Annotated in this window: 73 protein-coding genes and 1 other annotated feature; of the genes, 66 read left to right on the top strand and 7 right to left on the bottom strand. The window is 39.2% G+C overall.

From position 1 onward, the window contains the following. The first annotated feature begins 71 nt into the window (after positions 1-71). The 60 genes from AC6CHV_RS24165 (at position 72) to fni (ending at position 45,375) form a co-directional block, all read left to right on the top strand. Entirely contained in the window at positions 72-299 is a 228-nt protein-coding gene (locus AC6CHV_RS24165; RefSeq protein ID WP_341329608.1) for a hypothetical protein, read from the top strand. Between the two features lie 189 nt (positions 300-488). Continuing rightward, positions 489-1,157 (top strand): serine O-acetyltransferase EpsC, encoded by a 669-nt coding sequence (gene epsC, locus AC6CHV_RS24160; RefSeq protein ID WP_341329609.1) that lies wholly within the window; start codon positions 489-491, stop codon positions 1,155-1,157. Continuing rightward, complete coding sequence (cysS, locus tag AC6CHV_RS24155) at positions 1,138-2,535, top strand: cysteine--tRNA ligase (protein ID WP_498079815.1); 1,398 nt, start codon at positions 1,138-1,140, stop codon at positions 2,533-2,535. Before epsC ends, cysS begins: the two co-directional genes overlap by 20 nt. A gap of 3 nt (positions 2,536-2,538) precedes the next feature. Continuing rightward, positions 2,539-2,946, top strand: coding sequence for a Mini-ribonuclease 3 (locus AC6CHV_RS24150; RefSeq protein ID WP_341329611.1), 408 nt, complete (start codon positions 2,539-2,541; stop codon positions 2,944-2,946). 17 nt (positions 2,947-2,963) lie between these two features. Continuing rightward, on the top strand, positions 2,964-3,707 hold the full coding sequence (gene rlmB / locus AC6CHV_RS24145; protein ID WP_440273108.1) for a 23S rRNA (guanosine(2251)-2'-O)-methyltransferase RlmB: 744 nt from the start codon (positions 2,964-2,966) through the stop codon (positions 3,705-3,707). A 5-nt stretch (positions 3,708-3,712) separates the two neighbouring features. Continuing rightward, positions 3,713-4,222, top strand: coding sequence for an NYN domain-containing protein (locus AC6CHV_RS24140; protein ID WP_121448811.1), 510 nt, complete (start codon positions 3,713-3,715; stop codon positions 4,220-4,222). A 292-nt stretch (positions 4,223-4,514) separates the two neighbouring features. Continuing rightward, entirely contained in the window at positions 4,515-5,168 is a 654-nt protein-coding gene (gene sigH, locus AC6CHV_RS24135; protein ID WP_121448810.1) for an RNA polymerase sporulation sigma factor SigH, read from the top strand. Between the two features lie 293 nt (positions 5,169-5,461). Further along, complete coding sequence (rpmG, locus tag AC6CHV_RS24130) at positions 5,462-5,608, top strand: 50S ribosomal protein L33 (RefSeq protein ID WP_121448809.1); 147 nt, start codon at positions 5,462-5,464, stop codon at positions 5,606-5,608. A gap of 36 nt (positions 5,609-5,644) precedes the next feature. Further along, complete coding sequence (gene secE, locus AC6CHV_RS24125) at positions 5,645-5,827, top strand: preprotein translocase subunit SecE (protein ID WP_099364807.1); 183 nt, start codon at positions 5,645-5,647, stop codon at positions 5,825-5,827. A 146-nt stretch (positions 5,828-5,973) separates the two neighbouring features. Further along, positions 5,974-6,507, top strand: a complete 534-nt coding sequence (nusG, locus tag AC6CHV_RS24120; protein WP_121448808.1) for a transcription termination/antitermination protein NusG — start codon at positions 5,974-5,976, stop codon at positions 6,505-6,507. A gap of 168 nt (positions 6,508-6,675) precedes the next feature. Then, positions 6,676-7,101 carry a 50S ribosomal protein L11 gene (gene rplK, locus AC6CHV_RS24115; RefSeq protein WP_010285014.1) on the top strand — a complete coding sequence of 142 codons (426 nt, stop codon included), beginning with the start codon at positions 6,676-6,678 and terminating at the stop codon, positions 7,099-7,101. Positions 7,102-7,258: 157 nt separating this feature from the next. Further along, positions 7,259-7,948: a 50S ribosomal protein L1 gene (gene rplA / locus AC6CHV_RS24110; RefSeq protein ID WP_341329613.1), complete on the top strand. Its 690-nt coding sequence runs from the start codon at positions 7,259-7,261 to the stop codon at positions 7,946-7,948. Positions 7,949-8,010: 62 nt separating this feature from the next. Further along, positions 8,011-8,140 (top strand) — a sequence feature (ribosomal protein L10 leader region). A gap of 76 nt (positions 8,141-8,216) precedes the next feature. After that, positions 8,217-8,717 carry a 50S ribosomal protein L10 gene (gene rplJ, locus AC6CHV_RS24105; protein WP_341329614.1) on the top strand — a complete coding sequence of 167 codons (501 nt, stop codon included), beginning with the start codon at positions 8,217-8,219 and terminating at the stop codon, positions 8,715-8,717. A gap of 61 nt (positions 8,718-8,778) precedes the next feature. Then, the gene (gene rplL / locus AC6CHV_RS24100; protein WP_121448805.1) at positions 8,779-9,141 is read left to right on the top strand and encodes a 50S ribosomal protein L7/L12; all 363 of its coding nucleotides are present in this window, start codon (positions 8,779-8,781) and stop codon (positions 9,139-9,141) included. A gap of 105 nt (positions 9,142-9,246) precedes the next feature. Further along, positions 9,247-9,852, top strand: coding sequence for a methyltransferase (locus AC6CHV_RS24095; RefSeq protein WP_498079814.1), 606 nt, complete (start codon positions 9,247-9,249; stop codon positions 9,850-9,852). A 450-nt stretch (positions 9,853-10,302) separates the two neighbouring features. After that, positions 10,303-13,872, top strand: coding sequence for a DNA-directed RNA polymerase subunit beta (gene rpoB, locus AC6CHV_RS24090; protein ID WP_498079813.1), 3,570 nt, complete (start codon positions 10,303-10,305; stop codon positions 13,870-13,872). A gap of 199 nt (positions 13,873-14,071) precedes the next feature. Next, on the top strand, positions 14,072-17,668 hold the full coding sequence (gene rpoC, locus AC6CHV_RS24085) for a DNA-directed RNA polymerase subunit beta' (protein ID WP_341329617.1): 3,597 nt from the start codon (positions 14,072-14,074) through the stop codon (positions 17,666-17,668). Positions 17,669-17,810: 142 nt separating this feature from the next. After that, positions 17,811-18,059, top strand: coding sequence for a 50S ribosomal protein L7ae-like protein (locus AC6CHV_RS24080; protein WP_121448801.1), 249 nt, complete (start codon positions 17,811-17,813; stop codon positions 18,057-18,059). A gap of 106 nt (positions 18,060-18,165) precedes the next feature. Continuing rightward, a complete protein-coding gene (gene rpsL / locus AC6CHV_RS24075; RefSeq protein ID WP_099352736.1) occupies positions 18,166-18,588 on the top strand; it encodes a 30S ribosomal protein S12 in 423 nt (140 codons plus the stop codon). A gap of 38 nt (positions 18,589-18,626) precedes the next feature. After that, positions 18,627-19,097: a 30S ribosomal protein S7 gene (rpsG, locus tag AC6CHV_RS24070; protein ID WP_121448800.1), complete on the top strand. Its 471-nt coding sequence runs from the start codon at positions 18,627-18,629 to the stop codon at positions 19,095-19,097. A gap of 140 nt (positions 19,098-19,237) precedes the next feature. Continuing rightward, a complete protein-coding gene (gene fusA / locus AC6CHV_RS24065) occupies positions 19,238-21,316 on the top strand; it encodes an elongation factor G (RefSeq protein WP_341329618.1) in 2,079 nt (692 codons plus the stop codon). A gap of 119 nt (positions 21,317-21,435) precedes the next feature. Beyond that, the gene (gene tuf / locus AC6CHV_RS24060) at positions 21,436-22,626 is read left to right on the top strand and encodes an elongation factor Tu (protein WP_341329619.1); all 1,191 of its coding nucleotides are present in this window, start codon (positions 21,436-21,438) and stop codon (positions 22,624-22,626) included. Positions 22,627-22,988: 362 nt separating this feature from the next. Next, positions 22,989-23,297: a 30S ribosomal protein S10 gene (rpsJ, locus tag AC6CHV_RS24055; RefSeq protein ID WP_003354783.1), complete on the top strand. Its 309-nt coding sequence runs from the start codon at positions 22,989-22,991 to the stop codon at positions 23,295-23,297. A gap of 44 nt (positions 23,298-23,341) precedes the next feature. Further along, positions 23,342-23,971, top strand: coding sequence for a 50S ribosomal protein L3 (gene rplC / locus AC6CHV_RS24050; RefSeq protein ID WP_121448797.1), 630 nt, complete (start codon positions 23,342-23,344; stop codon positions 23,969-23,971). Between the two features lie 25 nt (positions 23,972-23,996). Beyond that, on the top strand, positions 23,997-24,620 hold the full coding sequence (rplD, locus tag AC6CHV_RS24045) for a 50S ribosomal protein L4 (RefSeq protein WP_121448796.1): 624 nt from the start codon (positions 23,997-23,999) through the stop codon (positions 24,618-24,620). Beyond that, positions 24,620-24,907, top strand: coding sequence for a 50S ribosomal protein L23 (gene rplW / locus AC6CHV_RS24040; protein ID WP_099352742.1), 288 nt, complete (start codon positions 24,620-24,622; stop codon positions 24,905-24,907). Before rplD ends, rplW begins: the two co-directional genes overlap by 1 nt. Before the next feature lie 26 nt (positions 24,908-24,933). Next, positions 24,934-25,764: a 50S ribosomal protein L2 gene (rplB, locus tag AC6CHV_RS24035; RefSeq protein WP_498079812.1), complete on the top strand. Its 831-nt coding sequence runs from the start codon at positions 24,934-24,936 to the stop codon at positions 25,762-25,764. Between the two features lie 57 nt (positions 25,765-25,821). Then, positions 25,822-26,100, top strand: a complete 279-nt coding sequence (gene rpsS / locus AC6CHV_RS24030; RefSeq protein ID WP_121448794.1) for a 30S ribosomal protein S19 — start codon at positions 25,822-25,824, stop codon at positions 26,098-26,100. A gap of 17 nt (positions 26,101-26,117) precedes the next feature. Beyond that, a complete protein-coding gene (gene rplV, locus AC6CHV_RS24025; RefSeq protein WP_010285059.1) occupies positions 26,118-26,459 on the top strand; it encodes a 50S ribosomal protein L22 in 342 nt (113 codons plus the stop codon). A gap of 3 nt (positions 26,460-26,462) precedes the next feature. Next, positions 26,463-27,119 carry a 30S ribosomal protein S3 gene (gene rpsC, locus AC6CHV_RS24020; RefSeq protein ID WP_121448793.1) on the top strand — a complete coding sequence of 219 codons (657 nt, stop codon included), beginning with the start codon at positions 26,463-26,465 and terminating at the stop codon, positions 27,117-27,119. A 1-nt stretch (position 27,120) separates the two neighbouring features. After that, complete coding sequence (gene rplP / locus AC6CHV_RS24015) at positions 27,121-27,555, top strand: 50S ribosomal protein L16 (RefSeq protein WP_010285062.1); 435 nt, start codon at positions 27,121-27,123, stop codon at positions 27,553-27,555. Next, positions 27,545-27,742 (top strand): 50S ribosomal protein L29, encoded by a 198-nt coding sequence (gene rpmC / locus AC6CHV_RS24010; RefSeq protein ID WP_010285065.1) that lies wholly within the window; start codon positions 27,545-27,547, stop codon positions 27,740-27,742. The genes rplP and rpmC overlap by 11 nt, the downstream gene beginning before the upstream one ends. 28 nt (positions 27,743-27,770) lie before the next feature. Beyond that, the gene (gene rpsQ / locus AC6CHV_RS24005; protein ID WP_099352747.1) at positions 27,771-28,034 is read left to right on the top strand and encodes a 30S ribosomal protein S17; all 264 of its coding nucleotides are present in this window, start codon (positions 27,771-27,773) and stop codon (positions 28,032-28,034) included. Between the two features lie 47 nt (positions 28,035-28,081). Next, entirely contained in the window at positions 28,082-28,450 is a 369-nt protein-coding gene (rplN, locus tag AC6CHV_RS24000; protein WP_058000134.1) for a 50S ribosomal protein L14, read from the top strand. A 37-nt stretch (positions 28,451-28,487) separates the two neighbouring features. Beyond that, positions 28,488-28,799: a 50S ribosomal protein L24 gene (gene rplX, locus AC6CHV_RS23995; RefSeq protein WP_099352748.1), complete on the top strand. Its 312-nt coding sequence runs from the start codon at positions 28,488-28,490 to the stop codon at positions 28,797-28,799. Between the two features lie 24 nt (positions 28,800-28,823). Further along, positions 28,824-29,363 (top strand): 50S ribosomal protein L5, encoded by a 540-nt coding sequence (gene rplE, locus AC6CHV_RS23990; RefSeq protein ID WP_099352749.1) that lies wholly within the window; start codon positions 28,824-28,826, stop codon positions 29,361-29,363. Between the two features lie 13 nt (positions 29,364-29,376). Continuing rightward, entirely contained in the window at positions 29,377-29,562 is a 186-nt protein-coding gene (rpsN, locus tag AC6CHV_RS23985) for a 30S ribosomal protein S14 (protein WP_010285078.1), read from the top strand. Positions 29,563-29,592: 30 nt separating this feature from the next. Further along, the gene (gene rpsH, locus AC6CHV_RS23980) at positions 29,593-29,991 is read left to right on the top strand and encodes a 30S ribosomal protein S8 (RefSeq protein ID WP_010285079.1); all 399 of its coding nucleotides are present in this window, start codon (positions 29,593-29,595) and stop codon (positions 29,989-29,991) included. 28 nt (positions 29,992-30,019) lie between these two features. Next, positions 30,020-30,556, top strand: a complete 537-nt coding sequence (gene rplF / locus AC6CHV_RS23975; RefSeq protein WP_121448792.1) for a 50S ribosomal protein L6 — start codon at positions 30,020-30,022, stop codon at positions 30,554-30,556. 32 nt (positions 30,557-30,588) lie between these two features. Further along, positions 30,589-30,951 carry a 50S ribosomal protein L18 gene (rplR, locus tag AC6CHV_RS23970; RefSeq protein WP_099364827.1) on the top strand — a complete coding sequence of 121 codons (363 nt, stop codon included), beginning with the start codon at positions 30,589-30,591 and terminating at the stop codon, positions 30,949-30,951. Positions 30,952-30,973: 22 nt separating this feature from the next. Then, positions 30,974-31,474: a 30S ribosomal protein S5 gene (gene rpsE, locus AC6CHV_RS23965; protein ID WP_121448791.1), complete on the top strand. Its 501-nt coding sequence runs from the start codon at positions 30,974-30,976 to the stop codon at positions 31,472-31,474. Positions 31,475-31,486: 12 nt separating this feature from the next. Continuing rightward, on the top strand, positions 31,487-31,669 hold the full coding sequence (gene rpmD / locus AC6CHV_RS23960; RefSeq protein ID WP_010285086.1) for a 50S ribosomal protein L30: 183 nt from the start codon (positions 31,487-31,489) through the stop codon (positions 31,667-31,669). Between the two features lie 33 nt (positions 31,670-31,702). Next, on the top strand, positions 31,703-32,143 hold the full coding sequence (gene rplO / locus AC6CHV_RS23955; protein WP_099352754.1) for a 50S ribosomal protein L15: 441 nt from the start codon (positions 31,703-31,705) through the stop codon (positions 32,141-32,143). Next, positions 32,143-33,435 (top strand): preprotein translocase subunit SecY, encoded by a 1,293-nt coding sequence (secY, locus tag AC6CHV_RS23950; protein WP_121448790.1) that lies wholly within the window; start codon positions 32,143-32,145, stop codon positions 33,433-33,435. Before rplO ends, secY begins: the two co-directional genes overlap by 1 nt. 59 nt (positions 33,436-33,494) lie before the next feature. Further along, complete coding sequence (locus AC6CHV_RS23945; RefSeq protein ID WP_498079811.1) at positions 33,495-34,145, top strand: adenylate kinase; 651 nt, start codon at positions 33,495-33,497, stop codon at positions 34,143-34,145. Continuing rightward, entirely contained in the window at positions 34,146-34,892 is a 747-nt protein-coding gene (gene map / locus AC6CHV_RS23940) for a type I methionyl aminopeptidase (RefSeq protein WP_498079810.1), read from the top strand. Positions 34,893-35,062: 170 nt separating this feature from the next. After that, on the top strand, positions 35,063-35,281 hold the full coding sequence (gene infA / locus AC6CHV_RS23935) for a translation initiation factor IF-1 (RefSeq protein ID WP_010285101.1): 219 nt from the start codon (positions 35,063-35,065) through the stop codon (positions 35,279-35,281). Between the two features lie 32 nt (positions 35,282-35,313). Continuing rightward, positions 35,314-35,427 (top strand): 50S ribosomal protein L36, encoded by a 114-nt coding sequence (gene rpmJ / locus AC6CHV_RS23930; protein WP_003156543.1) that lies wholly within the window; start codon positions 35,314-35,316, stop codon positions 35,425-35,427. Between the two features lie 23 nt (positions 35,428-35,450). Then, positions 35,451-35,816 carry a 30S ribosomal protein S13 gene (rpsM, locus tag AC6CHV_RS23925; protein ID WP_010285107.1) on the top strand — a complete coding sequence of 122 codons (366 nt, stop codon included), beginning with the start codon at positions 35,451-35,453 and terminating at the stop codon, positions 35,814-35,816. Between the two features lie 18 nt (positions 35,817-35,834). Then, a complete protein-coding gene (gene rpsK / locus AC6CHV_RS23920; protein ID WP_010285108.1) occupies positions 35,835-36,224 on the top strand; it encodes a 30S ribosomal protein S11 in 390 nt (129 codons plus the stop codon). 313 nt (positions 36,225-36,537) lie between these two features. Continuing rightward, positions 36,538-37,482 carry a DNA-directed RNA polymerase subunit alpha gene (locus AC6CHV_RS23915; protein ID WP_498079809.1) on the top strand — a complete coding sequence of 315 codons (945 nt, stop codon included), beginning with the start codon at positions 36,538-36,540 and terminating at the stop codon, positions 37,480-37,482. 119 nt (positions 37,483-37,601) lie between these two features. After that, entirely contained in the window at positions 37,602-37,964 is a 363-nt protein-coding gene (gene rplQ, locus AC6CHV_RS23910) for a 50S ribosomal protein L17 (protein ID WP_099352761.1), read from the top strand. Between the two features lie 399 nt (positions 37,965-38,363). After that, positions 38,364-39,203, top strand: a complete 840-nt coding sequence (locus AC6CHV_RS23905) for an energy-coupling factor ABC transporter ATP-binding protein (protein ID WP_498079808.1) — start codon at positions 38,364-38,366, stop codon at positions 39,201-39,203. After that, the gene (locus AC6CHV_RS23900; protein ID WP_498079807.1) at positions 39,179-40,054 is read left to right on the top strand and encodes an energy-coupling factor ABC transporter ATP-binding protein; all 876 of its coding nucleotides are present in this window, start codon (positions 39,179-39,181) and stop codon (positions 40,052-40,054) included. Before AC6CHV_RS23905 ends, AC6CHV_RS23900 begins: the two co-directional genes overlap by 25 nt. Then, complete coding sequence (locus AC6CHV_RS23895) at positions 40,051-40,842, top strand: energy-coupling factor transporter transmembrane component T family protein (protein WP_341329627.1); 792 nt, start codon at positions 40,051-40,053, stop codon at positions 40,840-40,842. Before AC6CHV_RS23900 ends, AC6CHV_RS23895 begins: the two co-directional genes overlap by 4 nt. Before the next feature lie 11 nt (positions 40,843-40,853). Next, entirely contained in the window at positions 40,854-41,615 is a 762-nt protein-coding gene (truA, locus tag AC6CHV_RS23890) for a tRNA pseudouridine(38-40) synthase TruA (protein WP_498079806.1), read from the top strand. A gap of 163 nt (positions 41,616-41,778) precedes the next feature. Then, positions 41,779-42,216, top strand: coding sequence for a 50S ribosomal protein L13 (gene rplM / locus AC6CHV_RS23885; protein WP_341329629.1), 438 nt, complete (start codon positions 41,779-41,781; stop codon positions 42,214-42,216). A 20-nt stretch (positions 42,217-42,236) separates the two neighbouring features. Continuing rightward, positions 42,237-42,629 (top strand): 30S ribosomal protein S9, encoded by a 393-nt coding sequence (gene rpsI, locus AC6CHV_RS23880; RefSeq protein WP_099352767.1) that lies wholly within the window; start codon positions 42,237-42,239, stop codon positions 42,627-42,629. 812 nt (positions 42,630-43,441) lie between these two features. Next, on the top strand, positions 43,442-44,254 hold the full coding sequence (locus AC6CHV_RS23875) for a squalene/phytoene synthase family protein (protein WP_341329630.1): 813 nt from the start codon (positions 43,442-43,444) through the stop codon (positions 44,252-44,254). A gap of 92 nt (positions 44,255-44,346) precedes the next feature. Next, entirely contained in the window at positions 44,347-45,375 is a 1,029-nt protein-coding gene (fni, locus tag AC6CHV_RS23870; protein WP_341329631.1) for a type 2 isopentenyl-diphosphate Delta-isomerase, read from the top strand. 105 nt (positions 45,376-45,480) lie between these two features. Here the strand turns inward: fni and AC6CHV_RS23865 are convergent, their stop codons facing one another. The 5 genes from AC6CHV_RS23865 to AC6CHV_RS23845 all read right to left on the bottom strand — a co-directional run bounded on the left by AC6CHV_RS23865 (position 45,481) and on the right by AC6CHV_RS23845 (position 49,445). Beyond that, positions 45,481-46,122, bottom strand: coding sequence for a response regulator (locus AC6CHV_RS23865; RefSeq protein WP_498079805.1), 642 nt, complete (start codon positions 46,120-46,122; stop codon positions 45,481-45,483). A gap of 12 nt (positions 46,123-46,134) precedes the next feature. Next, positions 46,135-47,253, bottom strand: a complete 1,119-nt coding sequence (locus AC6CHV_RS23860) for a histidine kinase (RefSeq protein ID WP_498079804.1) — start codon at positions 47,251-47,253, stop codon at positions 46,135-46,137. A gap of 66 nt (positions 47,254-47,319) precedes the next feature. Next, positions 47,320-47,685: a VOC family protein gene (locus AC6CHV_RS23855; protein ID WP_341329634.1), complete on the bottom strand. Its 366-nt coding sequence runs from the start codon at positions 47,683-47,685 to the stop codon at positions 47,320-47,322. Positions 47,686-47,699: 14 nt separating this feature from the next. Continuing rightward, a complete protein-coding gene (locus AC6CHV_RS23850) occupies positions 47,700-48,725 on the bottom strand; it encodes an S-adenosylmethionine:tRNA ribosyltransferase-isomerase (protein WP_498079803.1) in 1,026 nt (341 codons plus the stop codon). A 3-nt stretch (positions 48,726-48,728) separates the two neighbouring features. Further along, positions 48,729-49,445: an SDR family NAD(P)-dependent oxidoreductase gene (locus tag AC6CHV_RS23845; RefSeq protein WP_498079802.1), complete on the bottom strand. Its 717-nt coding sequence runs from the start codon at positions 49,443-49,445 to the stop codon at positions 48,729-48,731. Positions 49,446-49,683: 238 nt separating this feature from the next. Here AC6CHV_RS23845 and AC6CHV_RS23840 point away from each other — a divergent pair, with 238 nt between their 5' ends. From AC6CHV_RS23840 to salA, 4 genes are all read left to right on the top strand, one after another. After that, positions 49,684-49,914 (top strand): hypothetical protein, encoded by a 231-nt coding sequence (locus AC6CHV_RS23840; RefSeq protein WP_498079801.1) that lies wholly within the window; start codon positions 49,684-49,686, stop codon positions 49,912-49,914. A gap of 230 nt (positions 49,915-50,144) precedes the next feature. Further along, positions 50,145-50,588, top strand: coding sequence for a DUF2521 family protein (locus tag AC6CHV_RS23835; protein ID WP_121448774.1), 444 nt, complete (start codon positions 50,145-50,147; stop codon positions 50,586-50,588). Between the two features lie 66 nt (positions 50,589-50,654). Further along, positions 50,655-51,368, top strand: a complete 714-nt coding sequence (gene cwlD / locus AC6CHV_RS23830) for an N-acetylmuramoyl-L-alanine amidase CwlD (protein ID WP_498079800.1) — start codon at positions 50,655-50,657, stop codon at positions 51,366-51,368. A gap of 110 nt (positions 51,369-51,478) precedes the next feature. After that, positions 51,479-52,528, top strand: a complete 1,050-nt coding sequence (gene salA, locus AC6CHV_RS23825; RefSeq protein WP_498079799.1) for an iron-sulfur carrier protein/transcriptional regulator SalA — start codon at positions 51,479-51,481, stop codon at positions 52,526-52,528. Positions 52,529-52,580: 52 nt separating this feature from the next. On the opposite strand, the gene gerD is transcribed toward salA, so the two are convergent. Then, positions 52,581-53,177, bottom strand: coding sequence for a spore germination lipoprotein GerD (gene gerD, locus AC6CHV_RS23820; RefSeq protein ID WP_121448771.1), 597 nt, complete (start codon positions 53,175-53,177; stop codon positions 52,581-52,583). Positions 53,178-53,326: 149 nt separating this feature from the next. Between gerD and AC6CHV_RS23815 the strand changes: the two genes are divergently transcribed. Then, positions 53,327-53,923, top strand: coding sequence for a KinB-signaling pathway activation protein (locus AC6CHV_RS23815; RefSeq protein WP_498079798.1), 597 nt, complete (start codon positions 53,327-53,329; stop codon positions 53,921-53,923). A 27-nt stretch (positions 53,924-53,950) separates the two neighbouring features. Here AC6CHV_RS23815 and pdaB read toward each other — a convergent pair whose 3' ends face one another. Then, positions 53,951-54,715: a polysaccharide deacetylase family sporulation protein PdaB gene (pdaB, locus tag AC6CHV_RS23810; RefSeq protein ID WP_121448769.1), complete on the bottom strand. Its 765-nt coding sequence runs from the start codon at positions 54,713-54,715 to the stop codon at positions 53,951-53,953. Positions 54,716-54,859: 144 nt separating this feature from the next. Between pdaB and AC6CHV_RS23805 the strand changes: the two genes are divergently transcribed. Then, complete coding sequence (locus AC6CHV_RS23805) at positions 54,860-55,090, top strand: hypothetical protein (RefSeq protein ID WP_498079797.1); 231 nt, start codon at positions 54,860-54,862, stop codon at positions 55,088-55,090. Positions 55,091-55,302: the final 212 nt, after the last annotated feature.

The following is a 55,302-nucleotide window of genomic DNA, read 5'->3' as shown; positions in this document are numbered from 1 at the left end:
GAAACGCTTATTGAAATGCACCTTTGAGTCTTTTATCGAACCATTTTTATAATAGTGGTTCAAAAAGGAGGATGAAAAGGACCAAGAAGTTCAAGGCGGCGCAGTTTTGGGTAGCGGAGCGTATGGGTTTAATACGTGAGCAACGGAAAAACAAGCCAACGAAGAAATTCGATGTGTCATTTTCACCGGACTTTTTTGAACTTCCTGTAGTAGATAAAAGCGGAGTCTCACCGTTACGAGATGAAGTTGAGGTAATAGACACCATTGATTACCTAAACAGAGTGGAACCGCGCGATTAAGCGTCTCTGTGTTTTTACACAGGGGCGCTTTTTATTTTGGTGAAAAAGTATTGTCTAGCTTCAGCGCCTAGCCCCTCGAGGTCACAATCCAATCGCTTCTGAAGGCAAAGAGCGCCTTCTGTCAGCGCTTGTCTTGTGCTGTCGGGGCTGAGCAAGGCGCTTACGCTTTTCTTATAAGGAGGGTTGATTGTGTTTAAGCGAATGAAAGAGGATATCGAAGTTGTGTTTGAACAGGACCCAGCTGCAAGAACCCATTTTGAAGTGATGCTGACTTATTCCGGATTGCATGCAATTTGGTCACACCGAGTCGCACATTTTCTTTATAAACGTAAGTTGTTTTTCTTAGCTAGAACTGTTTCGCAAATAAGTCGTTTTTTCACAGGAATTGAAATTCACCCTGGTGCAAAAATTGGCCGCCGATTTTTCATTGACCATGGGATGGGCGTGGTGATTGGTGAGACCTGTGAAATTGGGGATAATGTGACAGTGTTTCAGGGTGTAACCCTAGGTGGAACAGGGAAAGAAAAAGGAAAGCGGCATCCAACGATTAAGGACAATGCACTGATCGCAACAGGAGCCAAAGTATTAGGATCGATTACAATTGGAGAGAATTCAAAAGTAGGAGCGGGTTCAGTTGTTCTGCAAGATGTTCCTCCGAATTCCACTGTTGTCGGGATCCCTGGTAGGGTTGTAATCCAGGATGGTATCAAAGTTAGAAATAGCAAAGATTTAAATCACCGTGATTTACCAGATCCGGTTTTAGATAAAATCAGAGAACTAGAAAAAGAAATAGAAAGCCTAAAAGAGGTAATCCAACATAAGGAAGGAGCAACGGATAATGTCCATTCATCTTTATAATACGCTAACTCGGAAGAAGGAAGAGTTTAAACCACTTGAAGAAAATAAGGTAAAAATGTATGTGTGCGGTCCAACTGTTTATAATTATATCCATATTGGGAATGCACGTCCTGCCATTGTATTTGATACTGTTCGTCGTTATTTTGAATTTAGAGGCTACGATGTTCATTATGTATCCAACTTTACAGACGTTGATGATAAATTAATTAAAGCAGCAAATGAGTTAGGTGAAGAGGTACCAACTATTGCGGAGCGTTTTATCGGTGCTTATTTTGAGGATGTGTCTGCATTAGGATGCAAAAAGGCGGATGTTCATCCAAGGGTTACAGAGAATATGGATATTATTATTGATTTTATTCAAGCTCTCATCGAGAAAGGTTTTGCCTATGAATCTGAAGGCGATGTTTACTATCGTACAAGGGAATTCAAGGAGTATGGAAAGCTTTCTCACCAATCCATTGACGAACTGCGCGTAGGTGCAAGAATTGAAGTGGGGGATAAAAAGCAGGATGCCCTTGACTTTGTTTTATGGAAAAGTGCGAAGCCTGGAGAGATTTATTGGGAAAGTCCATGGGGTAATGGTCGCCCAGGTTGGCACATCGAGTGCTCGGCAATGGCTAAAAGATACTTAGGTGAAACAATTGATATTCACGCAGGTGGCCAAGACTTAGCGTTTCCACACCATGAAAATGAAATTGCACAATCCGAGGCAGTGAATGGAAAAACCTTTGCAAACTATTGGTTGCACAACGGCTATATTAATATCGATAATGAAAAAATGTCAAAGTCTCTTGGAAACTTTGTATTGGTTCACGATATTATCAAAGACGTGGACCCACAGGTATTACGCTTTTTCATGCTGTCTGTCCATTATCGACACCCAATTAACTATAGTGTTGAATTACTAGAAAGCACAAAAAATGCATTAGAACGATTACGTACTTCTTACGCAAACTTAAAGCATCGTCTGCAAAGCAGTACGAATCTAACAAATGATGATGATACATGGCTAGAAAAAATCACTGCTTTCCGCAATGATTTCATTGAAGCAATGGATGATGATTTTAATACGGCAAACGCAATATCTGTATTGTTTGAGTTATCGAAACAGGCTAATTATTACTTGCAGGAAAAAAACACGGCAGAAAAGGTAATCGAAGCCTTTATCCAAGAATTCGAGGTATTATTTAATACACTAGGTCTTAAATTAGAAGATGAACAATTACTTGATGAGGAAATCGAAGAACTAATTGCAAAGCGAAACCAAGCACGAAAAGATCGCGACTTTGCTTTATCCGATCAAATTCGTGATCAATTAAAGGCAATGAATATTATTCTAGAAGACACTCCTCAAGGAACAAGATGGAAAAGAGGATAATAAATGAAGTTTTTATCAGACAACCAAATTGATAGCCATCAATTAAATAGTCTTGCCCTAGCTTATATGGGGGATGCCGTATACGAAATGTATGTACGGCATTACCTCTTGCAAAAGGGGAGTGTCAGACCCAATCAACTTCATAATCAGGCGAAGCGTTATGTATCGGCTAAAGCACAGTCGGCCGTAATCCATGAGATGCTTGATGAAGAGTTTTTTTCAGAGGAAGAAAAAGCTGTAATCAGAAGGGGTCGCAACGCAAAGAGTGGAACAGTTCCTAAAAATACAGATGTCCAGACATACCGATACAGTACCGCGTTTGAAGCGTTACTCGGCTTTCTCTTTCTACAAAATGATACTGACAGAATCCATTCGATTATTGAAGAGGCATTTCGAATTATCGAATCTTAAGAAAGGAGGAAAAAGAAATGGCTAGTGATTATATTATTGGAAAAAATCCTGTAATTGAAGCATTGAAATCTGAGCGTGACATCAATAAAATTTGGATTGCAGAGGGGTCCAACAGAGGGCAAATGAACCAAATTACTTCTCTTGCTAAAGAAGGTAACGTTTTGGTTCAATTTGTTCCGAAAAAAAAGATTGACCAGATGGTTGAAGGCAACCACCAGGGAGTTGTCGCACAAGTAGCGGCGTATGAGTATGCAGAAGTTGATGATATTTTAACAGCAGCCGAAAAGCGAAACGAAGCACCTTTTATCATCTTGTTAGATGAGCTAGAGGACCCTCATAACCTTGGTTCAATCCTTCGTACAGCTGATGCAGTTGGAGCGCATGGGGTAATCATTCCCAAAAGAAGAGCAGTAGGGTTAACAGCAACCGTTGCAAAGGCTTCAACAGGGGCGATTGAATATATACCAGTTGCACGAGTAACGAACTTAGCAAGAACGATTGATGAATTAAAGGACCGTGGGGTATGGATTGTTGGTACAGATGCGAAAGGAAAAGAAGATTATCGAAATGTTGATGGTAAAATGCCGATTGGCCTTGTTATTGGCAGTGAGGGCAGAGGTATGGGACGCCTTGTAAAAGAAAAATGTGATTTTCTTTTACATTTACCGATGCAGGGAAAAGTAACCTCTTTAAATGCTTCTGTTGCTGCTAGTCTACTTATGTATGAGGTTTATCGTAAGCGGAATCCGTTGGGAGAGTAAATTAAATGGATATTCTGCTGGTAGATGGCTACAACATTATAGGTGCATGGCCAGAACTACGTCATCTTAAAACAAAGGACTTTTCAGCAGCGCGTGATTTGTTAATCGAGAAGATGGCTGAATATCAGGCATATACAGGATTTAAGGTGATCGTTGTATTTGATGCACACCTCGTACCAGGAATTGAATCAAAAATGAAAAGTCGAAAAATCGAAGTTATTTTTACGCGTGAAAATGAAACGGCGGATGAACGGATAGAAAAGCTAGCACAACAATTAAATAATATTAAAACACAAATCCATGTAGCGACTTCTGATTATACCGAACAATGGCAGATATTTGGACAAGGTGCCCTAAGGAAATCGGCCCGAGAATTACTAACTGAGATGGAAGTAGTAGAGTCTGGAATTCAAAAAGACGTCAAGAAAACATATCAAGAAAAAAGTGTATCAAAAATACCACTTTCCGACGAAATTGCAGAAATATTTGAAAAATGGCGTCGAGGACAGCGTTGACCGGGTTGACGCTTGGAAAAGCACTCCTGTATAATATTTCTAGAAGATGTTTAAAAAGTCGGATAAAAATGACGCGTCCAATTTCTTCGTTGGCTTGCTTTTGCGTTCCTCACGTATTAACTGCATACGTTCCGGTACTCAAAGCTTCACCGCCTCGAAATTCTTGGTCCTTTTCATCCTCTTTTTAAAATCGTAATTTTAGGATAAAGAATTTTACGAACATTACGTATTAACTTTATTCATTAGCGTTTTTGGCAAGAAACAACTTCTAAGGTAGGTCGGAGGGATCGGTGTGAGTTCAAGCTTCGATGATTATGGCAACAGATTATATTATGACCGACTAGATGATGAGGAAGTCGTGGAATTGGTCCATGCTGGTGAAAGTGAAGCATTGGACTATTTGATTAACAAGTATAGAAATTTCGTGCGTGCAAAGGCCAGATCATACTTTTTAATAGGGGCAGATCGTGAAGATATTGTTCAAGAAGGTATGATCGGGCTATACAAGGCAATTCGTGATTTTAAGGAGGACAAACTTTCCTCTTTTAAAGCGTTTGCAGAACTTTGCATTACACGTCAGATTATTACTGCAATCAAAACCGCGACAAGGCAGAAGCACATACCTCTTAATTCTTATGTTTCTTTGGACAAGCCGATATACGATGAAGAATCTGACCGTACATTAATGGATGTTATATCAGGTGCGAAGATTTTGGATCCTGAAGAATTAATCATCAACAGGGAAAAGTTTGATGACATAGAATTAAAAATGGCAGAGCTCCTAAGTGATCTAGAGCGTAAGGTATTATCCTTATATCTGGACGGAAGGTCCTATCAGGAAATATCAGAGGATTTAAATCGTCATGTGAAATCTATAGATAATGCTCTCCAACGAGTCAAACGTAAATTAGAACGGTACTTAGAAATTCAAGAGATTAAGTTATAAACGAAACCGTTTTTAACCATTATTTACAGTCAGGTCCTAGTATTGACATATAAATCATGCCTGTGTTACATTTTTAAGGAAATTGAGACATTTCTCATAAATAAGATGCAAGCTGCATTTTAACTTTTATTCAGAAGTCCCTATCTTTTTAAGTGAAGGGCCGATAGGAGTAATGATATTCAATTCAGTGGGATGCACATACCATAACTGAATAAAGATAAGCCTCCGGCGGATGCCACGATTTTCATCGGGCGCAAATACGCCAAGGCGTATTTGATAGTGTAGGTGATAAAATGCGTAAAAAGGTAATTTTAGCCTGTGTGGAATGTGGTAGTAGAAATTATACGACCATGAAGAATAGCGCTTCAGCTGAACGACTTGAAATGAAAAAGTTTTGTAAGACTTGCAATTCTCACACGAATCATCGTGAAACGAAATAGATTAGGATTGTTTTGATAAAGTTGGAGGTTACATGGATGAAAAACATAACCAAGTTTTTTCGTGAAATTGTTCGAGAAATGAAGAAAACAAGCTGGCCGAAAAGAAAAGAACTCACACGTTATACAATTGTAACATTAACAACAGTAATTTTTGTATCGGTATTTTTTGCAGTGGTTGATCTTGGAATTTCCGAATTAATTCGTTTAGTACTTGAATAAACCCCGTTCACTCATGGTATAATGATGAATAGAGAACAAAGAGTGTTTACGAAAGCCCGGTTACGGGTTTTTTTAATTGCAAAAAATAGAATGTCAAGAATGTTTAAACCCAGTAAAGGGAGGGAAGGACAAGCAGTCCTAAACTTATGGAAAAGAATTGGTATGTTGTTCATACGTATTCAGGGTATGAAAATAAAGTAAAAGCAAATTTAGAGAAACGTGTCGAATCAATGGGCATGCAAGATAAAATCTTCCGCGTTATTGTTCCGGAAGATGAAGAAACTGATATCAAGAACGGAAAAAAGAAAATTGTTAAGAAGAAGGTATTCCCTGGTTATGTTCTAGTAGAATTAATCATGACAGATGATTCTTGGTATGTAGTACGTAACACTCCAGGAGTTACAGGTTTCGTTGGTTCTGCGGGTTCAGGCTCAAAACCAACACCACTTTTACCTGAAGAAGTAACATTCATCCTTAAGAGAATGGGAATGGATGAAAGACCTATTGATATTGATTTTGAACTAAAAGAAACAGTTCGTGTAAAAGAAGGTCCATTCACAAACTTTACAGGTGCTATCGAAGATTTAGATGTAGATAAGCAAAAGGTAAAAGTACTTGTCAATATGTTTGGTCGTGAAACCCCAGTTGAATTGGACTTTACACAAATTGAAAAAATCTAATGAAGAAAAACTTGATATTGTAAATCAAAAGTGGTAATATTGCATAGGTCAGTATGTCTCAAAATGTTGAGACTAACTATGCTAACGTTCTTTATTGATTATAAAGAATAGATGAGTGGGAGGGTAAAACCCTATTACCACATCACGGACTTTAAGGAGGTGTGTCTCGTGGCTAAAAAAGTAATTAAAGAGGTTAAATTACAAATTCCAGCGGGTAAAGCAAACCCAGCACCACCGGTTGGGCCAGCACTAGGTCAAGCAGGTGTTAATATCATGGGATTCTGTAAAGAGTTCAACGCTCGTACAGCAGAACAAGCTGGTTTAATTATTCCTGTTGTAATCACAGTTTATGAAGATCGTTCATTTACATTTATTACAAAAACTCCTCCTGCTGCAGTTCTTTTGAAGAAAGCAGCTGGTATTGAGTCTGGTTCTGGTGAACCAAACCGTAATAAAGTTGCAACAGTTAAGCGTGATAAAGTACGCGAGATTGCAGAAACAAAAATGCCTGATTTAAATGCAGCAAATGTTGAATCTGCAATGCGTATGGTTGAAGGTACTGCTCGTAGCATGGGAATTGTTATCGAAGACTAATTCCTATTTGTTACAATTTGTTCGGGGGTTGCGGATGGAACATTACTTTTCTTTCGTTCGCAACCTTTGTTCTGTCTAGCGTCAGTACATAAAATGTACTGTCACGCTTGGCGTGGGAGGTTATTCCGTTAAAACCACAATTGAGGAGGAAATTAAAATGGCAAAAAGAGGTAAAAAGTACGTAGAAGCTGCTAAATTAGTAGACCGTACAAAAGCTTACTCAGTTGCAGAAGCAATTGAATTAGTAAAGAAAACAAGTACAGCTAAATTTGATGCGACTGTAGAAGTTGCATTCCGTTTAGGAGTAGACCCTAAGAAAGCTGACCAACAAATTCGTGGTGCAGTTGTTCTACCAAACGGTACTGGTAAAACTCAACGTGTATTAGTTTTCGCTAAAGGTGAAAAAGCAAAAGAAGCAGAAGCTGCTGGAGCTGATTATGTTGGCGATAGCGAGTTCATCAACAAAATCAACCAAGGTTGGTTTGATTTCGATGTAATCGTAGCTACTCCTGACATGATGGGTGAAGTTGGTAAACTTGGTCGTGTATTAGGACCTAAAGGTTTAATGCCAAACCCTAAAACAGGAACTGTTACTTTTGATGTAACAAAAGCAATCAATGAAATCAAAGCTGGTAAAGTTGAATACCGCATTGATAAATCTTCAAACATTCACGTTCCTATTGGTAAGATCTCATTTGATGATCAAAAACTAATTGAGAACTTCACTACAATTTATGAAACTATGCTTAAGGTTAAACCATCTGCAGCAAAAGGAACTTACATGAAAAACGTTGCTGTATCATCTACAATGGGACCTGGCGTAAAAGTTGACGCTTCTACATTCTAATTAGAAAAAAGTGGATATTGACTTTTACAAGAGCATTTCATATAATAGATTTTGTTGTTAACAAATGAATAGCATTTGTACCGTAGACAGTAGGTGCTTCGATAGCTTAATTTTCCTACCGAGGTGTAGTATATATTACTTGATCATTACTACCTCTATGTCTACTCGACATAGAGGTTTTTTAATCTAGAAACGTGTTCTTCATGAACGCCCTCTAACACCGAACGGTTTCAAGTGTTGCGAAAATACTCACAGGAGGTGTAAAAGAATGAGTCATGCAGTAGAACAAAAGAAACAAATCGTAACTGAAATTGCAGACAAATTACGTGAAAGTAAATCAACTATCGTTGTCGACTATCGCGGTCTATCTGTTGCAGAAGTAACAGAACTACGTAAGCAACTTCGTGAGGCGGGCATTGATTTTAAAGTGTACAAAAACACATTAACTCGACGTGCTGCAGAACAAGCTGAACTTGCTGGTTTAAATGATGCATTAACAGGACCAAACGCAATTGCATTCAGTAATGAAGATGTAGTTGCTCCTGCTAAAATTCTTAATGATTTTGCGAAAAAGCATGAAGCATTAGAAATCAAAGCAGGTGTTATTGAAGGAAATGTTGCAACTCTTGAGGAAGTTAAAGCTCTTGCTGATCTACCATCACGCGAAGGTTTACTTTCTATGTTGCTTAGCGTACTTCAAGCTCCGATTCGTAACCTTGCACTTGCTACTAAAGCAGTTGCAGACCAAAAAGAAGAGCAAGGCGCCTAATCGTAATACAATTATACAATTCGAAATTCAAATAGGATAATTAACTAAGGAGGATTTTCTAATGACTAAAGAACAAATCATTGAAGCAGTTAAAAGCATGACTGTTTTAGAACTAAATGACCTAGTAAAAGCAATTGAAGAAGAATTTGGTGTAACTGCTGCTGCTCCTGTAGCTGTAGCTGCTGGTGGCGGAGCTGAAGCTGCTGCTGAGCAAACTGAATTTGATGTTGTATTAGCAGACGCTGGTGCACAAAAAATCAAAGTTATCAAAGTTGTACGTGAAATCACTGGTCTTGGCTTAAAAGAAGCTAAAGAACTTGTTGACAACACTCCAAAAGCAATCAAAGAAGGCGTTTCTAAAGAAGAAGCTGAAGAAGTTAAAGCTAAACTTGAAGAAGTTGGAGCTGGCGTAGAAGTTAAGTAATTTTAAGTAACGTAAGAAAAAGCTCGCTATTAAGCGGGCTTTTTTTATCAAGTATGAATGAAATGGGTATACTGTTCATATACTCTTATGTTGGGAGATATATTAATGGCCGAACATTACTATACTAGTAAACCCACTGTGGCAAGTAATCAAAAAACTCAAGTCTTTGTCTTAAAAGGAAACTCATTTTCTTTTACAAGCGATAGTGGAGTTTTTTCAAAAAATGAAGTTGATTTTGGATCTCGATTATTAGTGGAGGAGTTTAAAGCCCCTACAGTTCCTGGTCCGTTTTTAGATGTTGGTTGTGGGTATGGTCCGATTGGTCTTGCGCTTGCAAAAGTACATAATGATCGTCTTGTAGAAATGATTGATGTGAATGAACGGGCAATCGAGCTTTCAATAAAAAATGCGGAAATAAACAAGGTCACAAATGTTGATATACACCAAAGTGATCTATTTACAAGCGTGGAAAAACGAGGCTTTGCGGCTATTATTTCAAATCCTCCAATCCGCGCAGGGAAAAAAGTGGTGCATCATATCTTAGAAGAGAGCTATCAATATTTAGTTACTGGCGGTGAATTGTGGGTTGTAATTCAAAAGAAGCAAGGCGCTCCTTCTGCAATTGAGAAGCTTGAGATGGTATTTGAAGAAGTAGAGATTGTTGAAAGAAAAAAAGGTTACCATATTATAAAAGCTAAGAGAACGAAATAATCTATATGGAAATTTCCACTTGACAAATGAAAAAATAGGTTGACTGCGTATTTCTCGTGTGGTAGCATTATATAATGCCGATATGTAGTTTTTCCATGTATAACTAAAAAATTAAATATATGTATAAATATAGTATGTATGGAAAAACTGATAAAATCAATAGTTTGTTTTTTAGAATTGTGGTTTTCATAGTAGAAACCCTTTTTCTTTTTGTCTATAAAATAGGCTTTTTTCGGCTTGAAATAGCTGATTTTGGTCTTTTTAGACAAAGAAGAACAGCATTTATTTGGCTTGGAAAAGTCGGATTTGATAGGCTGCTTTATGTGTCCTATCATTTTGATTTGCGGTTTACTTCTTACTATTTATATTAGTTTATTTGTAGGCTTTTATAACTAGTAAGTATTTATAAAATAGCAAGATTAATAACGCTTGATATGAGGGGTGAATGGGTTGATAGGTCAACTAGTTCAGTATGGACGACACCGCCAACGAAGAAGTTATGCTCGTATTAGTGAAGTTTTAGAATTACCAAATCTTATTGAGATTCAAACCTCTTCTTATCAGTGGTTTCTTGATGAGGGTCTTAGGGAAATGTTCCAAGATATTTCCCCAATTGAAGATTTTACAGGTAACCTATCTCTAGAGTTCATTGATTACAGTTTAGGTGAGCCAAAGTATTCTGTAGAGGAATCAAAGGAAAGAGATGTTACTTATTCAGCGCCACTTAGAGTAAAGGTGCGTTTGATCAATAAAGAAACTGGTGAAGTAAAAGATCAAGATGTATTTATGGGTGACTTCCCACTCATGACAGAAACAGGTACGTTCGTTATCAATGGTGCAGAACGTGTAATTGTTTCACAATTGGTTCGTTCACCAAGTGTTTATTTCAGTGGCAAAGTTGATAAGAATGGTAAACGCGGCTTTACAGCAACGGTAATACCAAACCGTGGTGCATGGTTAGAGTATGAAACAGATGCGAAGGATGTTGTATACGTTCGTATCGACCGTACTCGTAAATTACCGGTAACGGTCCTTTTGCGCGCGCTTGGGTTTGGCTCTGATCAAGAAATCATCGATTTATTTGGTGAAAATGAATATCTACGAAACACGCTTGAGAAAGACAACACAGAAAGTACAGAAAAAGCATTACTAGAAATATATGAACGTCTACGTCCTGGAGAACCGCCAACAGTCGAAAACGCAAAAAGTTTATTGGAATCACGCTTTTTTGATCCAAAACGTTACGACCTTGCGAGTGTAGGACGCTACAAAATCAACAAAAAACTTCATATTAAGAATCGTTTGTTTAATCAGCGTATTGCAGAAACGCTTGTTGATCCTGAAACTGGTGAGATTATCGTGGAAAAAGACACGCTTCTCGACCGCAGAACGCTAGACCGTATCATCCCGTACTTAGAGAATGGTATTGGTTTTAAAGCACTTCAGCCAGCAGGTGGTGTTATAGATGAAGAAATCACACTTCAGTCTATAAAGATTTACGCTCCAAATGACCCAGATGGCGAACAAGTCATTAATGTCATTGGTAATGCCTACATCGAAGAAGGCGTTAAGAATATTACACAAGCGGATATTCTTTCTTCAATTAGCTATTTCTTTAACTTGTTACATCAAGTTGGAGATACAGATGATATCGACCATTTAGGTAATCGTCGTTTACGTTCAGTTGGTGAGCTTCTACAAAACCAATTCCGTATCGGATTATCAAGAATGGAACGTGTTGTTCGTGAGAGAATGTCAATTCAAGATACGAATACAATCACTCCACAACAATTAATCAATATCCGTCCAGTGATCGCTTCTATTAAAGAGTTCTTTGGTAGCTCTCAGCTTTCACAATTTATGGACCAGACAAATCCATTAGCAGAATTAACACATAAACGAAGATTATCAGCATTAGGACCTGGTGGTTTAACACGTGAACGTGCAGGATTCGAAGTTCGTGACGTTCATTACTCTCACTATGGTCGTATGTGTCCGATTGAAACACCAGAAGGTCCAAACATCGGTCTAATTAACTCATTATCATCGTATGCAAAGGTGAATCGATTTGGGTTTATTGAAACTCCGTATCGAAGAGTTGATCCTGAAACAGGTAGGGTTACAGATAGAATTGATTACTTAACAGCAGACGAAGAAGATAACTATGTAACTGCTCAGGCAAATTCTCGTTTGGGTGATAATGGTGAATTTTTAGATGAAGATGTAGTCGCTCGTTTCAAAGGTGAGAACACTGTTGTACACCGTGACCGAATTGACTATATGGATGTATCGCCAAAGCAAGTTGTTTCTGCAGCGACTGCATGTATTCCTTTCTTGGAAAACGATGACTCAAACCGTGCACTAATGGGTGCGAACATGCAACGTCAAGCTGTTCCACTTATGCAACCGGAAGCTCCATTCGTTGGTACAGGTATGGAGTATGTATCTGGTAAGGACTCAGGTGCAGCAGTAATTTGTAAACACCCTGGTATTGTTGAGCGTGTTGAAGCAAAACAAATCTGGGTTCGTCGCTATCAAGAAGTTGATGGTCAAAAGGTAAAAGGCGACCTTGATAAATACCGTCTATTAAAATTTATTCGTTCGAACCAAGGTACATGTTATAACCAACGCCCGATTGTTACAGAAGGCGATGAAGTTGTTAAAGGAGAAATCCTTGCAGATGGTCCTTCTATGGAAAAGGGTGAACTAGCATTAGGGCGTAACGTTCTTGTTGGTTTCATGACTTGGGATGGATATAACTATGAAGATGCCATCATCATGAGTGAAAGACTTGTAAAAGATGATGTTTATACATCTATTCATATTGAAGAATACGAATCTGAATCACGTGATACAAAATTAGGACCAGAAGAAATTACACGTGATATTCCAAACGTTGGGGAAGACGCATTACGTAATCTCGACGAGCGTGGAATTATCCGTGTTGGTGCTGAGGTAAAAGACGGTGACTTACTTGTTGGTAAAGTGACGCCAAAAGGTGTAACTGAACTTACAGCTGAAGAACGTCTATTACATGCCATTTTTGGTGAAAAGGCACGTGAAGTTCGTGATACTTCTCTTCGTGTACCACACGGTGGAGGAGGAATTGTTCTTGATGTGAAGGTATTCAATAGAGAAGATGGAGATGAATTACCACCAGGTGTAAACCAGCTTGTTCGTGTCTATATCGTTCAAAAACGTAAAATACACGAAGGCGATAAGATGGCTGGTCGTCACGGAAACAAAGGGGTAATTTCAAGAATTCTTCCGGAAGAAGATATGCCATACCTTCCAGATGGAACGCCAATTGACATCATGCTAAACCCATTAGGGGTTCCGTCACGTATGAACATCGGTCAGGTTCTAGAGCTGCACTTAGGAATGGCTGCTAGACAACTTGGTATTCATGTTGCGTCTCCAGTATTTGACGGTGCAACTGAAGAAGATGTTTGGGATACTCTAGAAGAGGCTGGAATGTCACGTGATGCGAAAACAGTTTTATATGACGGAAGAACGGGTGAACCGTTTGATAACCGAGTATCTGTTGGTGTCATGTATATGATTAAACTAGCGCACATGGTTGATGACAAACTTCATGCTCGTTCAACTGGACCTTATTCTCTTGTTACACAGCAACCACTTGGTGGTAAAGCTCAGTTCGGAGGACAACGTTTCGGTGAAATGGAAGTTTGGGCGCTTGAAGCTTATGGTGCTGCATACACGCTACAAGAAATCCTTACAGTTAAATCCGATGATGTTGTTGGTCGTGTGAAGACATACGAAGCGATCGTGAAAGGTGAAAATGTACCTGAACCAGGTGTTCCTGAATCGTTCAAAGTATTGATTAAAGAACTACAGTCACTGGGATTAGATGTGAAGATTCTCTCAGGTGATGAAGAAGAGATTGAAATGCGTGATTTAGAAGATGATGAGGAAGCTAGTCAATCAGAGGGAATATCTCTTGATTCTGACCAACAAATCGACCCAGAATTAGAAAAGAACGCAGTAGTTAAGGAATAGATCTCATTATTCAGCAGTGGGTTATACTCCTGCTGAATAATGAATTAAGCCTCCGGCGGATGTCACGATTTTTTAAACAATTTTTCAAGTACGCTTGAAAACAATCGGGCGCAAGTACGCCAAGGCACGTTTTTTTGATTGTCATTCAAAGCAAAGGTCAATTAGGGTAATCCTGTAGATCAAAAGGGAGGTAGGCCCCTTGCTAGATGTTAATAATTTTGAATACATGAGCATTGGCCTCGCTTCTCCAGATAAGATCCGTTCATGGTCTTTCGGTGAAGTGAAGAAGCCAGAAACAATTAACTATCGTACATTAAAACCAGAAAAAGATGGGTTATTCTGTGAACGAATCTTTGGACCACAAAAGGACTGGGAATGTCACTGTGGTAAATATAAACGCGTTCGCTACAAAGGTGTAGTCTGTGATCGTTGCGGCGTAGAAGTTACTCGTGCAAAAGTTCGTCGTGAACGCATGGGGCATATCGAACTTGCAGCACCAGTATCACATATTTGGTATTTTAAAGGAATTCCAAGCCGAATGGGACTTGTCTTAGATATGTCCCCTCGAGCTCTTGAAGAAGTAATCTACTTTGCTTCATACGTTGTAACAGAAACTGGAGATACTCCTTTAGATAAAAAGCAACTGCTTTCTGAAAAGGAATATCGTGCATACCGTGAAAAATACGGGAACACATTCCATGCTGCAATGGGAGCTGAAGCAATTAAAAAACTTCTTCTCGATATCGATTTAGAAAAAGAAGTAGATGGTTTAAAAGAAGAGTTGAAAACCTCTCAAGGACAAAGAAGAACTCGTGCAATTAAACGACTTGAGGTATTAGAGGCATTCCGTAACTCAGGCAATGAGCCTTCATGGATGATTCTTGATGTACTACCGGTTATTCCTCCTGAACTTCGACCAATGGTTCAGCTAGATGGTGGTCGTTTTGCAACTTCAGATTTAAACGACTTATACCGTCGTGTAATTAACCGTAACAATCGCTTAAAGCGTCTATTAGACTTAGGCGCACCAAGCATCATTGTTCAGAACGAAAAGCGTATGCTTCAAGAAGCGGTTGATGCACTGATTGATAACGGACGTCGTGGCAGACCTGTAACAGGTCCTGGTAACCGTCCATTAAAATCACTTTCACATATGTTGAAAGGTAAGCAAGGCCGTTTCCGTCAAAACCTTTTAGGTAAACGTGTTGACTATTCTGGTCGTTCCGTAATTGTTGTAGGTCCGAACCTTAAAATGTATCAATGTGGACTACCAAAAGAGATGGCGTTAGAACTATTCAAACCATTTGTGATGAAAGAACTAGTTGAAAAAGGGCTTGCTCATAACATTAAGAGTGCGAAAAGAAAGATTGAACGTGTGCAACCAGAGGTATGGGATGTGCTTGAGTCAGTAATTAAGGAGCATCCGGTTCTCTTAAACCGTGCCCCTACATTGCACCGTTTAGGTATTCAAGCATTCGAACCTACATTAGTTGAAGGACGCGCAATCCGTCTTCACCCACTCGTATGTACTGCGTATAATGCAGACTTTGATGGTGACCAAATGGCGGTTCACGTACCACTTTCTTCAGAGGCGCAAGCTGAAGCAAGATTATTAATGTTGGCAGCACAAAACATTCTAAATCCGAAAGACGGAAAGCCAGTAGTTACACCATCGCAGGATATGGTATTAGGTAACTATTACTTAACTATGGAGCGTCCCGGCGCAGTAGGTGAAGGAATGGTATTCAAGGATACGAATGAAGCTATTCTTGCTTATCAGAATGGGTATGTGCATCTTCATACAAGAGTTGCGGTTCATGCTAGTTCTTTAAAGAACCCAACATTTACAGAAGAACAGAATAACATGTTGCTAATGACAACAGTAGGTAAGTTGATTTTTAATGAGATTTTACCAAAATCATTCCCGTATATTAACGAACCTACAAAAACAAACCTTGAAGTGAAAACACCTGAAAAATATTTTGTTCCTAAAGGTGCGAATGTTAAAGAACTAATTCAAAATCTAGAACAGATAGATCCATTCAAGAAGAAAATACTCGGTAATATTATTGCTGAAATCTTTAAACGTTTTAAAATTACTGAAACCTCTAAAATGCTTGATCGCATGAAAGATCTTGGATTTAAGTATTCAACAAAAGCTGGAATCACTGTTGGTGTAGCAGACATTGTTGTATTAGCTGAAAAAGAAGAGATTTTAGCGACGGCACAATCAAAGGTTGATAACGTACTAAAACAATTTAGACGTGGTTTAATTACAGAAGATGAGCGTTATGACCGAGTTATCTCAATCTGGAGTGCGGCAAAAGATACAATTCAAGGTAAGCTAATGGCTTCACTTGATAAGCGCAACCCAATCTTCATGATGAGTGATTCCGGTGCCCGTGGTAACGCATCGAACTTTACACAGTTAGCTGGTATGCGTGGACTTATGGCGAACCCGGCTGGTCGTATCATTGAACTTCCGATTAAATCTAGTTTCCGTGAAGGTCTAACGGTACTAGAGTACTTTATTTCTACGCATGGTGCTCGTAAAGGTCTTGCAGATACTGCCCTTAAGACCGCTGACTCTGGTTACCTAACAAGACGTCTAGTAGACGTAGCACAAGATGTAATTGTACGTGAGGACGACTGTGGTACAGATCGTGGCTTACTTGTCAGCTCTTTAAAAGAGGGAACAGAAATTATCGAACCTCTAGAAGAGCGTCTCAATGGCCGTTATGCAAGAAAGAAAGTTGTTCACCCTGAAACAAATGAAGTGTTAGTAGCCGAAAACGAGCTAATTACAGAAGATATCGCAAAAATAATTGTTGATGCTGGTGTTGAAGAAGTTACGATTCGCTCTGCGTTCACATGTAACACACGCCACGGCGTATGTAAAAAATGTTATGGCCGTAACCTAGCAACTGGATCAGAAGTTGAAGTTGGTGAGGCAGTTGGTATCATTGCAGCACAATCAATCGGTGAACCGGGAACACAGCTTACAATGCGTACATTCCATACCGGTGGGGTTGCAGGAGACGATATAACTCAAGGTTTACCTCGTATTCAAGAACTATTTGAAGCGAGAAATCCAAAAGGTCAAGCTGTTATCACAGAAATCAACGGTATTGTTACCGCGATTAATGAAATAAAAGACAGACAGCAAGAAGTTGTAATCCAAGGTGACGTAGAATCTCGTTCTTACACCGCACCATATGGCGCTCGTTTGAAGGTCGCTGAAGGTCAACAAGTTGAAAGTGGTCAGGTGTTAACGGAAGGTTCTGTTGATCCGAAAGAATTATTAAAGGTTACTAATACAACTGCTGTTCAGGAATACCTCTTAAAAGAAGTTCAAAAAGTATATCGTATGCAGGGTGTTGAAATTGGTGACAAGCACGTCGAAGTGATGGTAAGACAAATGCTTCGTAAGGTTAGGGTTACTGATGCAGGCGAGACAGATGTATTACCAGGTTCATTACTTGATATACATCAGTTCACGGATGCCAACACTAAGGTATTACTTGAAGGTAAAGCTCCTGCTACTGGTAGACCGGTACTTCTAGGTATTACTAAAGCTTCACTTGAAACTGATTCGTTCCTTTCTGCTGCGTCATTCCAAGAGACAACTCGTGTCCTAACTGATGCTGCAATTAAAGGAAAACGTGATGAGTTACTAGGACTAAAAGAGAATGTAATTATTGGTAAACTTGTTCCTGCAGGTACTGGTATGAATCGTTATCGACGAGCAGAACCGGTAGTTGTAGAGCAAGAAGAAGACACTGTTGGTGTTGAATAAAGGTTAGAAGAGCATATCTAAGATCACGGATGTCTACTACAAGCCCAAATAATTTTATTTACTTGTAGTTGACATCCCTCTCTTAGGGTGTTAATATATCTAAGGTGCTCCTTAAAACCTGTTACTTTGGAGGATATTTTAGATGTCTTATGAAAAAGTATCACAGGCAAAGAAGATTATTATAGGTACTAAGCAGGCAGTAAAAGCAATCCAAGCTGATATGGTAACAGAGATTGTTGTGGCAGAGGATGCTGATCGGCGTGTGATCAATAAAGTATTACAATTAGCCGAAGCACAACAAATTCCGATATCAAAGGTAGACTCGATGAAGAGGCTAGGAAAAGCATGCGGAATCGAGGTAGGAGCTTCTACTGTTGCGATAATTAATTAAAAACTGTTTTTGTGGAGGAATGAATCTACAAGAACTTTGTTTTTTGTAAAAAAATGAACCACCTGGATATGTGGTCTTGATGAAAGAAGAAGGGAGGAAACAAATAATGCCTACAATTAACCAATTAATTCGTAAGGGTCGCGAAAGCAAAGTTCAAAAATCCGACTCTCCAGCATTAAATAAAGGTTACAACAGCTTCAAAAAGTCACAAACTAATGCAACTTCACCTCAAAAGCGTGGTGTTTGTACACGTGTTGGTACTATGACTCCTAAGAAGCCAAACTCAGCACTTCGTAAGTATGCTCGTGTACGTTTAACGAACGGAATTGAGGTTACTGCTTACATCCCAGGAATTGGTCACAACTTACAAGAGCACAGTGTTGTACTAATTCGTGGTGGACGTGTTAAGGACTTACCGGGGGTACGTTATCACATCGTTCGTGGTGCACTTGACACTGCTGGTGTTAATAACCGTATGCAAGGTCGTTCTAAATATGGTACTAAGAGACCAAAAGCAGCTAAGAAATAATAGACTAACATATTTAAGATTGAAAGGAGGAAATATTAATGCCTCGTAAAGGACCTGTTACTAAAAGAGATGTATTACCAGATCCAATTTATAATTCTAAGCTTGTAACTCGCTTAATCAACAAAATGATGGTTGATGGAAAAAGAGGTAAATCACAAGCGATTTTATATAATGCGTTTGAACTAGTTCAACAACGTTCAGGTAAAGATGCTATGGAAGTGTTTGAACAAGCACTTAAAAACATCATGCCTGTACTAGAAGTAAGAGCACGTCGTGTAGGTGGTGCAAACTATCAAGTTCCTGTTGAAGTTCGCCCTGACCGTCGTACTACTCTAGGTTTACGTTGGTTAGTAAACTATGCTCGTCTTCGTGGAGAAAAAACAATGGAAGAGCGTTTAGCTAACGAAATTCTTGATGCAGCTAACAACTCTGGTGCATCAGTTAAGAAACGTGAAGATACTCACAAAATGGCAGAAGCAAATAAAGCATTTGCTCACTACCGTTGGTAATAATTTAATTCAGCTTTTGCTGAATTAAATTATAACTACGATAAAGGCCTTTAAATTAAACAGCTCTGTTAAGTAGATTAACAGAGCCATTCTTACAATAAAAAAATCATACTTAAACATTAGGAAGGAGAAAGACCCAAATGGCAAGAGAGTTCTCCTTAGAAAAGACTCGTAATATTGGTATCATGGCTCACATTGATGCTGGTAAAACAACAACAACTGAGCGTATCCTTTATTATACTGGTAAAATTCATAAAATCGGTGAAACACATGAAGGTGCTTCACAAATGGACTGGATGGAGCAAGAACAAGAACGTGGTATTACGATTACTTCTGCAGCAACTACTGCACAATGGAAGAACCACCGCGTTAACATCATCGACACACCAGGACACGTAGACTTCACAGTTGAGGTTGAACGTTCACTTCGTGTACTTGATGGCGCTGTAACAGTTCTTGATGCACAATCAGGAGTTGAGCCTCAAACTGAAACTGTTTGGAGACAGGCTACAACTTATGGTGTTCCACGTATTGTATTCGTAAACAAAATGGACAAGATTGGTGCTGACTTCTTATACTCTGTTAGCACATTACATGATCGCCTTCAAGCGAATGCACATCCAATCCAATTACCAATTGGTGCAGAAGATCAATTCAGAGGTATCATTGACCTTGTTGAAATGAATGCAACATTTTATGGTAATGACCTAGGTACTGATATCGAAGTAGGTGAAATTCCTGAAGAATATCAAGACCAAGCAAACGAATATCGCGAAAAGCTTGTAGAAGCAGTTGCGGAATTAGATGAAGATTTGATGGAAAGATACCTTGGTGGAGAAGAAATCTCTAACGAGGAATTACGTGCAGCTATTCGTACAGCTACACTTAAGGTAGAATTCTACCCGGTAACATGTGGTACTGCGTTCAAGAACAAAGGTGTTCAAAAAGTACTTGATGCGGTTATCGATTACCTACCTGCTCCAACAGATGTTGCATCTATCCAAGGTCACCTGCCAGATACAGGTGAAGAAGTTGAACGTCATTCAGACGACAGTGAGCCATTCTCAGCTCTTGCGTTTAAAGTAATGACTGACCCATTTGTTGGTAAATTAACATTCTTCCGTGTATATTCAGGTACATTAAATTCTGGATCATATGTACAAAACTCAACTAAAGGCAAGCGTGAGCGTATAGGTCGTATCCTTCAAATGCACGCGAATAGCCGTCAGGAAATTTCAACTGTTTTTGCAGGGGATATTGCTGCAGCTGTAGGATTAAAAGATACTACAACTGGTGATACATTATGTGATGAGAAAGATTTAGTAATTCTTGAATCTATGACTTTCCCAGAACCAGTTATTCAACTTTCAGTTGAGCCAAAATCAAAAGCTGACCAAGATAAAATGTCTACAGCTTTACAAAAACTTCAAGAAGAAGATCCAACATTTAGAGCACATACTGATCAAGAAACAGGTCAAACGATCATCGCAGGTATGGGTGAGTTACACTTAGACATCCTAGTAGATCGTATGAAGCGTGAATTCAAAGTAGAAGCTAATGTTGGTGCTCCACAAGTTGCTTACCGTGAAACTTTCCGTCAATCTGCACAGGTTGAAGGTAAATTCGCTCGTCAATCTGGTGGACGCGGACAATACGGACACGTTTGGATCGAGTTCTCACCAAACGAAGAAGGTAAAGGCTTTGAATTTGAAAACGCAATTGTTGGTGGGGTAGTTCCACGTGAATATATTCCTGCTGTACAAGCTGGTCTTGAAGACGCTCTTGATAGAGGGGTTTTAGCCGGTTATCCATTAGTTGATATTAAAGCTAAACTTTATGATGGTTCATACCATGATGTTGACTCAAGTGAAATGGCGTTTAAAATTGCCGCTTCAATGGCACTTAAGAACGCTGCATCAAAATGTCAGCCTGTAATTCTTGAACCTGTTATGAGGGTTGAAGTTGTTATTCCTGAGGAATACATGGGAGACATTATGGGTGGTATCACATCCCGTCGTGGACGTGTTGAAGGTATGGAAGCACGCGGTAATGCGCAAGTAGTACGAGCGATGGTTCCACTATCTGAAATGTTTGGTTATGCTACTTCTTTACGTTCTAACACACAAGGTCGTGGGGTATTCACAATGCACTTCGATCATTATGAAGAAGTACCAAAATCAATTTCTGAAGAAATTATCAAAAAAAATAAAGGTGAATAATTGATTTTCGCCTTTACATCAAGTATAACTACTTATGTAGGCCTCGAAAGTGGGACAAACTCACTTTCGGGATATCATACTTAATATAAAAATAACTAATACTTAAGGAGGCTTTTCAAATGGGAAAAGAGAAATTTGACCGTTCGAAACCACATGCTAATATTGGTACAATTGGACACGTTGACCATGGTAAAACAACTTTAACAGCAGCTATTACAGCTGTTCTTGCTAAAAGAAGCGGTAAAGGTACTGCAATGGCTTATGATCAAATCGATGGTGCTCCAGAAGAGCGTGAGCGTGGAATCACAATCTCAACTGCACACGTTGAGTATGAAACTGACAACCGTCACTATGCACACGTTGACTGCCCAGGACACGCTGACTACGTTAAGAACATGATTACTGGTGCTGCTCAAATGGACGGCGGTATCCTAGTTGTTTCTGCAGCTGATGGTCCAATGCCACAAACTCGTGAGCACATCCTTCTTTCTCGTCAAGTAGGTGTACCTTACCTAGTTGTATTCATGAACAAATGTGACATGGTAGACGACGAAGAATTACTAGAATTAGTAGAAATGGAAGTACGTGACCTTCTTTCTGAATATGAATTCCCTGGTGACGACATTCCTGTAATCAAAGGTTCTGCTCTTAAAGCTCTTGAAGGAGAAGCTGAGTGGGAAGAAAAAATTATCGAATTAATGGCAGCTGTTGACGAGTACGTTCCAACTCCAACTCGTGACACTGAAAAGCCATTCATGATGCCAGTTGAGGATGTATTCTCAATCACTGGTCGTGGTACAGTTGCTACAGGTCGTGTTGAGCGTGGACAAGTTAAAGTTGGTGACGTAGTAGAAATCATCGGTTTAACTGAAGAACCAAAATCAACAACTGTAACAGGTGTTGAAATGTTCCGTAAGCTTCTTGATTATGCTGAAGCAGGTGACAACATCGGTGCACTACTTCGTGGTGTTGCTCGTGAAGAAATCCAACGTGGTCAAGTACTTGCTAAGCCAGGTACAATCAAGCCACACACAAAGTTCAAAGCTGAAGTTTACGTATTATCAAAAGAAGAAGGTGGACGTCACACTCCATTCTTCTCAAACTACCGTCCTCAGTTCTACTTCCGTACAACTGATGTAACTGGAATTTGTAACCTTCCAGAAGGTGTAGAAATGGTAATGCCTGGCGACAACATCGAAATGACTGTTGAACTAATCGCTCCAGTTGCGATCGAAGAAGGAACTAAGTTCTCTATTCGTGAAGGTGGACGTACAGTAGGCGCTGGCGTTGTTGCTTCAATCCAAGAGTAATAATTCCAATATGTTTAAAAAACAGGCGGATGATTCCGCCTGTTTTTTTGTGAAATATATTCATATATAATAGAAGAAACTCACAGTAGATTAGTTTCCAAAATCTAACGTAAAAATATATTGGGACTTTTGTTGAAATGTATACTGATGGTGTGTATAATTGAAAAAGTGCGAAAGACATGCATAAAACAAAGATTTATGTTGCATTTCGTATTTGGTTTCTGTATAATAGTCAATGTTGGTCTTTGACTGCGATGATGTGGAAGGTTGCTGATACACCCGGCCGCTTTGCCATGGCGAGTGTAAGGAAATTTCCACGGAGAAGGTCTATTTTAAAAGTAGGCGATAAAGGAGGGAAAATAATGGCAAAACAAAAAATTCGTATTCGTTTAAAAGCTTATGATCACAGAATTCTTGATCAATCTGCAGAAAAAATCGTAGAAACAGCAAAACGTTCTGGAGCAGCTGTATCTGGTCCAATACCACTTCCAACTGAGAAGTCTGTTTATACGATTCTTCGTGCTGTTCACAAGTATAAAGATTCTCGTGAACAATTCGAAATGCGTACACATAAACGCTTAATCGACATCGTTAACCCAACACCACAAACTGTTGATTCATTAATGCGTTTGGATTTACCGTCTGGTGTTGACATTGAAATTAAACTTTAATTTTAAACTGAAATAAATTGTAAATATATTAGGAGGTGTGACTAATGACCAAAGGAATCTTAGGAAGAAAAATTGGTATGACTCAAGTATTTGTAGGTAACGGTGAGCTTATCCCTGTAACTGTAATCGAAGCTTCTCCGAACGTAGTTCTTCAAAAGAAATCAGTTGAAACTGATGGATATGAAGCAGTTCAAATCGGTTTTGATGATAAGAGAGAAAAGCTTTCAAACAAACCTGAAAAGGGTCATGCTGCAAAAGCAAATACTGCACCTAAGCGCTTCGTACGTGAATTACGTGGAGTTAACTTAGATGAGTTTGAAGTTGGTCAGGAAGTCAAAGTTGATATCTTCGCAGAGGGAGATATTGTAGATGTAACAGGAATTTCAAAAGGTAAAGGATTCCAAGGTGCGATCAAGCGCCACGGACAATCTCGCGGACCTATGAGTCACGGTTCACGTTATCACCGTCGTCCTGGTTCAATGGGACCTGTAGCTCCAAACCGTGTATTCAAAAACAAACTTCTACCTGGTCGTATGGGTGGGGACCGTATCACAGTACAAAACTTAGAGATCGTGAAAGTAGATACAGAACGTAATCTTCTTCTAGTAAAAGGTAATGTACCTGGTGCGAGAAAATCAGTTATTACAGTAAAAAGTGCTGTAAAAGTAAAATAATTTACTAGGAAAGGAGGACATTTGAATGCCTAAAGTATCATTGTATAACCAATCCGGTTCAGCTGTAGGAGAAATCGAATTAAACGATTCTGTATTCGGTGTTGAACCAAATAAACAAGTATTATTCGATGCAGTAATTATGCAAAGAGCTTCCTTACGTCAAGGAACTCACAAAACAAAAATCCGTTCTGAAGTAGCTGGCGGAGGACGTAAACCATGGCGTCAAAAGGGTACTGGTCGTGCTCGTCAAGGTTCTATTCGTTCACCACAATGGCGTGGCGGTGGAACAGTATTTGGTCCAACTCCAAGAAGCTATAGCTACAAATTACCTAAAAAAGTACGCCGTTTAGCGATCAAATCAGCATTATCTACTAAGGTGTTAGAGGAAAACATTCTAGTATTAGACAATCTAGTATTAGAAACTCCTAAAACAAAAGAAATGGTTGCGGTACTGAAAGGATTAAACGTTGATCGTAAAGCGTTAATCGTAACTGCAGATGCAAACGAAGCAGTAGAACTTTCAGCACGTAACATTCCTGGAGTAACAGTTGTTGTTGCAAATGGAGTAAATGTTCTTGATGTTCTTAACCATGATAAGCTTGTGATTACTAAAGCTGCGGTGGAAAAAGTAGAGGAGGTGCTCGCATAATGAAAGATCCTCGTGATATTATTAAGAGCCCTGTTATTACTGAACGTTCATCAGACCTTATGGCTGAAAAAAAATACACATTTGATGTTGACGTGAAAGCTAATAAAACCGAAGTTAAAGATGCTATTGAGCAAATTTTCGGTGTGACAGTTGAAAAAGTAAACATCATGAACTACAAAGGTAAGTTCAAGCGTGTAGGACGTTACAGTGGATATACAAATCGTCGCAGAAAAGCAATCGTTAAGTTAACTGCAGATAGCAAAGAAATCGAATTCTTTGAAGTTTAATTTTATAGAGAAGGAGGGAAATAGAGATGGCGATTAAAAAATATAAACCAACCTCTAACGGTCGTCGTGGTATGACAACATTAGACTTCGCTGAAATCACTACTGACAGACCAGAGAAATCATTACTTGCGCCTTTACACAAAAAAGGTGGACGTAATAACCAAGGTAAAATCACAGTACGTCATCAAGCTGGCGGACATAAGCGTCAATATCGTGTAATTGACTTTAAACGCGATAAAGATGGTATACCAGGACGCGTTGCTACGATCGAATATGATCCAAACCGTTCAGCAAATATTGCTTTAATTAACTATGCAGATGGAGAAAAACGTTACATTCTTGCTCCTAAAAACCTAAAAGTAGGTATGGAGGTAGTGTCAGGATCAGACGCTGACATCAAAGTAGGTAATGCACTTCCATTAGTTAACATTCCAGTAGGTACAGTAATCCACAACATCGAATTAAAGCCTGGTAAAGGTGGACAATTAGTTCGTTCAGCTGGAACTTCTGCACAAGTACTTGGTAAAGAAGGTAAATATGTTCTAGTTCGTTTGAATTCAGGTGAAGTTCGCATGATTCTAGCTACTTGCCGCGCGACAGTAGGTCAAGTTGGTAACGAACAACATGAACTAGTTAACATTGGTAAAGCAGGTCGTTCACGCTGGTTAGGTAAACGCCCAACAGTTCGTGGATCTGTTATGAACCCTAACGATCACCCACACGGTGGTGGTGAAGGTAAAGCACCAATCGGACGTAAGTCACCTATGACTCCATGGGGTAAACCAACTCTTGGATTCAAGACTCGTAAGAAGAAAAACAAATCAGATAAATTTATCGTACGTCGTCGTAAAAAATAACGGGATTGTGCTACGGTTCATCGGAACCGTAGGTCAATCACGAAGGGAGGTTCACTTATGGGACGCAGTTTGAAAAAAGGACCTTTTGTAGATGACCACTTAATGAAAAAGGTTGAAAATCAAAATGGATCTGAGAAGAAACAAGTTATTAAAACTTGGTCACGTCGTTCAACGATTTTCCCTCAATTCATCGGTCATACAATTGCGGTATATGATGGTCGTAAACATGTACCAGTCTATGTTACTGAAGATATGGTAGGTCATAAACTTGGTGAATTCGCACCAACTCGTACTTACAAAGGCCACGCAAGTGACGATAAGAAAACAAGACGTTAATGAGAGGAGGATTATCTATGCAAGCTAAAGCTGTTGCGAGAACAGTTCGTATTGCTCCTCGTAAAGTTCGTTTAGTAGCAGATTTAATTCGAGGCAAGCAAGTAGGTGAAGCAATCGCGATCCTACGACACACACCAAAGGCTGCTTCTCCTGTTGTAGAAAAGGTATTAAATTCTGCGATTGCGAATGCAGAGCATAACTACGAAATGGATGCTAATAACTTAGTTATTACTGAAGCATATGTAAATGAAGGTCCAACATTAAAAAGATTCCGTCCAAGAGCTATGGGACGTGCTAGTCAGATCAATAAGCGCACTAGCCACATTACAATCGTGGTATCAGAAAAGAAGGAGGGATAAGTAGTGGGTCAAAAAGTTAATCCAGTCGGACTGCGTGTCGGCATCATTCGTGATTGGGAGTCAAAATGGTACGCAGGTAAAGACTATGCAGATTTATTACATGAAGACCTTAAAGTTCGCGAATATATCGCAAAACGTTTAAGTGATGCTTCTGTATCAAAAATTGAGATCGAACGTGCAGCTAATCGTATTAACGTTACTGTCCATACCGCAAAACCAGGTATGGTTATTGGTAAAGGTGGTACTGAAGTTGAAGCACTTCGTAAAGCATTAAACCAATTAACTGGCAAGAGAGTACACATCAACATCCTTGAAATCAAAAAAGCTGATGTTGACGCAACTCTAGTAGCTGAAAATATTGCTCGTCAATTAGAAAATCGTGTTTCATTCCGTCGTGCACAAAAGCAAGCTATCCAACGTGCTATGCGTGCTGGTGCTCAAGGTATCAAGACACAAACTTCAGGTCGTTTAGGCGGAGCTGATATCGCTCGTGCAGAACACTACAGTGAAGGTACAGTTCCACTTCATACACTTCGTGCAGATATCGACTATGGTACTGCTGAAGCTGATACAACTTATGGAAAGATCGGCGTAAAAGTATGGATCTATCGTGGAGAAGTCCTTCCTACTAAGAAGAAGACTGTGGAAGGAGGAAAATAATATGTTATTACCAAAACGTGTTAAATACCGCAGAGAACACCGTGGAAAGATGCGTGGTCAAGCAAAAGGTGGTACTGAAGTACATTTCGGAGAATACGGTTTACAAGCTCAAGAAGCATCTTGGATTACAAACCGTCAAATCGAAGCTGCTCGTATCGCGATGACACGTTATATGAAACGTGGCGGTAAAGTTTGGATTAAAATTTTCCCATCAAAACCATATACAGCAAAACCTCTAGAAGTACGTATGGGTTCCGGTAAAGGTGCTCCTGAAGGATGGGTAGCTGTTGTTAAACCTGGTAAAGTTATGTTTGAAATTGCTGGTGTATCTGAAGAGATCGCTCGTGAAGCTCTACGCCTAGCATCTCATAAGCTACCAGTTAAAACTAAGTTCGTAAAACGTGAAGAAATTGGTGGTGAATCAAATGAAAGCTAATGAAATCCGTGACCTTACCACTGCCGAAATAGAACAAAAAGTAAAATCATTAAAAGAAGAGTTATTTAACCTTCGCTTTCAATTAGCTACTGGCCAACTTGAGAATACTGCACGTATTCGTGAAGTACGTAAATCAATCGCTCGTATGAAGACAGTAGTCCGCGAAAGAGAAATCGGTCGTAAATAATCGATAACCAGGAAGGAGGTCTACGATAGTGAGTGAACGTAACCAACGTAAAGTCTACACTGGACGTGTTGTATCTGACAAAATGGATAAAACAGTAACTGTTCTAGTAGAAACCTATAAGAAACATTCTCTTTACGGTAAACGCGTAAAGTATTCTAAAAAATTCAAAGCACATGATGAAAACAATGTTGCGAAAATCGGCGACGTCGTTAGAATTATGGAGACTCGCCCATTATCTGCTACAAAACGCTTCCGTCTTGTTGAAGTAGTAGAGAAAGCAGTTATTATCTAAATATATATTGTTCGGATCAATCAATAATCCGAAGGGAGGTTTCATGAATGATTCAACAAGAAACTCGTTTGAAAGTTGCTGACAATTCTGGAGCACGTGAAGTACTAACTATTAAAGTATTAGGTGGTTCTGGTCGTAAAACAGCAAATATTGGTGATGTTATCGTATGTACAGTAAAACAAGCAACACCAGGTGGCGTTGTTAAAAAAGGTGATGTTGTTAAAGCTGTAATCGTACGTACTAAGCGTGGTGTACGTCGTAATGACGGTACTTACATCCGTTTTGACGAAAATGCCTGCGTTATAATCCGTGATGACAAGAGTCCACGTGGAACTCGTATCTTCGGTCCTGTGGCACGTGAATTACGTGATAGCAACTTTATGAAAATTGTTTCATTAGCTCCAGAAGTATTATAATTCGAAATCGACTAGCCTTTAAGGAGGTGCGAAATAGATGCATGTAAAAAAGGGTGACAAGGTACAGGTTATTTCAGGTAAAGATAAAGGTAAACAAGGTGTGATCCTTGAAAGCTTTCCAAAGAAAGACCGTGTTCTTGTAGAAGGCGTTAATATCGTAAAGAAACACTCAAAACCGTCTCAAGTGAATCCACAAGGTGGAATCATTAGCCAAGAGGCACCTATTCATGTATCAAATGTAATGCCATTAGATCCTAAATCTGGTACTCCAACACGTGTTGGTTACAAAGAAGTTGATGGCAAAAAGGTACGTGTAGCAAAAAAATCTGGTGAAGTTTTAGATAAATAGTAAACAAAGAAAGGAGGTACTTACATGAACCGCCTAAAAGAAAAATTTCAAAAAGAAATTACACCTGCTCTAATGAGCAAGTTTAACTATAAGTCTGTTATGCAGGTTCCGAAAGTAGAAAAAATCGTGATCAACATGGGTGTTGGTGACGCAGTTCAAAACTCTAAAGTATTAGATAACGCAGTAGAGGAGTTAGCTGCTCTAAGTGGTCAAAAGCCAGTTGTAACTAGAGCTAAGAAATCTATCGCTGGTTTCCGTCTTCGTGAAGGTATGCCAATCGGTGCGAAAGTTACATTACGTGGTGAACGTATGTATGATTTCTTAGATAAGCTTGTTTCTATCTCACTTCCTCGTGTACGTGACTTCCGTGGTGTATCAAAGAAATCTTTTGATGGCCGTGGTAACTACACTTTAGGTGTAAAAGAACAATTAATTTTCCCTGAAATTGATTACGATAAAGTAAGTAAAGTTCGTGGTATGGATATCGTTATCGTAACAACTGCAAATACTGACGAAGAAGCTCGTGAGTTATTAACAGCATTCGGTATGCCGTTCCAAAAGTAAAGGAGGCGAAAACGTGGCTAAGAAATCAATGATTGCGAAACAAAAACGCACACAGAAATTTAAAGTACAAGAGTACACTCGTTGCGAACGTTGCGGCCGTCCACACTCTGTATTACGTAAATTTAAATTATGCCGTATTTGTTTCCGTGAACTAGCTTATAAGGGTCAAATTCCTGGTGTAAAAAAAGCAAGTTGGTAAACCCCGAATTGGGAAGGAGGTAAAAATACTATGGTGATGACAGATCCAATTGCAGATATGCTTACTCGCATCCGAAATGCGAACATGGTTCGTCATGAGAAACTTGAAATCCCTGCATCTAATATCAAAAGGGAAATCGCCGAAATTTTAAAGCGTGAAGGTTTCGTTCGTGACGTTGAATTTATTGAGGATGATAAACAAGGTATTATCCGTATCTTCTTAAAGTACGGTGCAAACAATGAGCGCGTAATTACTGGTCTTAAGCGTATTAGTAAGCCTGGTCTACGTGTTTATGCAAAATCTAACGAAGTACCACGTGTGTTAAACGGTTTAGGAATCGCGATCGTTTCAACTTCACAAGGTGTGTTAACTGATAAAGAAGCTCGTCAAAAGCAAGCCGGCGGAGAAGTATTAGCTTACGTTTGGTAATAGCTTGAAAAGAATGGAGGTGTAGTACATGTCACGTATTGGTAAAAAACCAATCGAAATACCATCAGGTGTTACTGTAACATTCAACGGTAATACTGCTACTGTTAAGGGACCAAAGGGCGAGTTAACTCGTGCTTTCCATCCTGATATGCAAATCAATGTTGAAGAGAACGTAATTAACGTTACTCGCCCAACTGATAATAAAGAACACCGTGCTCTTCACGGTACAACTCGTAGTCTTTTAGGGAACATGGTTGAAGGTGTATCCAAAGGTTATGAAAGAGGTTTAGAGCTAATCGGGGTCGGATACCGTGCTCAAAAATCTGGTAACAAACTTGTTCTAAACGTTGGATATTCTCATCCAGTAGAAATCGTTCCAGAGGCTGGTGTAGAAATCGATGTACCTTCTAACACAAAGATCGTTGTTAAAGGTATCGATAAAGAACGTGTTGGAGCGTTAGCTGCTAATATTCGTGGTGTACGTCCGCCTGAGCCTTATAAAGGAAAAGGTATTCGCTACGAAGGTGAATTTGTACGTCGTAAGGAAGGTAAAACTGCGAAGTAAGCCTTTTTAGGTAAAAGAAAGGAGAGACGTAAATGATTACGAAACAGGATAAAAATGCAGTTCGTAGAAAAAGACATGCTCGTGTTCGTTCTCGTGTTTCAGGAACTGCTACTCGTCCTCGCCTAAATGTGTTCCGCTCAAATAAACACATTTACGCTCAATTAATCGATGATGTGAACTCAGTAACAATCGCAAGTGCTTCTACATTAGATAAAGAACTTTCTGTTGAAGGTGCTGGTAACGTAGATGCAGCTACAAAGGTTGGAGAACTAGTTGCAAAACGCGGAATTGAAAAAGGAATCAAAGAGGTTGTATTCGACCGCGGAGGTTACCTATATCACGGACGTGTTAAAGCACTAGCAGATGCTGCTCGTGAAGCTGGATTACAATTTTAATAAAAAAGGAGGGACATTATAGATGCGTCGCATTGATCCAAATAAATTAGAACTTGAAGAACGCGTAGTTACCGTTAACCGTGTAGCTAAAGTTGTTAAAGGTGGTCGTCGTTTCCGCTTTGCAGCACTAGTTGTTGTCGGTGATAAGAACGGACATGTTGGTTTTGGAACTGGTAAAGCTCAAGAAGTTCCAGATGCAATTCGTAAAGCAATTGAAGATGCTAAAAAGAATCTTGTTTCTGTACCAATGGTTGGAACAACAATTCCTCACCAAGTAATTGGTCAGTTTGGAGCAGGTGAAGTACTATTAAAACCTGCATCTGAAGGTACTGGAGTTATCGCTGGTGGACCAGTTCGTGCGGTATTAGAACTTGCTGGTATCGGTGATATCCTTTCTAAATCATTAGGAACAAATACTCCTGTAAATATGATTCGTGCTACAATAGAAGGATTAACTCAATTAAAGCGTGCTGAAGAAGTAGCTAAGTTACGTGGTAAATCAGTAGAAGAACTGTTAGGATAGGAGGGAAAACACATGTCAAAGAAATTAGAAATCACCCTCACTCGCAGTGTCATTGGACGTCCTGAAGACCAACGTGTAACTGTTCGTACTCTTGGATTGAAAAAATTACATCAAACTGTTGTTCATGATGATAATGCTGCGATTCGCGGTATGATTAATAAAGTTGCTCACCTAGTTACGGTTAAAGAACAATAATCGAATTTTTTTCTGAAATAAGGAGGTGCCCAAATGAAACTTCATGAATTACAACCGGCTGAAGGTTCTCGTAAAACACGTAATCGTGTAGGACGTGGAACTGGTTCAGGTAATGGTAAAACATCTGGTAAAGGTCATAAAGGTCAAAAAGCGCGTTCTGGTGGCGGTGTTCGTCCTGGATTTGAAGGTGGTCAAACCCCTCTATTCCAACGCTTACCAAAACGTGGTTTTACAAACATCAATCGCAAAGACTTTGCAATTGTTAACCTAGAAACATTAAACCGTTTCGAAGACGGAACAGAAGTTACACCTGAACTTTTAATTGAAACTGGCGTTGTAAGTAAACTTAATGCTGGTGTTAAGATCCTTGGAAAAGGTACTCTTGACAAAAAGCTAACAGTTAGAGCTCACAAATTCTCCTCTACTGCTCAACAAGCTATTGAAGCTGCTGGCGGAAAAACTGAGGTGATTTAATGTTTCAAACAATCTCCAATTTTATGCGCGTTGGTGATATAAGAAACAAGATTATATTCACCTTACTAATGTTAGTAGTATTTCGAATCGGCACCTTTATTCCAGTACCAAATGTAAATGCCGATGTTTTAAAAGCGACTGATAGCAATACAGCGTTTGGCCTTTTAAATACATTTGGTGGTGGAGCATTGTTTAACTTCTCAATCCTTGCAATGGGGATCATGCCTTACATTACTGCTTCAATTATTATTCAATTGTTGCAAATGGACGTTGTTCCTAAATTTACGGAATGGTCTAAGCAAGGAGAAGTTGGACGTCGTAAATTGGCACAATTTACTCGTTATGGCACGATCGTGCTCGGTTTTATCCAAGCATTAGGTATGTCATACGGTTTTAACAATATGTCAAACGGGATGTTAATTGAAAATCCAAACATAGGTACTTACCTGCTAATTGCTGTAGTTCTTACTGCCGGAACAGCATTTTTAATGTGGTTAGGTGAACAGATTACAGCTAAAGGTGTTGGTAACGGAATTTCAATTATTATCTTTGCTGGTATTGTTGCCGGAATTCCTACGGCTGTAAATCAATACTATGTACAACAGTTTGAAGATGCTGGAGACCAATTATTCTTACGTATCATTACTGTTGTATTATTGTTAATTGCCGTTATAGCTGTGGTTGTAGGTGTAATATTCGTACAACAAGCTTTACGAAAAATTCCAATCCAATATGCAAAGCGATTAGCTGCTAATAGCCCGGTTGGAGGTCACTCTACTCATTTACCTTTAAAAGTAAATGCAGCTGGTGTTATTCCTGTAATCTTTGCAGTTTCCTTCATTATTACACCACCAACGATTGCTTCGTTCTTTGGTCCTAATGCGGTAACTGAATGGATTCAAAAATATTTTGATTATACTCAGCCTGTTGGGATGATCATATATATTGCACTAATCATTGCGTTCACATATTTCTATACATTTGTTCAAGTTAATCCTGAGCAAATGGCTGATAATTTAAAAAAGCAAGGCGGTTATATTCCAGGGATTCGCCCAGGAAGAAATACGCAAGAGTATGTAACGAAAATTCTATATCGATTAACATTTGTTGGTTCTATTTTCTTAGCAGCTATTTCTGTTCTTCCTGTATTCTTTATAAAATTTGCGAATTTACCGGAGTCTTTACAAATTGGTGGAACGAGCTTGCTCATCGTTATCGGTGTTGCACTCGAGACAATGAAGCAACTTGAAAGTCAACTTGTAAAACGCCATTATAAAGGATTTATCAAATAAGGTACTGGGAATACAATTCCCAGCACCTCTAAGATAAAGAGGCTGAGGGGGCAAATCACTTGAACTTAGTATTAATGGGGCTTCCGGGTGCTGGTAAAGGTACTCAAGCTGAAAAAATCGTAGAAAAGTACAATATCCCTCATATCTCTACGGGAGATATGTTCCGTGCTGCAATAAAAGATGGAACAGAACTAGGGCTTCAGGCAAAGTCTTTTATGGATAAAGGTGAGCTTGTTCCTGATGAAGTTACGATCGGAATTGTCCGTGAACGATTAAGCAAAGATGATTGCAATAATGGTTTCTTACTTGATGGATTTCCACGTACAGTTCCACAAGCAGAAGCACTTGAGACAATTCTTACTGATCTCGATAAAAAGATTGACTATGTAATTAACATTGAAGTCGATTCTGAAATCTTACTTGAGAGATTAACTGGTCGACGAATTTGTAAGGAATGTGGTTCTACTTACCACTTAGTATTTAACCCACCGGCTCAGGAGGGTAAATGTGATAAATGTGGCGGTGAACTTTATCAACGTGCAGATGATAATGCGGAAACTGTTGGAACTCGTCTACAAGTAAATATCGAGCAGTCAAAGCCACTTCTTGACTTTTATCAGGAAAAGGGATATCTTCGCAATATCAATGGGCAACAAGAAATAAACAAAGTTTTTGGTGATGTAGAGGAGCTTCTTGGGGGATTACAATAGATGATTATTTGCAAGTCACCAAGGGAAATCGAAATTATGCGCGAGGCTGGAAAGATCGTCGCATTGACGCACCAAGAACTACAACAATATATTACTCCAGGGATTTCTACGAAAGAACTGGATACAATTGCTGAAAAGTTTATTCGTGGATTTGATGCAATTCCTTCTTTTAAAGGGTATAATGGTTTTCGCGGTAGTATCTGTACCTCTGTTAATGAAGAGTTGGTGCATGGTTTGCCAGGTGATCGCGTTTTACAAGATGGAGATATTATTAGTATCGATATCGGGGCGCAATACAATGGCTATCATGGTGACTCAGCTTGGACATATCCTGTAGGTACGATTCATAAGGAAAATCAAAAACTTCTTAATGTAACCGAAGAATCCCTTTATCGAGGATTAGAGGAAGTAAAACCTGGTGTGCGTCTTTCAAATATTTCTCATGCAATCCAAGTTTATGTCGAAGCGAACAATTTCTCGATCGTTCGAGAATATGTTGGTCACGGTGTGGGCAAAGAATTACATGAGGAGCCGCAAATTCCACATTATGGTCCTCCTAATAAAGGACCACGTTTAAAACCAGGAATGGTACTTGCCGTTGAACCGATGGTAAATGCAGGTAGTCGATACGTGAAGACGTTAGCAGATAACTGGACTGTTGTAACAGTCGATGGCAAAACGTGTGCGCATTTTGAACATACGATTGCTATTACAGAAACAGGGTATGAGATCTTAACAAAATTGTAAGGCACAAACCCTATTCATTAGAATAACATTCATCTAATTTTTGATTACGTATCTCCGGAAGTTCAGAGCAGTATTAAGGAAACTGGTCGATGGCAAACGTAAAGCAATGTTAGTGTGTATCGAGTTTGTCAATGAGCAAGTTACTGATTTGAAGAAGGGAGAACATTCCAATGGCGAAAGACGATGTAATTGAAGTTGAAGGTACTGTTGCTGAAACATTACCTAATGCAATGTTTAAAGTTGAATTAGAGAATGGTCATACTGTTTTGGCCCATGTTTCTGGTAAAATTCGCATGCACTTTATTCGTATTTTACCCGGAGACAAGGTAACGGTTGAATTATCACCTTATGACTTGACTCGCGGTAGGATTACGTACCGTTTTAAATAAATGCGCTCCGAACTATCAAGGAGGTTTGAAAAATGAAAGTGAGACCATCAGTAAAACCTATCTGCGAAAAGTGTAAAGTTATTCGTAGAAAAGGTAAAGTAATGGTAATTTGTGAAAACCCAAAACATAAACAAAAACAAGGCTAATTAATAAGGAGGTGTACGTCTAAATGGCACGTATTGCTGGTGTTGATATTCCGCGTGAAAAACGTGTGGTTATATCTTTAACATATATTTTTGGAATCGGACGTCCAACTGCACAAAAAATTCTTGCAGAAGCTGGTGTTTCTGAAGATACTCGCGTTCGCGATCTTACTGAAGACGAATTAAACAAGATTCGTGACATCGTTGACCGCTACAAAGTAGAAGGTGACCTTCGTCGTGAAGTTTCACTTAACATCAAACGTTTAATCGAAATTGGTTCTTACCGTGGTCTACGTCATCGTCGTGGATTACCTGTAAGAGGTCAAAATACAAAAAATAACGCTCGTACACGTAAAGGACCTCGTCGTACTGTAGCAAACAAGAAGAAATAGTAAGGGAGGTAATGGATAATGGCACGTAAAACGAATACTCGTAAACGTCGTGTAAAAAAGAATATTGAATCTGGTGTTGCACACATCCGTTCAACATTCAACAATACGATCGTAACAATTACAGATGCACACGGAAATGCAATTTCTTGGTCAAGTGCTGGTGCTCTTGGTTTCAGAGGTTCACGTAAGTCTACTCCATTTGCGGCACAAATGGCTGCTGAAACAGCTGCTAAAGCATCAATGGAACATGGTATGAGAACTCTTGAAGTAACTGTAAAAGGCCCTGGTGCAGGACGTGAAGCTGCAATTCGTGCTCTTCAAGCTGCTGGTCTTGAAGTTACAGCTATTAAAGATGTTACTCCAGTACCACATAACGGATGTCGCCCACCAAAACGTCGTCGTGTATAACATAATTACAAATACGACAAGACATATTTGATCTTTTTCTGTATAAGATTTTTTATCCATGGCTATAATGGATTAATGGGTTTTGATAAACTTTTTTACTGTGTAAGGAAGCTTCAAATACTTTCTTATCTTATAAGTGTAACAAAGGCGTGAGTGAGTATTTCTTGCAAATCGCCGTGTTTTCTTTATAAGTTCTTTACAGAATAATCGAGTTGTTGTGCACAGTTAGGGAACTTAACTTTTGGGAATTTCGGTTAGACGTCTTTGATCATGGTCTAGCCGAGGTTTCGACGTTTTGAAGGAGGGTTTATAAATGATCGAAATTGAAAAACCAAAAATCGAAACGGTTGAAATCAGCGAAGATGCCAATTATGGTAAATTCGTCGTCGAGCCACTTGAGCGTGGATATGGAACAACTTTGGGTAACTCCTTACGTCGTATCCTATTATCTTCTCTCCCTGGTGCCGCTGTTACGTCTATCCAAATAGATGGGGTACTGCATGAGTTCTCAACAATCGAAGGCGTCGTCGAAGATGTAACATCTATTATCTTAAATGTGAAGAAATTAGCTCTTAAAATCTACTCAGATGATGAGAAGACTCTAGAGATTGATGTTCAAGGTGAAGGTCCAGTTATAGCTTCTGACATCACGCATGACAGTGATGTTGAAATCTTAAACCCAGATCTACACATTGCAACACTTGCTAAGGATGCACATTTTCGTGTGAGATTAACTGCAAAGCGCGGACGAGGATATTCTCCAGCTGATGCAAACAAGCGTGATGATCGACCAATCGGTGTTATTCCAATTGACTCCATCTATACACCAGTTGCACGTGTTAATTACCAAGTGGAAAATACACGTGTTGGACAGGTCGCGAACTTTGACAAACTGACTTTTGATGTTTGGACAGACGGCAGTACTGGTCCGAAAGAAGCGATTGCACTAGGTGCGAAAATCCTAACAGAACATTTAAATATTTTTGTAGGATTAACAGATGAAGCTCAAAATGCAGAAATTATGGTTGAAAAAGAAGAGGATCAAAAAGAGAAAGTCCTCGAGATGACAATTGAAGAATTGGATCTCTCAGTTCGTTCATATAACTGCTTAAAGAGAGCAGGAATTAATACGGTTCAAGAGCTTGCTCATAAAACTGAAGAAGATATGATGAAGGTACGTAACCTTGGTCGTAAATCTTTAGAAGAAGTTAAGGCTAAACTAGAAGAGCTTGGTTTAGGCTTACGTAAAGATGACTGACTCGGTTTGAATTATGCGAATTAGAGGCATCTTTCTCATCACGAAAGTCTATTGTTACAAGAGCCTAGTTATCTAATGCTTTGTCTTTCATAATAATTCAACAAAGGAGGGAATACCTCATGTCATACCAAAAACTAGGACGTACAAGCGCGCAACGTAAGGCGTTATTACGTGACCTTACTACTGACTTAATCATCAACGAGCGTATCGAAACAACTGAAGCTCGCGCGAAGGAATTAAAATCAGTTGTAGAAAAAATGATTACATTAGGTAAGCGTGGTGACCTTCACGCTCGTCGTCAAGCTGCATCTTACATCCGTAATGAAGTAGCAAACGAAGAGACTGGTCAAGATGCGCTACAAAAATTATTCAGTGACATCGCAACTCGCTATGAAGAGCGTCAAGGTGGATACACTCGTATCATGAAAATCGGACCTCGTCGTGGTGACGGTGCTCCAATGGTTATCATTGAATTAGTTTAATTTTATTTTTCTTTTAAGGGCGGGACAGTTTTTCAAACTGGTCTAAGCCCTTTTTATTTTACATTCATTATTTTTCGAAAAAGATAGAATTATTTATAAATAGTATACTACAATCCTTTTTGAACGAGTACTATGTATAGCGCTTTTCCTAAAAGATAGGAATAATGCGTTCTAATTCCCTTGACAGATAAGGAAGAAACGAATAATTTTTAAGGTAGTAAGTTGGATTAAGAAATAATATTATTTCTATGGAAATAATTTTATATAGCGATTAGATTAAATAAAGATAAGACGTCTGCGAATGGCGTGGATTTTTAAATGAGTGTTTTCGAGCAATACCAAGAAGTTTTAGGCGATATTCGCCTGGAGTATTTGATAGGAAGGTAGAGGGGGATGAGAATGGGCGAGAACCTTTTAGTCGTTGACCAGATAAGCTATCAATATGCAGAAAATGCTAGCCCCGCACTAGAAAATCTATCATTCTCTGTTCAAAAAGGAGAGTGGCTTGCGATTGTAGGTCATAACGGTTCTGGAAAATCAACCCTAGCACGTATTCTCAATGGGTTATTGTTACCTCAAACCGGTGCAGTAACAATTGAAGGAGTACAGCTAAATGAAGATTCAATTTGGGATATTAGAAGGAAGATTGGGATGGTGTTTCAAAATCCAGATAATCAGTTCGTTGGAACAACTGTACAAGATGATATTGCTTTTGGAATGGAAAACAACGGGATCCCACGAGAAACGATGGCTTCACGAATTGAAAGAGTTATTGATATGGTTAATATGAGGGATTTTCTAGAACATGAACCGCACCAGCTCTCAGGTGGTCAAAAACAGCGAGTTGCAATTGCTGGTGTTCTTGCTGTTCAACCAGATTTAATCATCTTGGATGAGGCAACCTCTATGTTAGATCCAATCGGTCGTACAGAGGTTCTAGAAACAATAAGAGAAATTAAAAATGAAAGTCAGATTACAGTTATGTCAATTACCCATGACTTAGAGGAAGCAGCAAGAGCCGATCGAATTATAGTAATGAACCAGGGGCAATTGTTCGCAGAAGGAAAACCTGAAGAGATTTTTGCGTTAGATGATAAGCTTGTAGAAATAGGTTTGGATTTACCCTTTTCTGTAAAAGTATCTAAAAAACTACGAGCAATCGGTGTTCCGCTCTCTAAGAATCATATAACAGAAGAAGGCTTGGTGGATGAGTTATGGACATTACAATTGAAAATTTAGAACATCGCTATCAGATTCGTTCACCATTTGAAAGACTAGCCTTATATGATGTTAATGCACATATCAAATCTGGTTCATACACCGCTATAATCGGTCACACGGGTTCTGGAAAATCAACCATCCTCCAGCATTTAAATGGACTCTTGCAGCCAACCTCAGGATCAATCACCATTGGAGAACGAACAATTAGTTCCAAACAAAAAGAAAAAAAACTTAAGTCATTACGCAAGAACGTTGGGGTTGTATTCCAATTTCCCGAACATCAACTTTTTGAGGAAACGGTTGAGAAAGATATTTGCTTTGGACCGCTGAACTTTGGGGTACCATTAGAAGAAGCTAAGAAAAGAGCTAGACAAACCATAAAAATGGTCGGTCTATCTGATGAATACTTAATGAAGTCACCCTTTGATTTAAGTGGGGGACAAATGCGGCGAGTTGCAATCGCAGGAATATTGGCAATGAACCCACAGGTTTTGGTCTTGGACGAGCCTACTGCCGGGCTAGACCCAAGGGGGCGGTTTGAGATTATGGAGATGTTTTACAAACTTCATAAAGAAAACGGTCTAACAACAGTTCTTGTAACCCATAGTATGGAAGATGCATCCCGTTACGCTGATCAAATACTTGTCATGGAAAAAGGAACGATAAAATTCCAAGGAAGTCCTGTAGAGATATTCTCAAAACCTGAACAAGTTCTTCATTTAGGATTAGATGTACCTGAGGCAGTTAGATTAAAAGGACTGCTCGAAGAAAAGTTAGGAATTGAAATTCCGCGAGCAGCTAGTCTGTCGGTAGATGAAATTGTTCAATATGTAGGAAATGCCCTTAAAGATAAGGGGGTCCTGAAATGAACATTATTATAGGTCGTTATATACCTGCTCATTCTCTGATTCATCAAATGGATCCTAGAGCAAAGCTATTATTAATTTTTTTCTATGTGTTTATCGTCTTTTTAGCTAATTCAGTTCTTACCTATGTACTATTAGGGATTTATACCTTAGGAATTGTATTACTAACAAAGGTTCAATTACGCTACATTTTGTCGGGATTAAAACCAATTTTGTGGGTTATTCTCTTTACATTTATCCTTCATATTTTTTTAACTAAAGAAGGAGACTTATTAGTCGACTTTGGTTGGCTACAAATTTATGAAGGTGGCGTAACACAAGGGATTTTTATTTCGTTACGGCTATTATATTTAATTATTATGACTACAATATTAACATTAACAAGTACACCGATTGAAATCACTGATGGCATGGAAAGCTTATTAGCACCATTTAAAAAAATCGGCCTCCCTACACATGAGCTTGCGTTAATGATGTCGATTTCACTTCGATTTATTCCGACATTAATGCAAGAAACAGAGAAAATCATGAAGGCACAAGCTGCAAGAGGGGTCGAATTTACGAGTGGACCGATAAAAGATCGCATGAAGGCGGTTGTTCCTTTATTAATTCCGTTGTTTATAAGTTCATTTAAACGGGCAGAAGAACTGGCTATTGCGATGGAAGCAAGGGGTTATCGTGGCGGAGAAGGACGTACAAAATTACGAGTGCTACAGTGGCGAGGCCTCGATACACTTATGTTAGTCTTACTATTTGCAATGGCAGTGGTTTTATTTTTACTACGAGGATAATGAGGAGAAAAATGAGAAGGTACAAATGCATCATATCCTATGATGGAACCCATTTTTCAGGGTATCAGGTACAACCGAATAAACGAACTGTGCAATCTGCCTTTGAACTTGCTTTACAGAAAATGCATAAAGGAGAACAGGTGAAAACAGTAGCTTCTGGTCGAACAGATGCAACTGTACATGCCCGTGGACAGGTTGTTCATTTTGATTCACCATTATCTATTCCAGTCGAAGGCTGGAAACGAGCTCTAAATTCGATGCTCCCTGAAGACATCCGGGTTCGTTCTGTTGAGGAAGTTGATCCTGACTTTCATGCACGTTTTGATGTGAAGGCGAAGGAATATCGGTATCGATTGTTGATGAGTGAAGAGCCTTGCGTTTTTAAACGTAATTTTACTTATCATTATACTTTTCCAATAGATCTTCATGCAATGAGAGAAGCGTCATTACGATTATTAGGCACACATGATTTTACGAGTTTCTGTGCTTCAAAAACGGAAGTACAAGATAAAGTTCGAACCATATACGAGATTCATATTGAAAGTTATGATGATGAACTTATTTTTTCGTTTATAGGAAATGGATTCTTATATAATATGGTAAGAATATTAGTAGGCACGTTACTAGAAGTCGGAAGAGGCCAAAAAGACCCAAGTATGATGGAAGCCATTCTTTCCGGAAAAGACAGATCGCTTGCAGGAAAGACCGCGCCAGGTCAAGGATTATACCTTTGGCAGGTTTTCTACGAAGAGTGGAAGGGTATAGGAAGCTGAAAGATCGTTATAACAACTAATCCTGGTGTAACATTTTCTTGACATTACATCCTGAAAGTTATATTATATTTTAGTATGATATTTAAACACCACGTTAAAGCCCCGGAACTTTAATCGTGATTAAATACAAAATGAAACGTTAGTGAAATTAGGAGGGAAATTCATGCGTACAACATTTATGGCTAATGCTAGCAATATAGAGCGCAAATGGTATGTTGTAGATGCTGCAGGCAAAACTTTAGGTCGTTTATCAACTGAAGTTGCAACATTACTTCGTGGAAAACACAAACCAACTTACACACCACATGTTGACACTGGTGATAATGTAATCATCATCAATGCTGAAAAAATCGAATTAACTGGTAATAAATTAAATGACAAGATTTACTACCGTCACAGTCAATTCCCAGGTGGTTTAAAATCAAGAACGGCATTAGAAATGCGTACAAACTATCCAACAAAAATGCTTGAACTTGCAATCAAAGGAATGCTTCCAAAAGGTTCACTTGGTCGTCAAATGGCTAAGAAATTGCACGTTTATGCTGGAAGCGAACATCCACATCAAGCACAACAACCTGAAGTTTACGAACTTCGCGGTTAATTAATAAGGAGGGTATTAATTTGGCACAGGTACAATATTATGGCACTGGTCGTCGTAAAAGCTCCGTTGCACGTGTACGTTTAGTTCCTGGCGACGGACGCATCGTAATCAACGGTCGTGACATTGCAGACTATATTCCATTCGAAGCTTTAAGAGAAGTTGTAAAACAACCTCTAAACGCTACTGAAACTTTAGGTAATTATGACGTTCTTGTTAACGTTAATGGCGGAGGATACACTGGTCAAGCTGGCGCTATCCGTCACGGTATCGCTCGTGCATTGCTACAAGCTGATCCTGAATTCCGTCCAGCATTAAAATCTGCAGGACTATTAACACGTGATCCGCGTATGAAAGAACGTAAGAAATACGGTCTTAAAGGCGCTCGTCGTGCACCTCAGTTCTCAAAACGTTAATTTTGGCGTTTCAAGACTCTTTTCACTTTTGTGGAAAGGGTCTTTTTTGTGTATTGATTTAATGAAGTGTATAGAGAGTTCGATTTCATTCGGATATCCTACTCAAGCTCCGAATTTTGGACAGTGAGTCCGATTAGTTTTGTGAATGAGTCCGAATTATGGGTGTATTTTGACACGAATCCCATTATTTCATTAAGTGGTGTATGAATCAGGTGTGTATATTCAGACAGAGTTTGTATATTTTGAGGAAGAGTCCGAATCAAGCGCGTATTCGGACAGAACCTTTGGTTATTTTTGAGGGTGAGTCCGAATCAAGAGTGTATTTGGACACGAACCTCAATGTTTTATCAAGTGGTCCGAATCAAGGGTGAATTTGGACACGAACTTCAAGGTTTCATCAGGCTGTGTCCGAATCAAGTACGTATTCGGACAGAGCGCTAGGCTATTTTTGAGGAAGAGTCCGAATCAAGGGTGTATTTGGACACGAACTCAAGGTCTCATCAAGCTGTGTTCGAATCAATGGAAATCAGCGTGAAGCTTACTAAGTACTCGATTAGAGTGGATATAATAAAGCATGCGACGTTCAACTAATTTTGGAACAAAAAAGTCATGAGATAGGGGAATAATACAATTATTCTTATAAGATTAGCGATGATAATTAATACAAATAAGCAAGTTATAGCGAAAAAAGCAAAGAGGGCCACTAGTCAAAAAAAGTCTCACTTTTAAATTTGGTAGTTCTTACAATGACCAACTTTCATGAATGTTATGTATAATGAATGTTAAAGGCTTGTAAATAGGAGGTTTGAAAAATGAGTGGGTTTCCTAAAGATGCGATGCGTATGCTAAAAGAGACGAGTCGTACATTTTATATTCCGATTACTTTTTTGCAAAAAGAGTTGAAGTATTCGGTTGCATCTGCTTATTTAGTATTTCGTGCGATTGATGAAATTGAAGACCATGAAGAGATAGACAATGATGTGAAATATACAGTTTTAGCAAAGTTAAGCGATTTATTTAAACAACCATTCGATAATGAAGAATATCTAAGAATTCTTGGACCAATAAGAGATAAAATGCCTGAAGTGACAATTCGTTTAGAAGAGTGGTTACAGGCATGTCCGAAGGATGCTTTGACGATAGTTACCAACGCTGCTGGTGAGATGGCATTAGGAATGGCAAAATGGTCAAAAGCAAATTGGAGTATTCGTACACGTGAAGATTTGGATGACTATACATATTACGTTGCAGGACTTGTTGGAGTGATGCTATCAGATCTTTGGGAGCATTACGGCGGAGAAAAAACCGATCGGGAATTAGCGATTGGTTATGGTCGTGGACTTCAGGCTGTAAATATCTTGCGCAATCAGAAGGAAGATTTGGACGAACGTGGTGTAAGTTTTGTTCCTGACGGTTGGAATCGTGCGGACTTATTCGAATACGCTGAGGAAAACTTGGCAAAAGCAGATTTGTATATGAAATCTCTTAAAAGGAAAAGCATTATTTTATTTTGTCGTCTACCTCTTGCTCTGGCACACAAAACGTTACAAGCATTGAAGGATGGTCGGGAGAAAATGACGCGTGCTGAAGTAGAGCAAACAGTGGAAGAAGTACAGACCAAATAGGACAATGGTTCTTTAGACTTAAGACAGTGTTTGCTGTGGCGTAACATGAGTGTGTGATCATTTTGAATTTAGAATAAGGGCAGGTGTTGGTGATGGCCAACTCAATTGAGGAAAGAAAATCTCAACATATTCAAATTACTCTGAACGAGAAGGTTACGGGGGATTCAATTTCAACTGGATTAGAGAAGCTTGTGTTTGTTCATAATGCACTTCCTGAAATTGATTTTGATGAAATCTCTATTAAAACCACATTCCTTGGCTTTGAATGCCAAACTCCGTTTCTCATCAGTTCGATGACGGGTGGGACAGGCCTTGCGGAGGCGATTAATCGAAACTTGGCTATTGCTGCTGAGGAAAGGGGTTGGGCTCTGGCACTCGGATCAACCCGGGCGCTGCTTGACAGTGACGGACATGCTTCCTCTTTTCAGGTAAGGGAGTATGCACCAAGCGTCCCAATCATAGCTAACTTAGGAGCTGTTCAGCTAAATTTCGGATATGGAGTCGAGGAATGCAGGCGAATTATCGAGATCACCGATGCGGATATGCTCGTTCTTCATTTGAACAGTATCCAAGAAGTGATTCAAGATAATGGAGATACGAATTTTAAAGGGTTATTAAAGAAGATTGAACAACTATGCAAAACACTGGAGGTTCCCATCGGGGTCAAAGAAGTCGGATGGGGAATTGATGATCAAACGGCTAGAAAGTTAGTTGATGCAGGAGTTGCGTTTATTGATGTTGCAGGAGCCGGTGGGACTTCTTGGAGCCAGGTTGAAAAATTCAGGTCTAATGACTCCATTCGGCGGGTTGCTGCGGAGGCATTCAGCGAATGGGGGATTCCAACGGTGGAATCAATCAGAATGGTTCGAGGTGAAATTGGTGAACGTTCATTGATTGCTAGTGGTGGAATGCAGACAGGTCTAGATGCTGCAAAAGTCATCGCATTGGGGGCCGATCTTGTCGGGTTCGGACGATCTATCCTGAAAGAAGCGACCCAGAGCGTGGAAGATGTAGTTGAAGTAATGAAAATTCGGGAAATGGAACTAAGAATGTCAATGTTCGGAATCGGTGCGGCAAAGATTCAAGAGCTTAAGGACACCCCAAGGTTAAAGGGGAAATGATCAGACGTCCTGCGATAATGTCATAGTTTCATCTTTTGTTTATAATGAAGGACTCTCAACAATTGGTTGGGAGTCTATTTTGAGTAATTAAAAATTTCTTCTACTTTAGTCGACTAACTGATTTTTGACTGCAAAAAGGGCTGCCTGTGTCCGGTCCGCTAATTCGAGTTTTGCCAATAGGTTTGAAACATGGGTTTTGACTGTTTTTTCAGTGATGAATAAGGAGCTTGCAATTTCCTTATTGCTTTTTCCTTTGGCAATTTCCTTTAACACATCTATTTCCCTTTTAGTTAATGCCTCAAATACATGTTTCGCCTGGTTCCTGTTAGAGGATAAATTGGCAAGGAGGTGCGAGGTTGCTTTTGGATGAATCTGATTTTCACCGCCCATGATTCTTTTAATTGAAGATATCAGCTCATCGGGCTCAATATCTTTTAATTGATACCCAGACGCTCCAGCTTCCAGGGCAGGTATGACGTGGTCTTGATCAGAAAAACTAGTCAACATCATGATTTTGATTTCAGGTTGTTCCTTTTTGATTTCTCTTGTTGCCTGAATACCGTCCATCTCAGGCATTACTAAGTCCATGAGAATTAATTCTGGTTTTAATAATTTCGCTTGATTAATGGCCTCTTTCCCATTTGCTGCTTCTCCGACAATCATCATATCTCTTTGTGTACGGAGGAAAAAAACGAGGCCCCGCCTGACGACATGATGGTCGTCTACTACTAATATTCGTATACTCATTTACTTATCCCCCTAAAGCGGGATCTGGACCTGTATTTCTGTTCCAATTCCCGGCTTACTTTGTAAAGAAAAAGTCCCGTTTAAGCTTTCCGTCCTTGTTTTCATATTTCGTAACCCCAACGAGAGTATTTCGCGATCTACTTCATAGTGGAAGCCGCATCCCTTATCCCTAATGTTCATTTTTACACCGGCTTCAGAAGCTTGTAATTCTAATTCTACTTCAGTTGTCTGTGAATGTTTTTTACAATTGGCCAGAGCCTCCTGCCCAATACGCCACAAGGATTCTTCTACTTTTCCGGATAGGTTAACTGCACCTGTCAGCTTTGTTTTGATAGAAAGCCCTAACATCTCAGCATAGCTTCGTAAGGCGCTAACAAGACCATTTTCAAGTCCTTCTGGACGTAGCTGCCAGATTAATGCTCTCATTTCTCCAAGTGCTTCTTGGGCCATATCTTGTATATAGGTGAACGTTTGCTGGACTTCATTGATTTCCGTCAACTCAACCCCAGCCCTTGCGGTAAGACTTAATGAAAAGAGGAGTTGATTTACTGAGTCGTGAAGGTCCCGAGCCAAACGGTTTCGCTCAGCAACGAGCGCTGTATTTTGCTCACGTTGGGTAAGTTTAATTCTTTTTAAGGCAGTTCCGATTTGGTAGGCTACTGCTTCTAGCAGTGCGAGTTCATTTTTCTCGAAATTTGTTTTGTTTGGAGCTCCTACATTTAAGATCCCAAACCTTTCTTGGCCAGCACGGAGCGGGACGGTGGCGTGATGAGTCAGACCACCTGTTTCTCCGGCTTCTTCATCAAGAGCATCTTCAATTCGTTTACATTCGATAATATTCGTTGCTTTATTGAGTTGTTGATTATTGTACTTGTTTACACACCAGCACTTACCATGGCACATGCGTCGCTTATGATCATTGGCTAAAGCGGGCGGCAGGGCTTCATCAGCAATAAGATGATGTCTGCCATCGTCATCTATTAAAAATATCCAACCTGTTTGAAGGCCAGTTACTTGAAGAAGTTTTTTCAAGACAACCTTCAATACTTCTGTTGTATCTGTTCCTTCGTTTAAAAGCTCAGCTATCTCTTTTAAAATGTTGAGTTGTTGATATCTATCCTTACCAGACATTGTTTCTCCCTCCGCCACGAAGTATCTGCTTCCATTATACCGTATTTCTAATTTTCAGACTCCGGTTTATCTAATAAGTTTACTGTTAGCACTCGAAACCTGCAATAATTCTACTATTTCTTGATTAGGCCCTTCATAGAAGACTGTTTGCCACCCATTATCAAGTTCATAGGGTCCTTCCATTTTACGAAGTGTTTTAGATTTGGCCATTACATCAGTCAAATTATTGACCTCAAAACAGATATGAGTGTTTAACTGATTTTCTTCATTACTAGAGACTAACTCAAGTCGAAAGTCACCTAAAGTTAAAAATACAATTTCTTCTTCCATGAATATAAAATGTGATTCTTCCTCAAAACCGAATTGGCTTTTATAAAATTCAATCGATTTTCTGAGATGACTGACATTAACGCCAATATGATGAAGTTTCATGGCTAAACCTCCATTTATATAATCAGATTCATATCACCGAATTCATGCCATAAATAACCTGCATCAATGGCATGGCCGTAAGCCTGGAGAAGATGCTGTTTAGAAATAAAGGCGGTAAGCATATCAAGATGGCTAGCCTCTGGCTCATGTAACCCCGTTATGATTCCGTCAGCCATACTTAGAGGAAAGTGCTCATTGATATATAAATTTGTTACCCCTGAAAGTTCACCCGATATCGCATACGTTTCAAGTGCTCTAACTACGGTTGTACCAACGGCTATAATTCTTTTACCAGCAGTTTTTGTCGCAATAATCTTTTGTTGGGTCTGTTCAGATATATGGTATTCCTCTTCGTTCTCTTCTGGCGTTTGGTGCCACTTGTCATCAAGCAAATAACTAAGCCCAGTATGAAGTTGAATAAAATCAACCTGAATTCCTTTTTGCTTTAGTGTAAATAACAGTTCCCAGCTAAAGGCTCTACCAGCTGAGGGCATCTCGACCGAGCCGGGATGGCTTGCGAAAACCGTTTGATAATAATCCAAATCCCAGGGGTGATTGATATATTCGTAACGCACAGGTTCTCCGAGGCTATAGAACATGTTTAATAGGTCGGAACCTTTCTTCTCAAACTTCAATATTGCTAGTGGAGTATTCTCCTTTAGACCAATTACCATTGCCGAAAGCTCAGGTGCAAATATAAAAATGTCACCAATCTTTGTATAATCCTGTACAATGAGTGCCTCCCATGTATCTTCAGTAATTCGTCTGGCCAGCCTAACTTCGACGTTGGCTCTCATTTTCCCGTTACTTAGATTCTTTGCTTGGAAAACTGCTGGTATGGTGCGGCTATTATTTAAAATAACAAGGTCTCCTGGCTGTAAATATTCAGGTAAATTGAAGAAAAGGTCATGTTGGATCTTACCGTAATTCCGGTCAAGCACCATCATCCGGACGTGATCTCTTCTGATGCCACGCTCTTCAGGTGGAAGGGATGCATTTAGTTCATTTGGAAGGTAAAAATCTAGAGTGTTGTCTACCATGTCCTACACCTCCTCCTCAGATTGGGCTGAGAATCGTTTTCCATTAATGCTTTTTGCTCGATCAGATGCTAAATATAAGAATATATCAACGACTTCTTCAGGTTTTGCTAACGGATAATCGCAATCTGGAACAGCGAGTTTGTGCATGTCAGTGTCCATTTCGCCAGGGTCGACCATATTAATCCGAATTCCAGTCTCACTAAATTCATCGGCCCATGTTTGGGTAATGCCTTCTACAGCGAATTTAGAGACCCCATACGCTCCCCAGCCTGCATAACCAATGTGACCAGCCTCTGAAGTAACATTGATAATGGAACCTTGGTTCCGTTCAAGCATACTTAAGGAAACCCTTTTTGTAACTAGAAAAGTTGATACTGCATTTACTCTTAATACTTCAGCAAAGTCTTCTTCAGGATAATCAAGGAGTAGTGGCATTGGGCTCGGGCCTAACATAGAAGCATTGTTAATCAAAACATCAATCTGTCCATAAGCCGCCTCGGTAACTGAAACGAATCGATCTACATCTTGGGAGCGGGAAACATCAGCGGTAACTGCAACTACTTTTGCCCCTAAACTCTCTGCTTCTAGCTTGACTTTTAATAAATCACTTTCTGACCTTGCACAAATTGAAAGTTTTGCTCCTTCCTTGGCAAAAGCTAATGTCAGTGCTCTCCCTAAACCCTTTGAAGCACCAGTAATTATTACAACTTTATTTTTCATTCTTTATCTCTCCTTTTAGCTATCGATGGTTTAAGCATACCGATTTCTGAAAAATCATTCTTCGTAAAAAAGCTTGAACTTTTCTACGACTTTTGGATGAGATAATCCTTATTCAATTGAGGATAGGAGAAATAGTGCCGATATTGGACAACCTTTCTCCAAAATTCAGGTTATTTCGAGCAACCTGGCTACATAAGATTAGTTAAGAATGTACACAAACTGAAAGGGTAGGTGGAGAATGAGTCGAATCCAAAAATCAATGCTAGGTGCTTTTATTGGTGCTTCTTCGGCAGGTATGTGGTTGGTTGTCGATCTTTTACTTCCGGAACCAATCGGGGACTACTTATTGTTTTTCATTATGGGGGTAGTCCATATGGTCATTGGCTGGCAAGTGGCAAGGCTTGTTGGAAAACAAAAAGAAAGTCCATCATTGGAAGGGCAAGATAGTCTTAATGCATCCGATATATAGAAGTGAAGGCTCTCAGATCTTATGATTGAGGGCCTTAAACATATCTAACTGCAAGCACCATCGTTTTTTTTGAAAGGTGCACCTTCTGTCAGCACTGTTTGTCGCCATTAAACGAGCTGTGCATATCTTGAGTATGCATAGTTTATTTTGGAAGTTAAGGTAGTTTGTGTTTGGCGCATGTTTACGCGGGTGCGGTAGGAAACTATCTGTCAAAGGGGGTTTCTTATACGATGAATGTAATTACAACCTTCAAGGAAAAGCGGAAAGAGAAGCAGATCAAGTATGAACGGAAAATGTTACGTGAGCTTTCATTAGAAGACTTAAAGAAGAATGTCGTCGACTCATTTAGTAGCTTTTTTAGAATGGACTCTATACTTGGCAGTGCCATTGAAGAAGGCTGTATTGATGTTGCAATAGAAGCATATTTGTTAGGAGCTAAATATAGCAAATTTGGTTATTATGGAGAATCAGTAGAAGAAGTGCGGATGCGCTGCTACCGATTTGAAAAGAATCTAATTGATGCGTTATATGAGTTCATTTGCTATTGGGGGCATATTGGCGACCAAGGCTTCGTCAATGAGTCACTTTACTATGCATGCGAATACTATGTAACCTATTGGTGGACGGAAGGTTTTCAGAAAGGAGAAAAAAGATACCGGCTAAAATTGCATTAGAATTTTTAATCATATATACTCTCCTTGTCCCATATATTTAACTTAGGGACATGCAGGAGGTAAATCATGAATAAGAAACTTAAAATTGCTGGTATCCTATTGGGAGCTGTTATTTTATTTTTATTTATACAATATCGATTTATGGACAAAGATGTTTGGGATCCGTGGAGTCTACCCTTATCAGGGAAGGTAATTATAATTGACCCTGGTCACGGTGGCCCAGATGGGGGTGCCGATAATGGCGACGTACAAGAAAAAGACATTGCCCTCGAAATCTCAAAGAAGCTCCGTGACTACCTACAGCAACAGGGTGCTTTTGTACAAATGATACGGGAAGAAGATACAGATTTAGCCCCTGATGGAATGAGAGGGTACAGTAAACGGAAGACTGAGGACTTGAAGAAACGAGTTCATATCATCAATGAATCAGATGCGGATTTATTTATTAGTATTCATTTAAATGCCATTCCATCTCCTCGATGGAGAGGTGCACAAACTTTTTATTTTAGTACTTACAAGGAAAATGAGGCAGTAGCCAAGTTTATTCAAGACGAGCTTCGAAACAATCTCGGAAATACAACACGACAAGCCAAAGCGATCAATGGTGTTTACTTATTAAAAAGTGCGAAAAAACCTGGAGCACTTGTAGAGGTAGGATTCCTTTCAAATCCGGATGAAAAAGCCCTACTAGTTCAAGATAAATACCAAGACAAGGTCGCAGCCTCCATTTACACAGGAATCAACCGCTATTTCTCCAATGAATCAAATCCACCTGAATAAGAAGGTGGTTTTTTTTATGTAGCTATGACACTCCTCACACTGTAATTTGGGACAGGTATGGTATAATGAGGTTGAGTGAAACCGAATACAGTAATTAGGTGGTGTTTGTTATGTTAACTGAGCAACAAGTGAAGGAAGTATTAAATCAACTGCAAGATCCATTCTTACATAGAACATTCGAGGAAACGAATGCAATCAAAGAAGTTAAAATAAAAGAAGAAAAGAAACATGTTAGCGTAAAAATTGCTTTATCAAAGACTGGTACTGGTGAGCAACTACAGCTTCAATCTACAATTGTAAATGCCTTAAAACAAGCGGGAGCAGAATCTGTAGGTCTTCGATTTACTGACTTATCGCCAGAGGAACTCGCGAAATTTAAGGCTGAATCAGCGGAAGAATCAGCTCCTTTATTATCTCCAGTAAATCAAACGACCTTTATTGCGGTAGCAAGTGGTAAGGGTGGTGTTGGTAAATCTACCGTTTCTGTAAACTTAGCGGTGTCTTTAGCTAGACTTGGTAAAAAGGTCGGTATTATTGATGCAGATATTTACGGATTCAGTGTTCCCGACATGATGGGTATTACAAAGCGCCCTGTCGTTCGTGGTGAAAAGATTATCCCTGTTGAAAGAAAAGGGGTTAAAGTCATTTCAATGGGCTTCTTTGTGGAAGACAATTCACCCGTTATTTGGCGTGGTCCAATGCTCGGAAAAATGTTAAATAACTTCTTTAATGAAGTTGAATGGGGAGATCTAGATTACTTAGTTCTAGACTTACCGCCTGGTACAGGTGATGTAGCACTAGATGTTCATACTATGCTTCCTCATTGTAAAGAAATTATAGTAACAACACCACATCCTACAGCTGCATTTGTAGCTGCCAGAGCGGGTGCAATGGCTTTACGTACAGAACACGAAGTACTTGGTGTTATTGAAAATATGTCTTATTTTGAAAGTAAAGTAACAGGCGAAAAGGAATATGTGTTTGGTAAAGGCGGCGGAGAGAAACTTGCGGAAGAGCTTCAAACATCCTTGCTAGGAAAAATTCCATTAGGTCAGCCTGATTGGAATGATGAGGACTTTGCCCCATCTGTTTACGACGAAAGTCACCCAACTGGAAAGATCTATAACGAAATTGCAAAACGAGTAATTGATGCTATTTAAATTAAAAAGAACCTCCTGAGTTTCAGGGGGTTCTTTTATATAGGAAGGAGGGTTAGCTATTTCCAGTTCCTTCTCCTTCATCTTTTTTCGCTTTTTCTTCTTTTTGCATATCCTCAGCTGCTTTAATGAGAATATCTTCAATTTTAGCTTTATATAACGGACTTTCAAGTGTTTCACTGATGACTGTTTGAAGATGTTTTCTGTATTCTTGGCTTTTCAGAACATCCATGAATTGTTCTTCCATCTCAGGATTTTTCAAGATGTCCATCATCATTTTTTGATAGTCGGGATCCTTCATCAAGTCCTTAATGAGCTTTTCGTGCTCCGTTTGCATACTCTTTGCAAAGTCTTCTACAAACTTGGTATCCTCAAACGTCTTTTTCCAAAACTCAACCCCGTTGTCAGAGGTAAGAGTTTCACGGATGGCATCTTTAACAACGACTTGGTCCATGACGAGATGCTGCTTTATTCTTTCATCTCGCATGAGTTCTTCAACTGCCTTTTTACCGTCATCGGTTTTCAATATATCGACAACCATTTTTTTTGTTTCTTCATAATCCATTCGGTTTTGTTCGACATTTGCTGGGGCACACCCAACTATTACTAATAGAAAACTAAAAATGAGGAGGAGCGACATCCATTTTCTCATTTATAAAGCTCCTTTCATAAGGGATCCTTAGTTGTTAATATGCTTTTTTTTGTTAAAAAATATTCACTGATTGGATGGTGAGAAACTGGCATTTATCCCCGACATTTTGGTACAATCATATTTGAATATAAAGAGTGGGGGATTTTGTCGTGAAAAGTCGAAATTGGGTAAGGTTATTTCTATCTACCTTACTAGTAGGCGCCATTAGTGGAATCATTACTGGATTTGCTGTTAAATGGAGTGAATATAAAGATTTATTTATAGCTTCGGATTACGTCGAAATACTTATGGTTGCATTTTGGCTCGTCGGAGTTGGATTTACTTTTAGTATTATTAGCCAAATGGGTTTCTTTGCCTATTTATCAGTTCACCGATTTGGACAAGGGATGTTTAAAGGTGCATGGAATCCTGCTCAAGTAGTATTGATTGCTTTTGTATTATTTGACTTAATTTATTTCCGTATTCAAGTATTTGCAACCGAGGGTGAGAGTATCTCCTCATATGTATGGGTTCCAATAGGTATATTAGTTTTCTCATTAATCATTGCATTCTTTAAAAGCAGACAGACCAATCGTAAAGCATTCATTCCAGCTGTATTTTTTATGTTTGTTGTTACTGTAATTGAATGGGTGCCAGCAATTAGGGCAAATGATGAAAGTTGGCTGTACCTAATGATTTTTCCTCTCTTAATTTGCAATGCGTATCAACTATTGATACTTCCAAAATTAACAAAACAAAAAAGCTGACCCTATGGGATCAGCTTTTTTACTACTTCATTCGACAACTTCACTTTTTACATCCGCATTATTTAGCATGTCACTAACTGTTACAAATGACAGGCCTTTACCTTTAATTCCTTTCAATACTCCAGGAAGTGCTTCCGCAGTCTGTTTAGCTGAATCTGAAGCGTGGAATAAAATAATGTCTCCACTCTTTACCTTGTCTATAACATTGCTTGTTATTTTAGCTACACCTGGATTGTTCCAATCATTTGAATCAATACTCCAGTGAATGAGAGTATATCCAAGAGAATCCAAGACCTTCACTACTCTAGAGTCAAAATTTCCATCAGGTGTTCTAAAGAAGGAAATAGTTTTGACACCCATTTTCTTAAATGCATCTTGGGCCTTATAGACATCCTTTTTAATTTGGACATCCTCTAATTCTGTATAGTTTTTATAATCATATCCTTTAATGCCAATCTGGTGCCCGTCTTTCACAATCCGTTCAACTATCTGCGGGTGGCGCTCAGCCCACGAAGCGGATAGGAAGAAGGTCGCATTTGTTACACCTGAATTCTTTAAGGTATCGAGAATCGGTAAGGCCTTCGTGTCTCCCCAACTAATATTAAAAGTAAGTGCAACTGTCTTTTCGCTTTTTTCTCCTGAATAAATCACTCGTGGGCCGTTTTCGGTTGAAAAAACAGGAGCAATATTGCCTTTTTCTATATAAAAGATACTGGCGGTAAATAATGAAGCGAAAAGAATAATTAATGTTTGCTTAATCCTCTTGCTACTAAGGATGTAGAAAAAATTCATATTTATCCTCCTTGTCCAAAGAATCTTCTGTCTAAATAATATGCTTGTCATCCAATTTTATGTGCAAATATCTTCGTAAAAATCAATTCATAAAATAACTAAATCTGGTAATAATTAGAATTACAACAAACATGAGGTGAAACTATGATTGGATTATTAGTTGATCAGGTGGAAGTCAAAGAATTGGAATACCTTCTAAAAAGAGAGATGGACGAAATATTGTTTGATATAGAAGATGCACGAATAGACCATATAGTAAAACATGCAATGGAAGAAAGATATCAGATCTTATTTCGCTTATTTAAAAGAATTGCTGATCCAACAGAGTGCAGTAGGTATGTTCGCACAAAGAAAGTAAACAGTAAAAAGGGTTAGATTGAAGGGCGGAGGATTATATCAAGCCAATATGGTCCTCTTTTATTATTTAATCATTTTTTTATAAAGATTGTTGACATGAGAAACAGACGATGATATATTAATAAACGTCGTCGCTGACGATAAACATTTTCAAAAAAAAGTTTTAAAAAAATGTTGACTCCGAATGGTCAGCATGCTATATTAAAAAGGTCGCTTCTGAGCGACGAGCT

Source organism: Ferdinandcohnia sp. GQ5 (assembly GCF_059759275.1).
Note: the sequence above shows the minus strand (reverse complement) of the source record. Positions and strands in the feature narration are given on the sequence as shown.

Excerpts from the sequence above, each read along its gene's own strand:
- rplA (WP_341329613.1), top strand. The coding sequence starts at position 7,259 with ATGGCAAAAAGAGGTAAAAAGTACGTAGAAGCTGCTAAATTAGTAGAC.
- AC6CHV_RS24165 (WP_341329608.1), top strand. The coding sequence starts at position 72 with ATGAAAAGGACCAAGAAGTTCAAGGCGGCGCAGTTTTGGGTAGCGGAG.
- rplC (WP_121448797.1), top strand. The coding sequence starts at position 23,342 with ATGACCAAAGGAATCTTAGGAAGAAAAATTGGTATGACTCAAGTATTT.
- fusA (WP_341329618.1), top strand. The coding sequence starts at position 19,238 with ATGGCAAGAGAGTTCTCCTTAGAAAAGACTCGTAATATTGGTATCATG.
- AC6CHV_RS23835 (WP_121448774.1), top strand. The coding sequence starts at position 50,145 with ATGAATGTAATTACAACCTTCAAGGAAAAGCGGAAAGAGAAGCAGATC.
- AC6CHV_RS23895 (WP_341329627.1), top strand. The coding sequence starts at position 40,051 with ATGAACATTATTATAGGTCGTTATATACCTGCTCATTCTCTGATTCAT.
- rplL (WP_121448805.1), top strand. The coding sequence starts at position 8,779 with ATGACTAAAGAACAAATCATTGAAGCAGTTAAAAGCATGACTGTTTTA.
- AC6CHV_RS23840 (WP_498079801.1), top strand. The coding sequence starts at position 49,684 with ATGAGTCGAATCCAAAAATCAATGCTAGGTGCTTTTATTGGTGCTTCT.
- rplF (WP_121448792.1), top strand. The coding sequence starts at position 30,020 with ATGTCACGTATTGGTAAAAAACCAATCGAAATACCATCAGGTGTTACT.
- AC6CHV_RS23845 (WP_498079802.1), bottom strand. The coding sequence starts at position 49,445 with ATGAAAAATAAAGTTGTAATAATTACTGGTGCTTCAAAGGGTTTAGGG.
- rplO (WP_099352754.1), top strand. The coding sequence starts at position 31,703 with ATGAAACTTCATGAATTACAACCGGCTGAAGGTTCTCGTAAAACACGT.
- AC6CHV_RS23865 (WP_498079805.1), bottom strand. The coding sequence starts at position 46,122 with ATGAGTATACGAATATTAGTAGTAGACGACCATCATGTCGTCAGGCGG.
- AC6CHV_RS24095 (WP_498079814.1), top strand. The coding sequence starts at position 9,247 with ATGGCCGAACATTACTATACTAGTAAACCCACTGTGGCAAGTAATCAA.
- rlmB (WP_440273108.1), top strand. The coding sequence starts at position 2,964 with ATGGCTAGTGATTATATTATTGGAAAAAATCCTGTAATTGAAGCATTG.
- rplV (WP_010285059.1), top strand. The coding sequence starts at position 26,118 with ATGCAAGCTAAAGCTGTTGCGAGAACAGTTCGTATTGCTCCTCGTAAA.
- rplR (WP_099364827.1), top strand. The coding sequence starts at position 30,589 with ATGATTACGAAACAGGATAAAAATGCAGTTCGTAGAAAAAGACATGCT.
- rplP (WP_010285062.1), top strand. The coding sequence starts at position 27,121 with ATGTTATTACCAAAACGTGTTAAATACCGCAGAGAACACCGTGGAAAG.
- AC6CHV_RS23855 (WP_341329634.1), bottom strand. The coding sequence starts at position 47,685 with ATGAAACTTCATCATATTGGCGTTAATGTCAGTCATCTCAGAAAATCG.
- AC6CHV_RS23900 (WP_498079807.1), top strand. The coding sequence starts at position 39,179 with ATGGACATTACAATTGAAAATTTAGAACATCGCTATCAGATTCGTTCA.
- truA (WP_498079806.1), top strand. The coding sequence starts at position 40,854 with ATGAGAAGGTACAAATGCATCATATCCTATGATGGAACCCATTTTTCA.
- AC6CHV_RS24080 (WP_121448801.1), top strand. The coding sequence starts at position 17,811 with ATGTCTTATGAAAAAGTATCACAGGCAAAGAAGATTATTATAGGTACT.
- rpmJ (WP_003156543.1), top strand. The coding sequence starts at position 35,314 with ATGAAAGTGAGACCATCAGTAAAACCTATCTGCGAAAAGTGTAAAGTT.
- rpsK (WP_010285108.1), top strand. The coding sequence starts at position 35,835 with ATGGCACGTAAAACGAATACTCGTAAACGTCGTGTAAAAAAGAATATT.
- rplX (WP_099352748.1), top strand. The coding sequence starts at position 28,488 with ATGCATGTAAAAAAGGGTGACAAGGTACAGGTTATTTCAGGTAAAGAT.
- AC6CHV_RS23805 (WP_498079797.1), top strand. The coding sequence starts at position 54,860 with ATGATTGGATTATTAGTTGATCAGGTGGAAGTCAAAGAATTGGAATAC.
- rplB (WP_498079812.1), top strand. The coding sequence starts at position 24,934 with ATGGCGATTAAAAAATATAAACCAACCTCTAACGGTCGTCGTGGTATG.
- AC6CHV_RS23875 (WP_341329630.1), top strand. The coding sequence starts at position 43,442 with ATGAGTGGGTTTCCTAAAGATGCGATGCGTATGCTAAAAGAGACGAGT.
- rplE (WP_099352749.1), top strand. The coding sequence starts at position 28,824 with ATGAACCGCCTAAAAGAAAAATTTCAAAAAGAAATTACACCTGCTCTA.
- rpmD (WP_010285086.1), top strand. The coding sequence starts at position 31,487 with ATGTCAAAGAAATTAGAAATCACCCTCACTCGCAGTGTCATTGGACGT.
- salA (WP_498079799.1), top strand. The coding sequence starts at position 51,479 with ATGTTAACTGAGCAACAAGTGAAGGAAGTATTAAATCAACTGCAAGAT.
- fni (WP_341329631.1), top strand. The coding sequence starts at position 44,347 with ATGGCCAACTCAATTGAGGAAAGAAAATCTCAACATATTCAAATTACT.
- rpsG (WP_121448800.1), top strand. The coding sequence starts at position 18,627 with ATGCCTCGTAAAGGACCTGTTACTAAAAGAGATGTATTACCAGATCCA.
- secY (WP_121448790.1), top strand. The coding sequence starts at position 32,143 with ATGTTTCAAACAATCTCCAATTTTATGCGCGTTGGTGATATAAGAAAC.
- AC6CHV_RS24150 (WP_341329611.1), top strand. The coding sequence starts at position 2,539 with ATGAAGTTTTTATCAGACAACCAAATTGATAGCCATCAATTAAATAGT.
- rpsL (WP_099352736.1), top strand. The coding sequence starts at position 18,166 with ATGCCTACAATTAACCAATTAATTCGTAAGGGTCGCGAAAGCAAAGTT.
- rplD (WP_121448796.1), top strand. The coding sequence starts at position 23,997 with ATGCCTAAAGTATCATTGTATAACCAATCCGGTTCAGCTGTAGGAGAA.
- cwlD (WP_498079800.1), top strand. The coding sequence starts at position 50,655 with ATGAATAAGAAACTTAAAATTGCTGGTATCCTATTGGGAGCTGTTATT.
- rpsJ (WP_003354783.1), top strand. The coding sequence starts at position 22,989 with ATGGCAAAACAAAAAATTCGTATTCGTTTAAAAGCTTATGATCACAGA.
- gerD (WP_121448771.1), bottom strand. The coding sequence starts at position 53,177 with ATGAGAAAATGGATGTCGCTCCTCCTCATTTTTAGTTTTCTATTAGTA.
- rpsE (WP_121448791.1), top strand. The coding sequence starts at position 30,974 with ATGCGTCGCATTGATCCAAATAAATTAGAACTTGAAGAACGCGTAGTT.
- AC6CHV_RS23905 (WP_498079808.1), top strand. The coding sequence starts at position 38,364 with ATGGGCGAGAACCTTTTAGTCGTTGACCAGATAAGCTATCAATATGCA.
- pdaB (WP_121448769.1), bottom strand. The coding sequence starts at position 54,715 with ATGAATTTTTTCTACATCCTTAGTAGCAAGAGGATTAAGCAAACATTA.
- rplM (WP_341329629.1), top strand. The coding sequence starts at position 41,779 with ATGCGTACAACATTTATGGCTAATGCTAGCAATATAGAGCGCAAATGG.
- rplQ (WP_099352761.1), top strand. The coding sequence starts at position 37,602 with ATGTCATACCAAAAACTAGGACGTACAAGCGCGCAACGTAAGGCGTTA.
- rplW (WP_099352742.1), top strand. The coding sequence starts at position 24,620 with ATGAAAGATCCTCGTGATATTATTAAGAGCCCTGTTATTACTGAACGT.
- AC6CHV_RS23915 (WP_498079809.1), top strand. The coding sequence starts at position 36,538 with ATGATCGAAATTGAAAAACCAAAAATCGAAACGGTTGAAATCAGCGAA.
- rplJ (WP_341329614.1), top strand. The coding sequence starts at position 8,217 with ATGAGTCATGCAGTAGAACAAAAGAAACAAATCGTAACTGAAATTGCA.
- rpsS (WP_121448794.1), top strand. The coding sequence starts at position 25,822 with ATGGGACGCAGTTTGAAAAAAGGACCTTTTGTAGATGACCACTTAATG.
- cysS (WP_498079815.1), top strand. The coding sequence starts at position 1,138 with ATGTCCATTCATCTTTATAATACGCTAACTCGGAAGAAGGAAGAGTTT.
- infA (WP_010285101.1), top strand. The coding sequence starts at position 35,063 with ATGGCGAAAGACGATGTAATTGAAGTTGAAGGTACTGTTGCTGAAACA.
- AC6CHV_RS24140 (WP_121448811.1), top strand. The coding sequence starts at position 3,713 with ATGGATATTCTGCTGGTAGATGGCTACAACATTATAGGTGCATGGCCA.
- rpmC (WP_010285065.1), top strand. The coding sequence starts at position 27,545 with ATGAAAGCTAATGAAATCCGTGACCTTACCACTGCCGAAATAGAACAA.
- AC6CHV_RS23850 (WP_498079803.1), bottom strand. The coding sequence starts at position 48,725 with ATGGTAGACAACACTCTAGATTTTTACCTTCCAAATGAACTAAATGCA.
- secE (WP_099364807.1), top strand. The coding sequence starts at position 5,645 with ATGAAAAACATAACCAAGTTTTTTCGTGAAATTGTTCGAGAAATGAAG.
- rpmG (WP_121448809.1), top strand. The coding sequence starts at position 5,462 with ATGCGTAAAAAGGTAATTTTAGCCTGTGTGGAATGTGGTAGTAGAAAT.
- rpsM (WP_010285107.1), top strand. The coding sequence starts at position 35,451 with ATGGCACGTATTGCTGGTGTTGATATTCCGCGTGAAAAACGTGTGGTT.
- rpsH (WP_010285079.1), top strand. The coding sequence starts at position 29,593 with ATGGTGATGACAGATCCAATTGCAGATATGCTTACTCGCATCCGAAAT.
- AC6CHV_RS23860 (WP_498079804.1), bottom strand. The coding sequence starts at position 47,253 with ATGTCTGGTAAGGATAGATATCAACAACTCAACATTTTAAAAGAGATA.
- tuf (WP_341329619.1), top strand. The coding sequence starts at position 21,436 with ATGGGAAAAGAGAAATTTGACCGTTCGAAACCACATGCTAATATTGGT.
- map (WP_498079810.1), top strand. The coding sequence starts at position 34,146 with ATGATTATTTGCAAGTCACCAAGGGAAATCGAAATTATGCGCGAGGCT.
- rplN (WP_058000134.1), top strand. The coding sequence starts at position 28,082 with ATGATTCAACAAGAAACTCGTTTGAAAGTTGCTGACAATTCTGGAGCA.
- nusG (WP_121448808.1), top strand. The coding sequence starts at position 5,974 with ATGGAAAAGAATTGGTATGTTGTTCATACGTATTCAGGGTATGAAAAT.